At 47.0% G+C, this 57671-nt stretch carries 37 protein-coding genes (2 of these 37 only partly in view); 30 read left to right on the top strand and 7 right to left on the bottom strand.

Going from position 1 to position 57671, the window contains the following annotated elements:
• A protein-coding gene (locus tag SynPROS91_RS10140; protein ID WP_186516510.1) for a hypothetical protein crosses the window boundary here: on the top strand, positions 1-125 show its end. It extends 886 nt beyond the left edge of the window; the window shows 125 of its 1011 coding nt (coding positions 887-1011); the start codon falls outside the window, past its left edge; its stop codon occupies positions 123-125.
• Positions 126-240: 115 nt separating this feature from the next.
• Here the strand turns inward: SynPROS91_RS10140 and SynPROS91_RS10135 are convergent, their stop codons facing one another.
• Both SynPROS91_RS10135 and SynPROS91_RS12390 read right to left on the bottom strand, forming a co-directional pair.
• A complete protein-coding gene (locus tag SynPROS91_RS10135) occupies positions 241-855 on the bottom strand; it encodes a thermonuclease family protein (protein WP_186516508.1) in 615 nt (204 codons plus the stop codon).
• Complete coding sequence (locus tag SynPROS91_RS12390) at positions 852-1043, bottom strand: excalibur calcium-binding domain-containing protein (RefSeq protein ID WP_186516506.1); 192 nt, start codon at positions 1041-1043, stop codon at positions 852-854. Before SynPROS91_RS12390 ends, SynPROS91_RS10135 begins: the two co-directional genes overlap by 4 nt.
• Before the next feature lie 578 nt (positions 1044-1621).
• Between SynPROS91_RS12390 and SynPROS91_RS10125 the strand changes: the two genes are divergently transcribed.
• Positions 1622-1780 carry a hypothetical protein gene (locus SynPROS91_RS10125; protein WP_222929393.1) on the top strand — a complete coding sequence of 53 codons (159 nt, stop codon included), beginning with the start codon at positions 1622-1624 and terminating at the stop codon, positions 1778-1780.
• Complete coding sequence (locus SynPROS91_RS10120; protein WP_186516503.1) at positions 1759-2124, top strand: hypothetical protein; 366 nt, start codon at positions 1759-1761, stop codon at positions 2122-2124. Before SynPROS91_RS10125 ends, SynPROS91_RS10120 begins: the two co-directional genes overlap by 22 nt.
• A 144-nt stretch (positions 2125-2268) precedes the next feature.
• Here SynPROS91_RS10120 and SynPROS91_RS10115 read toward each other — a convergent pair whose 3' ends face one another.
• Positions 2269-6165: a hypothetical protein gene (locus tag SynPROS91_RS10115; RefSeq protein WP_186516501.1), complete on the bottom strand. Its 3897-nt coding sequence runs from the start codon at positions 6163-6165 to the stop codon at positions 2269-2271.
• Between the two features lie 725 nt (positions 6166-6890).
• Here SynPROS91_RS10115 and SynPROS91_RS10110 point away from each other — a divergent pair.
• From SynPROS91_RS10110 to SynPROS91_RS10070, 10 genes are all read left to right on the top strand, one after another.
• Positions 6891-7826 (top strand): hypothetical protein, encoded by a 936-nt coding sequence (locus SynPROS91_RS10110; RefSeq protein WP_186516499.1) that lies wholly within the window; start codon positions 6891-6893, stop codon positions 7824-7826.
• A gap of 78 nt (positions 7827-7904) precedes the next feature.
• Entirely contained in the window at positions 7905-8513 is a 609-nt protein-coding gene (locus tag SynPROS91_RS10105; protein WP_186516497.1) for a hypothetical protein, read from the top strand.
• 88 nt (positions 8514-8601) lie between these two features.
• A complete protein-coding gene (locus SynPROS91_RS10100) occupies positions 8602-9069 on the top strand; it encodes a hypothetical protein (protein ID WP_186516495.1) in 468 nt (155 codons plus the stop codon).
• 97 nt (positions 9070-9166) lie between these two features.
• A complete protein-coding gene (locus SynPROS91_RS10095) occupies positions 9167-9586 on the top strand; it encodes a hypothetical protein (protein ID WP_186516494.1) in 420 nt (139 codons plus the stop codon).
• A 616-nt stretch (positions 9587-10202) separates the two neighbouring features.
• Positions 10203-10340, top strand: coding sequence for a hypothetical protein (locus tag SynPROS91_RS10090; RefSeq protein ID WP_186516493.1), 138 nt, complete (start codon positions 10203-10205; stop codon positions 10338-10340).
• A gap of 32 nt (positions 10341-10372) precedes the next feature.
• On the top strand, positions 10373-10654 hold the full coding sequence (locus SynPROS91_RS10085; protein WP_186516492.1) for a hypothetical protein: 282 nt from the start codon (positions 10373-10375) through the stop codon (positions 10652-10654).
• A gap of 1004 nt (positions 10655-11658) precedes the next feature.
• Positions 11659-11907 carry a hypothetical protein gene (locus SynPROS91_RS10080; RefSeq protein WP_186516491.1) on the top strand — a complete coding sequence of 83 codons (249 nt, stop codon included), beginning with the start codon at positions 11659-11661 and terminating at the stop codon, positions 11905-11907.
• A gap of 8 nt (positions 11908-11915) precedes the next feature.
• Positions 11916-12458, top strand: a complete 543-nt coding sequence (locus SynPROS91_RS10075; RefSeq protein WP_186516490.1) for a hypothetical protein — start codon at positions 11916-11918, stop codon at positions 12456-12458.
• A 324-nt stretch (positions 12459-12782) separates the two neighbouring features.
• On the top strand, positions 12783-13037 hold the full coding sequence (locus SynPROS91_RS12090; protein WP_370586765.1) for a DUF6447 family protein: 255 nt from the start codon (positions 12783-12785) through the stop codon (positions 13035-13037).
• A gap of 1 nt (position 13038) precedes the next feature.
• Positions 13039-13836: a hypothetical protein gene (locus tag SynPROS91_RS10070; RefSeq protein ID WP_186516489.1), complete on the top strand. Its 798-nt coding sequence runs from the start codon at positions 13039-13041 to the stop codon at positions 13834-13836.
• Between the two features lie 292 nt (positions 13837-14128).
• Here SynPROS91_RS10070 and SynPROS91_RS10065 read toward each other — a convergent pair whose 3' ends face one another.
• Entirely contained in the window at positions 14129-14647 is a 519-nt protein-coding gene (locus SynPROS91_RS10065; RefSeq protein ID WP_186516488.1) for a MarR family transcriptional regulator, read from the bottom strand.
• Positions 14648-14984: 337 nt separating this feature from the next.
• Between SynPROS91_RS10065 and SynPROS91_RS10060 the strand changes: the two genes are divergently transcribed.
• The 4 genes from SynPROS91_RS10060 to SynPROS91_RS10045 are packed head-to-tail and all read left to right on the top strand — an operon-like array spanning position 14985 to position 20705.
• On the top strand, positions 14985-15698 hold the full coding sequence (locus SynPROS91_RS10060; protein ID WP_186516487.1) for a hypothetical protein: 714 nt from the start codon (positions 14985-14987) through the stop codon (positions 15696-15698).
• A complete protein-coding gene (locus SynPROS91_RS10055; protein WP_186516486.1) occupies positions 15698-16357 on the top strand; it encodes a hypothetical protein in 660 nt (219 codons plus the stop codon). Before SynPROS91_RS10060 ends, SynPROS91_RS10055 begins: the two co-directional genes overlap by 1 nt.
• A gap of 2 nt (positions 16358-16359) precedes the next feature.
• Entirely contained in the window at positions 16360-19353 is a 2994-nt protein-coding gene (locus SynPROS91_RS10050) for a peptidase domain-containing ABC transporter (RefSeq protein WP_186516484.1), read from the top strand.
• A 14-nt stretch (positions 19354-19367) separates the two neighbouring features.
• Complete coding sequence (locus SynPROS91_RS10045) at positions 19368-20705, top strand: HlyD family efflux transporter periplasmic adaptor subunit (protein WP_186516482.1); 1338 nt, start codon at positions 19368-19370, stop codon at positions 20703-20705.
• Between the two features lie 48 nt (positions 20706-20753).
• Here SynPROS91_RS10045 and SynPROS91_RS10040 read toward each other — a convergent pair whose 3' ends face one another.
• Positions 20754-23696, bottom strand: coding sequence for a hypothetical protein (locus SynPROS91_RS10040; protein ID WP_186516481.1), 2943 nt, complete (start codon positions 23694-23696; stop codon positions 20754-20756).
• A 998-nt stretch (positions 23697-24694) separates the two neighbouring features.
• Here SynPROS91_RS10040 and SynPROS91_RS10035 point away from each other — a divergent pair.
• From SynPROS91_RS10035 to SynPROS91_RS12325, 10 genes are all read left to right on the top strand, one after another.
• Complete coding sequence (locus SynPROS91_RS10035) at positions 24695-27982, top strand: hypothetical protein (protein WP_186516480.1); 3288 nt, start codon at positions 24695-24697, stop codon at positions 27980-27982.
• A gap of 54 nt (positions 27983-28036) precedes the next feature.
• On the top strand, positions 28037-28615 hold the full coding sequence (locus tag SynPROS91_RS10030; protein ID WP_186516479.1) for a hypothetical protein: 579 nt from the start codon (positions 28037-28039) through the stop codon (positions 28613-28615).
• Positions 28616-28685: 70 nt separating this feature from the next.
• On the top strand, positions 28686-28961 hold the full coding sequence (locus tag SynPROS91_RS10025) for a hypothetical protein (protein ID WP_186516478.1): 276 nt from the start codon (positions 28686-28688) through the stop codon (positions 28959-28961).
• 647 nt (positions 28962-29608) lie between these two features.
• Positions 29609-33949: a hypothetical protein gene (locus SynPROS91_RS10020; protein WP_186516477.1), complete on the top strand. Its 4341-nt coding sequence runs from the start codon at positions 29609-29611 to the stop codon at positions 33947-33949.
• Positions 33942-34208, top strand: coding sequence for a hypothetical protein (locus SynPROS91_RS10015; protein WP_186516476.1), 267 nt, complete (start codon positions 33942-33944; stop codon positions 34206-34208). The genes SynPROS91_RS10020 and SynPROS91_RS10015 overlap by 8 nt, the downstream gene beginning before the upstream one ends.
• Before the next feature lie 190 nt (positions 34209-34398).
• Positions 34399-34590, top strand: a complete 192-nt coding sequence (locus tag SynPROS91_RS12085) for a hypothetical protein (RefSeq protein ID WP_222929392.1) — start codon at positions 34399-34401, stop codon at positions 34588-34590.
• 437 nt (positions 34591-35027) lie between these two features.
• On the top strand, positions 35028-39080 hold the full coding sequence (locus SynPROS91_RS10010; protein ID WP_186516475.1) for a hypothetical protein: 4053 nt from the start codon (positions 35028-35030) through the stop codon (positions 39078-39080).
• A 78-nt stretch (positions 39081-39158) separates the two neighbouring features.
• A complete protein-coding gene (locus SynPROS91_RS10005) occupies positions 39159-39452 on the top strand; it encodes a hypothetical protein (protein ID WP_186516473.1) in 294 nt (97 codons plus the stop codon).
• A gap of 274 nt (positions 39453-39726) precedes the next feature.
• On the top strand, positions 39727-42336 hold the full coding sequence (locus SynPROS91_RS10000) for a hypothetical protein (RefSeq protein ID WP_186516471.1): 2610 nt from the start codon (positions 39727-39729) through the stop codon (positions 42334-42336).
• Between the two features lie 37 nt (positions 42337-42373).
• Positions 42374-45148, top strand: coding sequence for an S-layer family protein (locus SynPROS91_RS12325; RefSeq protein ID WP_186516470.1), 2775 nt, complete (start codon positions 42374-42376; stop codon positions 45146-45148).
• A gap of 327 nt (positions 45149-45475) precedes the next feature.
• Here SynPROS91_RS12325 and SynPROS91_RS09990 read toward each other — a convergent pair whose 3' ends face one another.
• Complete coding sequence (locus SynPROS91_RS09990) at positions 45476-50914, bottom strand: Ig-like domain-containing protein (protein WP_186516469.1); 5439 nt, start codon at positions 50912-50914, stop codon at positions 45476-45478.
• A gap of 637 nt (positions 50915-51551) precedes the next feature.
• Here SynPROS91_RS09990 and SynPROS91_RS09985 point away from each other — a divergent pair.
• The 3 genes from SynPROS91_RS09985 to SynPROS91_RS09975 all read left to right on the top strand — a co-directional run bounded on the left by SynPROS91_RS09985 (position 51552) and on the right by SynPROS91_RS09975 (position 56827).
• A complete protein-coding gene (locus SynPROS91_RS09985; RefSeq protein ID WP_186516468.1) occupies positions 51552-53504 on the top strand; it encodes a calcium-binding protein in 1953 nt (650 codons plus the stop codon).
• Complete coding sequence (locus SynPROS91_RS09980) at positions 53417-54121, top strand: hypothetical protein (RefSeq protein WP_186516466.1); 705 nt, start codon at positions 53417-53419, stop codon at positions 54119-54121. The genes SynPROS91_RS09985 and SynPROS91_RS09980 overlap by 88 nt, the downstream gene beginning before the upstream one ends.
• A gap of 474 nt (positions 54122-54595) precedes the next feature.
• Positions 54596-56827 (top strand): calcium-binding protein, encoded by a 2232-nt coding sequence (locus SynPROS91_RS09975; protein ID WP_186516464.1) that lies wholly within the window; start codon positions 54596-54598, stop codon positions 56825-56827.
• 45 nt (positions 56828-56872) lie between these two features.
• On the opposite strand, the gene SynPROS91_RS09970 is transcribed toward SynPROS91_RS09975, so the two are convergent.
• Positions 56873-57671: the 3' portion of a hypothetical protein gene (locus SynPROS91_RS09970; protein WP_186516462.1), read on the bottom strand. 1391 nt of this gene lie beyond the right edge of the window; the window shows 799 of its 2190 coding nt (coding positions 1392-2190); its start codon lies beyond the right edge, outside the window — the gene reads right to left on this strand; the stop codon is at positions 56873-56875.

Genomic DNA, 57671 nt, shown 5'->3' with positions numbered 1-57671 from the left:
AAGCAGATCTGATTGAATCAAAGGTTCGTCCTTGTTTGCGTTCTGCTTATAGGCAGAGAGTGATTGAATTTACGGTTGATTTTGTTCGTGGTTTTCTCGCAGAAGAAATTAAACAATCTGAGTAAATCTTTTTCTGAATATCACTGCCACTGGGTACAAAAGCTGCCGAGGTTATGGCATGCGTCGTTGAGACGAATCATCGCTAAGAAATGCTTAGGCAGTAGCCTATTAATCAGGTAATTATTTGAGAGACTCGCAGGCTTCTCCATCACCATCACCATCGAGGTAACTGTGGCCTTGGGATAAAAGCTGCTGAGCGCGACTCCAAGAGCCAATCTCTTTACAGCGGTACTTGCGTGGCTTGTTAGTGCTTGTTGAACTACTCCTTCTCTCCCTTCGGTAGTCCCAAGGTCGCGTGATGCCGGCTGGGCCGACGGACCAAACGCCAATGCCCTGACGCTTGGCCTCCTCCTCAAGCTGCAGATACTTCTGAGCATCACATTCGCGGAGATACTTCCTGTAAGCGAATGCCTGTCCAGCGCCGACCATTTGCTGGTTCACATTGCCTTGGCTGTTGAGCAGCTCTGCCACGGTTCTGCCAAATCGGTCTGTTGTCTGGACCTGCAAAGTCACCTCAGATCCCACGGGCGTTAGTTGTTTCAGCAATGTCTTTGACCGTGCACCCCAAGGTCGTTGGGATGTCTCCGGTGAATCGATGCAAGCGAGCCGGATTGTGATTCGTCTGCTGCCTTCAGAGACGCGAACCGTATCTCCGTCTCCTACAGAAACTATGGTTGCTGAGTTCGCGCTTGTTGCGAAGCAGAACGTGAGAAGGAATGCAGATGCAGCTTTCATTGCATCCTTTCCCCGTTTTTGCCACAGAGGCTTTCGCAGGGAACTCCATCCTTGTCGCGATCAAGCCTTGAGTTGCCAGATTTATAAGACCTAACAGCTTCTTCACAGGAGCTGAAGGTTTTGCAAGTCTGAGCGAGGGCACCTGGTGCAATCAGAATGATCGCTGCCAAAAGGACTGTAAATCGCATCAGTTGTCAATTGCTTCAACCACTCTTTAGCCCACAACACGGCGGTCCGTCACTATCCCCAGCGGCAGAAGTAAGTGGGTCGTGCACTTGAGGCTGGCTAGTGATCAACTCATTCGCTGGGTTTCGAGTCCACCGAACGTGATCGTGACGTGAGAGGAATCTCGTCAAAAGTTGTTGATAGTTGCTTTCAGTTATTTATCTAGGGGAGTAGCTGAACTACGGCTGTAACAATCGGGTATCAAAAAAGGGGAACGGTTTGTCACCTACCCCCCTTTTCTATTGAGATCGCAGGGCATCCCGCGCTAGTAATTTAGCGTAAAGAGGGGATATATGCAGTGCTCTCTGCCAGGCTGTAAACCCCCAGAGAGTTTTTCCTGTCTTATTCAGTCTAGCTATACGGATAGAATGAGAAAGCTCATCTGTGTGGCTAAATGAGTCGCAGATGTCACCTTTAGTTGTTTAGTGATTTGGTGATTAGACAGCTTCAGGATGAGTTTCAGAGGGGTCGTCATTGTTTGGATGATGGCGTGCCTAATCCTCTAGTCTCTTGATGAATGATCTCCGCCGATCTACTGATTGTGACAACTTGCCTTGCATCAACGCATCGCCGACATCCAGAAATGCTGTCGAGTCTGGTGCCGTTATTCGCTGGAGTCGTGGCAATGACCCAGCGAGATCTCATCACTTACTTGCTCAACACCGAGGCTGACTGGCTATGGCACGAGCTACTGCATTAGAGACTGCTGAACGAGTTGATCAACTTCAAGTCATGATCTTGGAGGGCGAGCCAAATACTTCCTGTCTTGCTTTTGCCAGAAAGGAGTGGGGGATTAGCAGGGCTCGTGGTTATGAACTGCTAAAACGTGCCTGGACTCAAATCAAGGCCGACGTTGATGAGACCGGTATCGATAGGCAAGAGCTATTGGCATGGTCAATTCAGACGCTGATGGCTGCTGCTGGTCAGGCAAAACAACAGAAGAATCCTGGAGCAGTTGTTGCATGCATCAAGCAGCTTGACTGGATGACGGGCTTGGGGATCAACTCAAACAGCGGGCACCGTGTCCATCGTGCTCGGCAGTGACGTAATCGAGATTGCGTCAAATTGTCTCTTCAATCACCCTCGTACATTCATCGAGAGACCACAGGTCATTACGTGGCTACTAACCCTCGGGAAAGCAGTTCTTTGCGCCTTTGTTAGTGCAGTTTGCCGATGGCAAACACCTTGTTAAACCATCGTTGCTGAACTATCAGCAGTCGAATCAACCTCAGCTAGTGCAGTGAGTTGCAGATCGGAGCTGTTGTTGATGGAATAACCATCCATGCCGATGGCAGATTGATCAGCGATTGCTGTGGCTTGTCCGGCAACAGTCGCAGATTCAGCAAAGCCTTGATCTGATGCAATCGCTGTGATCTCTGCAGCACCGGTAATGCTGGTGGTGGCTCCTTCAAAACCAACAGAAGCTGAATCCAAGCTCGACCATGCATCACCCGTGGTGGTAGATGCATCAACATCCATCTCAGAGACGGTCTGAGCTGACATCACTGAATCCACATCAGAGAAGTTGAAGTCTGAATTGAGGATGCCGCTGGCCAGCTCGTTAAGGCCAATGGCACTGGCATCATCCGTGGTGCTGCTGGCAGTGGAATCAAGCTCTGATTGGTTGATCGAACTAACCAGACCAAGGCCGCCAACTTCAACCGCCAGGTCTTCCATGGAAGTGCTGGCATTTAGAGCAACATTAGAAACAGCAACACCAGCATCAGCTGTTGCATCGGCTGAAAGTGATGATGCAAGCGAGGAAGAGATGCTCGCATCAGAGGCGACATCAATTCCGAGGATGCCACCAAGATCACCTGATCCAAGGCCGAGATGATCATCAGCGATAGCGTTAGACCAAGACCCGTCAACACCAAGCGAACCAGAGTTACCGCTTCCATTACCAACGGTTTCAGCAACAGATGCAGCACTCATGCTTGAACCCACTGAAATGTTGGCGATACCACCAACATCAACCGCATCAACTGAACCAACATCAGTGAGTTCGATGCCTTGCTGTGCTCCAATCAAGCTGCTCGATACAGCAATGCCATTTGTACTTGTTGCTGAGGAATCCAGAGTGGACTGAACACTTGCAGCCATATCCAGATCGGATGCGATCTCAAAGCTGGAATCCGTGATGCCTTCAATCGAGGTTGTATCAGCAACAGCTTTGGCATCACCAGAAACAACGGATGCTGAGCTATCGCTGTTCAGAACAACAGGGGTTTGAACCGTGGCTGAACCATCCACATCAACAGCAGCAGCGTTGATACCAATGATTGAGCCGTGGAGATCAGAACTGATGGAGTCAAAGTCAGCAAGTGATGTGCTGATCACAGTGCCATCAGCATCTGGTGCGGTGATCGTGACTGTAATTTGTGCAGCATCAGTTAATTCACCATCACTGATGGTGTAATCAACCAACTCGGTTAGATCGTCGCTGCCAGGAAGCATGTCAGCGTAAAAGCTTGCATCAATCTGAATGTCGTCACCGACAAGTGATGCGAATCCGTTAACACCACTGTTATCCGAGAAGGAAGTGATTGTGAGATCATCTCCATCTGGATCTGAATCATTGCTAAGGACCTCAGCCAGTTTCATCGAACCGGCTTCTAAAGAAAGAAGATCATCCTCTGCAACTGGTGCTTCATTGAACGATTGATTGATGAAGGCTCGTTCAAAGTTTTCCGCCTTGAGATCTCCACTGCCAAAGTCAATATCTAATATCTTACCATTTGGATCATCAATAAAAGTACGCAATTGATTAATTTCGCCTTGATCAAGCTGAGCGAATAGCACATCGCTTAAATCAATATGAATGTCATCAAATCCATCACCACCATCGATCTCGTAGGAGCTTAGATTATTGATATCTGCATCCTCCGAATAAGCTAAAACGTCAACAACATCATCACCACCAAGAAGTTCAATCACTTCAAAGTTTTGATAAATTGGTTCTGGATTAGCAATGCTATCGCTAAGAGAGTTTATAACCCCGCCTTCCTCCACTCTGATATGACCAGCTGAATCATTTGTATTAAATACAAGTTTGTCAATACCTGACCCACCATCTAATACGCCATCAAGATAACCATTGTTGTCAACCGTAGCCGTATCATTGCCTGCCTTAAGATCAATATCCTGGATATCAGAAAAGGTAGTTCCATCAATAACACCAGAATTACCGCCCGTGAGATGAACTTGATTGACACTTGAACTTCCTACAATTTTATTACTGGGTGGTTGACCACCACCACCACCACCACCACCACCGGGGGGAGTAACAATGACTTCTCCAATACCGCCAATATTTCCGAAATCAACTTCTGTTCCAGACGGAACCTGCAAGGTGTTATGTCCAGCTCCTGCATCAAGAAAACCGGTCAAGCGACCACCAGGTTCGATAACAATAAGGTCATCTCTATCGCCTAATTGAACATTTTCAAAGCCTTTAAATTCAACTCTAGAGCCATCATCTACTATCCCAGGATGCCTATACTCAAAAATGCCATGATTGATCCCACTAATTGTGAGTAAGTCGAGATCAATAGAGGAGATTGTGTCGTCTTGTGGCGGAGCCTCTTCAGCTACATAAGGCAGTCCTCCAGCCTCAATTACGTATTGATTGCCATTGATATCGTTAATTTGAACAGAATCACGTCCTTCTCCAAAGATTACGGCCTCGAAATTTTCCAGAACTCCATAAGTATCACTTGACAGCCTATTACTGCTTATATGAAAATCAGAATCAACATCTCCTTTGAAAATCACACCATCGTTGTCTCCGTCTCCTCCATCAATTCTATCCATATATCCACCCTCATTATGAAATATCACATCGTCGGTTCCACCGCCTAAATCTATTTCTTTTACATCCGAGAAAGCTACCCCGTCAAGAGTTCCGGAATAAGTTCCTTCTATGTCTAAGAAGTTACGTTCATCACTAAAGGATTGATTTTTAGATATTCCAGCAACATATGCATCCCATCCATTCTCAGCATATGTATTTCCAGTAACGTAGAACTCATTTTCTCCGGATCCTTCTGTGAAGCTAAATCGGTCAAAATGCCAATTTTCTACTGGCAGACCGTTAATAAGATCGAAAGAGTTGATATTACCCTCAGAGGATACCTCAATGATGCCAATTGGTTCACCCGGAGAAGAGTCTATTGTGACATCGCTTTGTCGACCTATTCCATAAATGTTACCGTCTTTCATTAGAAGGTCTGAAAAACCAAGCTGATCATTTCCAGGTGTTAAATCCGTCGACCACCCGGGAGTACCATCCGGTGCAAATTGCTGAAGAACTCCATCATTATTTAGCGCATAGGCATTGTCGTTGGAATCTAGTGTGACACTTGAAGAGTATCCATCACTACCTCTACCACCACCTAGATTCTTCTCCCAGAGCACCACTCCACTATCATTCACCTTATACAAGTGGTTGTCACTAGGATTATGACTATATGCTGTTGCATAGATGTTTCCAGATGAGTCTACCTCGACATCAGTAAGTGATGAGTCTGTATAATAATGAGACGTTGGAGGGGCTAAAACATTGCTCCAATCAATCGAGTTTGTTGTGCCATCAAGTTTAGTTAGAAGACCTTCGGTATAGTTAGCAGGATATGTTGTTTGAAGTCCTGCAATGTAGATGTCTCCTGATTGATCAACTGCTGTGCTGCCACCGTATTTATTGCCGGTGCTTATGTACTCTCTATTGTTCCCAACGGTGAAATCACTTGTAATTTTTACGAGACTTTGATTCGTACTTCCATATTGAACGCCTCTGGTATCTGGGACCACGGTGCCAGTATAAATAAGTTCACCATTTATGCCTTTCGCTAGTTCTCCAAGCGCAGCGGTGTAATAGCCATTTTGTGATTCTTGAGGCAGTACATTCTCTAAGCTATTTAGTTCCTGGCCATGCTCATTGTACTGGTAGAAACTGAGTATTTTCCCTAAAGCTGAAGAGGTCGCAATATTGATATTTCCTTGCTCATCGACAACAATACCTTGATTGTGGTCATTGACCGGAGTTCCAATTGTTTTATCCCAATTGATTTCGTACTGAGAAGACATTGCTCTGTGCTCTATAACCTATTCATAAGTCGGATATTTTATTGTGTCTATATTGCTCTGTATTGATCAGTCGTATATATCAATCACCTTGATCATCATCCTTTTAAGCACTATGAAGCCTCCTGTATTGCTAGTACCTAATAGGTATACGAATCAAGCCCTCTGATCCGTATTAACTCGCATATCGCCAACCCATGTATTGCTCTCACACTCCGACTTCACCTTTACGGTGGTCGGTGGAGTAGTGATATCAGCATGCTTAATGGGTGGCTGTGATCAAGAAAGTATTGGAAGCGGTGATCTTCATGGCTATAGGCGCTGCCTTGTTCGCTGCCAATCCACGGGTGGGGCAGGGTGGTGGCATCTACCTTTTCAGCTGCACAGCAGGCTTTGGTTTGCAGTGGGCTGTAGCAAGCAATAAACCTGTCGTGCTTAGGAGTAAGCCCAAGTTCTGTAAATGCTGATTCCTACTTCTGGGCGCAATCGCGCAGCAACTTGATCGAGCAGCAGCAAAGGAAGCAGTTGGCATCAAACACAAGCAGCCATCCGTCACTGCTGGTGCCGTACGCGAATTAGACGCGTTGTTGGGCCTTGGCATCAACAGTAAAGGTGGCAATCGTTATGACTGGAGGCGCTAAAAACCCTGCTGCGCAGATGTTTAGAATTGTTTGACGCAATACTTGTTGCTAATGAACAAGTAAAATTCTTTTAACCCTGGCTTACAGATGAAACGACTGCCCCTGTTTGCTCTCCCGATACTATTGTCATCACATTTGCCTGCTGCCTTCGCAGGCAAGATTCCTGAGTATTGTGGTACGTCAGGCTTAACTGATACGCAGCAAGATACTTGTGAGGCATTTTTAGATAAAGCAGGCGTCGACTCAATCAGTGAATTGAATTTGCCGAAAATTAAATATCCAATTACAATCCCACTTTTAAATCTGCATTTATCTGGCTTAGAGAAGCCTATCGAGGTAGGCATTTCTTCTGCTGACGGTACAAAGCTAAGGGTCCAATACCGAAAGAAGACGCCTTACATTTTAATTCCTAGAGATAGATTCGTTTCCTGGGGCCTAGGCACTGAGTCCTCAACATCAACCGATGCACTTATAAGTCAAACAGTCAGCGCAATAATTTTCCCTCCTATGATTCTCGTAACACCTTTTTTGATAGGAAATGTCAAGACAAATTTCTATACTATCAAATATTTAAGTGAGGATGGTTCGCCATCAACCCTTGCCCTTAGTGCAACGGGGCAACACCACAAGACAATGGCAATACTCAATGGAGTTAGTGGTCTTGCGCCATCTGAGAAACAAGATCCAGACTTGCTCCGAGCAGCGCAAGAGAACATCTTGATAATGTTGGGGAATCAAAGATCAGAGTTGGTAGATTCGCTTCTGACAACTAATCCGAAAAAGCCATGGTGTGAATTTATTGATCTCAGCTCCAATAGTCAAAGCGCAAAAGCATATATGCGTCTAACAAAGAAAATTAGTACAGTTTCAAAGTCTCTTGATGTCGAAGTCCCAATTGATTCTCGCACAGCAAGTACTGATGACTTATGGCATGAATACCTTAATGAGCGTCCTGGACTCAAGAGTTGGACTGAGAATTTTCCTGCACAAGCAGAAGAGATGAAGGAATGCCCATTATCCTGATATTTTCATAAATGCTCTTCCTTGACGTAATGGAAGTTGCGACGGTTGAGAGACAATGGCCCTAACCCTGGCTTCCAGATGAAACGACTTTTCCTTCTTGCTCTGCCAGCTCTGCTTGCGAGCACTCCAGCCTTTGCTGAGGTTGAACCCAAGATTCACAAGCTTTGCATTGAAGCCAAGGACTATGCGGGATGCGTAAGGGCTATGAAGGGTGAAATAGTGCCATCAAAAGAAACTAGTGTTGGGAACAAATGCCAGTCTCAATTTGCATACATAGGGAATGGGAACTGCCAAAGAGTTGGTTGTAAATATGGATGGTGGGCGTTTGGAAGAGGCAATAATAATGCAATAGTTGCGGGGAAAAGTGATTGGAAATGCAATAGTGAATTAAGAAGTGGACTGTATTTATCTGGTTCATTAATTCTCGAAGAGGTTGCACCAGTGGGTTTTGATGATGGATGTCCAGCCGTTGAGCCAGAGGTTGGTTGGAACAACTCTTGTGAAACAGCACCAGCAGACTGGAAAGGACTTGAGGAGGCAAAAGGGCCTAAGTGCAACTTTAAACTACATAAGTATGAATGTAATTATGATTCTTACTTAGATGCCAATCCATCAATGAAGCAATGGGCTGAATTGAACCCAGCAATGGCTGAGAAGGAACGCATCCGCCTTCAATCAGTTGATTGATTGACGTAATAGATTTATGAAAGAAGGCTCCCAAACCGTTGTGAAGTCCCGCAGGTCTTGCCAAGGTAATAGCTGTTGGGAAGCTAAGTTGCTGCGCCTATTCGCTGGACTATTACCAATTCTGCTGGCGGTTCCTGTCCTTGCCGATGATCGCCAGTACCCCAGGCATTCCACTGCAGTGCTCGGCATTTCTACTGAACAGGATGAAAATCGAATCATTCCTGTGTTTGGTCCAAAGCGGGGGATGCGGTGTGGTCGACACAGCAGGCGATGCACAGTCTCCTTCTTAAACGGGCGGATGTCAGTCGATGGTTCGATTGGTATTACTCCGGATCAAATCGTGTCCATCACCATCGACCCCAGTTGCTGCTTCGACACCGTCTCCTATCTCTCGTTCACGGTCGATGACGGGGGGCATCACCTCGCATTGTTTTGGACAACTCACGAATCGGATCTGCGGCACTTCGTCGCCACAGTTGGGGCTTTCAAGTCAGGCAAGATGAACTCAGACGGCTCTATATCAATAAAAGATTCGGAAACCCCGGAGGCTGAATGATGAAGCGATTCACCATTGCCGCAGCTTTGCTCCTGTCGGTTGCGTAGAAAGACCCCCCACCCCAGGGTGAGAGATGACAGCGGTCAATAATTGAGGCATGGCTACTTCCTATGACCCGCCTTTATGGGTAAAGAGCGATTCAGATTCCTATAAGCGTTGGCTTAATCGCAAAGCCATCTCATTGATGAAGCGCGACCGGAAGAGAGGGGGGACTTATCGGGTGAAGGAAGCCATGGATGCGATCCATGAAGCGATGCACCGGTCAGACGGAATTGACCCTTATGACGGGCAAGCAATGGATTCAGAGCTGCTTGGCCTCTACGACAACGCTGAGAGCAAAGACCGGGGGTCCGCTTACAGAAGAGAGTTCTATCGGCTGCCAACGGTTGACCATCGGAATGCTGAGCCAGTGTGTGACTTTCAGATCGTCAGCTGGCAAACCAATGATGCAAAGGGCGACATGAGTCCTGAGGAATACCTTGCTTACTGCATTGCTGTAGTGAATCACCTGACTTAGGGCTGCAGCTTGGACTCTTGAAATGGGGTCAGACCTACCGGCGCTGACTGTCTTAATTGAGTTTTTGCTGATTGCCGTCACCGCTGTCAACGGCTGTCATTGCTGTGTGGCGAGCCAGAATTTCATTGGCAAGTGATGGTTGGCTGTGATCAAGAAAGTGTCTGAAGCGGTGATCTTCATGGCTATAGGCGCTGCCTTGTTCGCTGCCAATCCACGGGTGGGGCAGGGTGGTGGCATCTACCTTTTCAGCTGCACAGCAGGCTTTGGTTTGCAGTGGGCTGAAGCAAGCAATAAACCTGTCGTGCTTAGGAGTAAGCCCAAGTTCTGTAAATGCTGATTCCTAATGCCTGCACGCCAAGTAATTAATTCTGTTCTTTCAGGTCGTCCTCGGGAGGGCAGACAGGAGCTACTGCATAACGCTTTTGGATATGGCGTTGCGCCCACCGCTCCAAGAGAAAAGAGCTGAGGTGACTCCCGCCTAGGACTTTGGTGAGGCTAGGCAGTTGGCTTGTGGAGATTCCTTGAGTCACTGATGTGATGAGCACTTTCTGGTTCATAGCCATAGCCACATGGGCGTGCAGCGGTGGCCTGCAAAACGTTGTGTGAGCTTGAGCCGATGGCCGAGACACAGAAGAATCAAGGAGCGGTGGTGCTTGTAAGCGCCAGCTCGATTGGATGTGCGGACTGGGCATCAACGCAACCAGCGGGCATCGAGTCCATCAAATGCGGCTATGACGTAATTCGCATTGCGTAAGCCAGACTGGGACCAGCTTTTGAATAGCGGCAATGAAAGGGCTTTTTCTGATGTTGCCCTTGCTGCTCGGTGGAGTCCCACTCTCGGCACAAGCTCAGCCTGAGGCTGATCAGCAATTGGTCGCCCCTGCGAATGCTGGATCTGTTTGGCTGATCCTGCACAAAGGCTGGGCTGAGGATGCAGCTCTAGAAAAAATTGAAATGACTGATATGACTCAATGCGAAATACAGGGAGCATTGTGGAAAGGAAGCACCACAATCGAGCAGAAGGTAATATCTAAATATCACGGATTTCACTGTTTGGAGGGCAAATGAGAAAGCTCAGCCTCGCCATATTTGCCATTACCTCAATCGTTATCTGTCTGCCCGTAAGAGCTGATTTTGGAGATGCCGACTTCCCCACGGCATTATTCAAAGATGGTCCTAAGAGTTACCACGACGCTTGGTGCAGAGAAATAAAGAACAAATGCAGAGTCAGGTTTCAAGGTCCCGCAATGTGGGTAGAAGGACAAGGCGGAATACAGAGGTCCGATCTTATAGGTTATAGATTCGACGAAGATGGAGATGAGTATTACAACTATCTAACGTATAAGTCTCGTAGTGGTGAGACTAAGTACGCGCTATTTTTATTTGCCAACCATTCTGCACAAACTGATTTTATTCGAGCAATAGGAAGGTGGATGAAGCAAGCATCACGGCCATTCCCTAACTACAGGCTTCCCGCTAGCCAAGGCCCACAAGACACCCAAGGTCGTGACAAGAGCTATGGCGTTCCAATGAACCCATACGAACGTCCGCCAATCACTGACTGGAAAGAAAAGACAACTCCGTAATCAATTCAGTCGTAACGGCTGTTACGGCAAACAGGTATAAGCCGAAGTTCTTTGATCTGAGAAAACAGTCCCGATCAAAATGCCACTTTTCGTCGGGATCATCAACACAGCAAAGTCCTTGCCCCATCTGAAGGTTAAAGAAAAGATCCGGGCCCAAAACGCCGTCTGGGCCCGGTCACTTACACAGCAACCCCACTATTGACCTGAAAAAACGATCGGACCGAAAACATCACTTTTCGATCCGACGAAAACGCCACTTTTCGTCGGGATCATCAACACAGCAAGTCCCTTGCCCCGTCTGAAGGCTGCCTCTTCGACGGCGTAAGCCTGGTTACGACCGGAGCCCTCCCAGATCCATTGGGGTGACTCGGTGGAGACTGTGGCCGTAACTCAGTTGCGATGTGCAACTGGATTACGTCGTGTCCCCCCTGTCCATACCTTTTTCCTTAAACAGTTGAATAAAGAGAAGTAGTTAGAGGGGGGAAGTTGCCCAAAAAGGTCTGGTCAGCCAGGACACCTGGATTTGACCCGTTCAGGGAAGAAAGCGTTTACCCGCTCCCCCTGCCCGCCAACTCGCTTCCGGGACTTCACCCACCCGACCTCGGCAGCAAGCTCAGTGATCCTTTTGGCGTTAGTGCCGTTTTGCTTTTCAGGGTTGATCTCCAAGTGGCGGTAGATCTCCTGAAGCTCGACGTAGGGAGTGCCTGCCTTTCGCTCAAGGAAGCCGCTAATTAGCTCTTCCCATGGATCCGGCGGAAGCGCGGCGTGCGATATCCAAAGATGTCACATCCCTGGCCCGCTCGGAGGCCGAAAAGGAGGTGCTCCTTTCAACCGATCGTTTGGCCGAATGGGCCAATGACTTCCTGATCTTTGATGACCAGTTGTGGGGTGACGGTGAGGCCGCAATCAACACTAACGTTGGCACTCTTGAAGGACCAGGCTCCGATCCAACTCAGGCACTGTTTCCCAACTATCGACAGTGCCTGAAACAGCGTGAGGACAAAGTTCGTGGCTATGGCCAGAACCACTTCAAGGACAAGCTCGTTTCCCTCTTGAGAGACACCCTAAAACTGCCCCTACCGGCAGGCAGTCTGAAGAGTCCTCCTTACAAAATCCGAGTCCTGAGCAGCACATTAATTGGCAGAAAGATTAATGCAAGCACAAAATCGATAAAGCTGAAGGATAGTTGTTTTCGGCAGGAATCTACAACCCCTAACCGAACAAATCAACGCCAAAGGTCACCACCTCACGCACCGTTTAGCTCACGATTGGAAGCATTAGTGTAAACAGAAGCAGTAGGGCAAACAAAAGTTAGAAAATGAAACAAGAGGGCCTTGAAATGCACAAACCATGGTGACTGTGCGCTGGGACCAAAAGCACACTAACCATCTGAAGAATCATTATGAAAGCAAACAATCTGAAGTGAACAGGAGAGTTCACTTTAAGCAGAATGTGCCCCAAAGTAGGATCTACAACCTCAGCACTATCTCAACCAATCCTGTAGACGAGAGCCATCGCTGGAATAACGACGACGAGTTTGAGCCGCTTACAGCAACAAGAGCAACAGCATGAAGCCAGATCAGAAGGGTTGACAGACCAGTAAAATAGGCATGTCTAGACTGAATATGCCTGCGATGAGCCCAGCACAAAGCAAAGATCGTAGGGCCGTCCTGAATTTTGAAGGGAAACGCTATAACCTTAATGACATGTCTGACGAGCTGAAGAGATTAGTACGTGGCCTTCAAACAGCAGAATCACAACTCAAGCACGCACAAGATCAACTCAGAGTTGTGGCAGTTGGTAGACAAGTTCTTGCCTCACAGCTAAAAAGAAAACTCACCGAAGTAACCCCAGTCGAAGACTAGAATGCTACGCACAATTGGGGTTAAATCATTAATATTCAAGTTAAGATCAAACAAAAAGTTCTACATCCTCACAGCAGTTGCCTTAACAAGCTGGGTAGTTCCAAAAGACATTCTCAAAAGAACTCTACCAATTCCAAACTTAAAACGAGATGGAGAACTGAATAAAATCATTCCAGAAGACAAACGGCTAAAAAGTACAGAAGTAAATATCGCAACTAACTATGGATTTAAGATGGCTTCGAGCCTTATGAATAAAGGTGATCACGAATTCGAGGCAAGAATTATTATAGACAATTTAGGAAGCAAGAAATATAGATACAAGGCAAAAAAAGGAGACGCACCGAAAACAAAAAAACAAATAGAAGAGAGCGCAGAAAAAAATAAAATGAAGGTCAACGGAACGAGAGAACAAATAAAAAATCTATTAAGGGCTCTAAGAGATGCTGGTGTAACCGTAGCAATTGCAGATCCAGGGAAAACAGGAGCAGCAGCCGTATGGCAACCAGGACTTCAAACAATCAAAATTGAGAAATATAAAATGGAACAAGGCTCAATGGCAGTGCTCAGAGTGTTAAATCATGAAGCAATTCATGTAGCCCAAAGCTGCAAGAATGGTGGAATAAATTTCAAACCAATACCATTAGGCATCAAACTATCACCAGAACAGATTTACAATAAACAAATAAACTCAAAGATTTACAGGAATGTACCCTTGCAAATCAAAATCGCAGAAAAGGAAGCCTATTCATACGAATACTCAAACCTATCAGTAATTCACTTTCTGAACAAATATTGCTGAGCTTAGGAAAGGCTTTACCAGTGTTCAACTGCGAACATTACTTGCGAGATGAATAATACTTTAGCCAAAAAAGCCTCATTTCGCAGACAAATACAGAAAGCAGTAAACCTTGCAAAGATCCAACCAACCACTGATAAAATTCAGAATTAGTCCCATTACTGATACCGAATGCAAGCATGCTGATAGTAAAAAGCCAAGCCCAACGTAAAATCCAAGGTTCACCGGGTCTAATCTTGCCAGCTAGATTAAAGCCAAGAAAAACAAGCAAAATAGCAATATATATATTCATAGATTAGCCATCGACTAACCTGGCCTTGCGCCAAAACCTAACTGCCAAACGGTTCCGATGCTTTAACCTTGCAGATGAATCATCCATACATGACATTGAAGAAGAGGACGATAATGCATCATCTTGTTGCCGTAGCAGAAGAACCTCCTGCAATGCAGCATTGAAAGCAGAGAATGCAACAGAATCAACATCATAGAGTGCAGCCAAAAACCTATAAATAGTACTATGACGTGTTGAAAAAGCTTCTACGAGGTTGTCCATATCTTTGTCAATTAGAGAATAGACAGACTGGACTCCATAACTAGGATTTATATAATAACGAAGTAGATCTCTTTTGCCAGTAGAAACAACTTTAATTCTACGTATATAACCCTTACTCAATAATCTCTTTAAGACTTTAGAGACATGAGGCTGGTCAAGTGACAAAGAATCCTCAAGAAAAGAAGAAACCACGCCTGGATGAAGTGCAATTAATCGAATAATTTCGACCTCGGACTTAGAAAAAGCTTTCAGAACTTCCATCTAATGAAAAGGTAGGGGGATCAAAGAAAAGTTACGAGTATAATTACCATAATCGCGCAAATTGAAAAGTCCATAACAAAAATATAAAGCAATATTGCAAGATTATCCTTGTATCGGATAAAATGGCGAAAAATGTATTTAGGTATACAGTTTCTCAGCAAGCAAGCAAATAAAGAACATGCTATACATGCACATCAGACATACATGTGTCCTATATATGTAGTGATGGGAGGAATTACGTAGCCAATTATACGTTAATAGCTTTTTAATGGGATGACAAAAAGTAAAACAGCGTTAGAATCAAGTGAAAGCGTATATACGGGCGAGCAAGCTCCTAATGAGCAATCAAGAGATCGCAAATTTAGATCAAGAATATCTAGAAGAACTCAAAGCATTTAGCGCTCGTTTCAAGCTAAGCACTTTAGATTCCTTTAAACAAGTTTGCAAAGAACAAAGCAAGCAATACACCAAAGTATTAGAGTCTTTAGCCGAAGCTTACATTGCAGCCAATGGAAGCCTTCATCTTGCAATAACACTTGCTCTTAAAGATCAGTGCAACGTACAAGAAATAAGTGAAATACTAGGAGTACAGCTTGGGGAAGCTGGCTCATCTGACCAATTAAATGAAAGAATAGAAGAAATTGAACAAAGAGCTCATACAACCTTGATGCAAGTAGAAGGGAGCAAAAGTTTAATTGATTTAAGACTGGCATCAATGGAAGAAATGATTGCTGAGATGAGTTCAAATACTGAACGAACAAGAGTGGAATTCATGGGGAATAAACAACCCACTGAAAACACTAACACTGATGAAGTGATTGTCCCACCAAAAGATTGGAACGAACTAGTGGGTCGATTTATGAACTTAGAGGATTCAATTCGTGGGGAAGACTCAGGCCTAGAGATACGAGTTGAGGTATTAGAGAGTATTGCAGAAGAGCAGGGTTTCTCAGTTCGTTGGGAAGACAACTCAAACTCAGAGGAAGAAGTAACGTTCCAGGGGGATACATTTGATCAATTAGAAGAAGTAGATATGAGTGAAGTAATTTAATGGATCAAGAACAATTTAAAAAGATATTGGACGAGTCTGGGAAACAAAACCAGTGGCTACTTGAACATCTCACAAGCACGGGAAGTTGGAGACCAATTATTTACAATATTGGGCAGGAAAAACTACTTTCACAAGTAGACCATAGCAACAGGAGATATGCAGTATTTATTGAGAAAAAGCAAGAAGAAGAGCCAGATAAAGAACTAACAGATTTGCGACGCGAATTCATCAAAGAAGAATGGTTAAGACCTCAACTGAATGATTATTTCTACAAAAGAAAACGAGATTTAGATCAAGTAGTTTACTCAATGTTAAGGCTTAATGATATTGGCCTAGCAGAAGAGCTGTATCTGCGCCTAAAAAATGGAGAATGTGAGATCCCAGAATTAGCATTTGAATACTCCCTTGGACCAGAGAAGTACACCAAAGGTATTGTAGGGCCTATGCCATTAAGCAAAGCAAATGAGCAAATACGTGCCATATCAACCAAAGAAAATATAGGAAATCTAAATAAGCCCGTTGTCATTCAAAAAACAATCGTCATAGCAATTGTTGAGCACATTATTGAGGCCATCCTCACTCCAGAGATGGAAGAAAAGCTACTGGACGAACTTTTTAATATTGAGCTACAGAAAACAGTCAACGCCATAACGGGTTAATAATGACTACGAGTCCTGATTCCAAAAATAGCGTTAATGCGCCAAGAATACTAAAACTACTCAACTACTTTCAACCATTTAAACAGTTAGAGGAAAATGAAAAATCATTTCTTTCGCAGAATTCGGAATTAGTAAGAGGAAAAATTGGACAGACATTACTAAGGGCAGAAGAGACAGCAAACTTTGTTTACCTATTAGTTGAAGGGCGCATAAGGATTGTAGGAAAAGATCTGCGAACTGGGGATATCGAAACAATAGAATTATGTGCACCTGGTCAATCAATTGGCTGGGTTGGAGTACTCAGAGGTCGAAGCTGTGAAACAGCACTATGCTCATCTTCAGTGATTAGCTTACGTATAGATAAACGTGTAATATCGCAAATTTTTTCAAAATCTATTCAAGCAAGAAAGTACTGGAGTAGTCATGCAGCAAAGGCAGAGTTATTTGAAGCCACCTCAACAGTCCTAAAAAGGCATCCAGACTGCAAAATTAGTACCTTGCAAATCATAGATCAAACAATAAAAACATTTAGAGTATGCCTTGCAAATCAAAAAAATGCTGGTGAACTAAGCAAGCTTAATTATTTATGGTACATCAGTGGAGGACAACAACATGGAAAAATCATTGACAAGGATCTGCAAAATCTATTCAAAGAAAAAGCAACCTATCGCTTGGTGGGAATCGATAAGAATGCCCTGAGAGAAGCCTTAAGTGGAACAAAGATAGACGAAGAAAATACAGAAACAACGATTAACCTTTTTGATGAAATCCGGGATTTAGAGGAAACAGATTTAGAGATCGTGGAAGAAGATTACGAGCCAGAATATATAGATGATAAAGAAGAAATAGATCTTACTTATCGGAAAGGAAAGGGGCCCGTTGAGGGCTCTGCAGCATGCCTAAGAATGCTCTGCGAAACAATAGGTGTACCAATAAAGCGAGAGATGATCCTTAGAATCCTCCGCGATCAAACCGAGAGATATGGTGGAATAACACTTCCTCTTGCTGGTGCAATATGCGAAACACTTGGCCTACGTACACAAATCACAAGTTGTAAAACAAGCGAACTCTATAAACTTGAGCTGCCGGCTCTAACATTAAGGGACTCAGAGCTGGTCATGATAGCTTCAGCAAGCAATATAAGCTGCCAAGTTGCTGTGCCAAGTAAAGGTATCGCAGATATTGATCTAGAAGAACTAGCACCCGAGGGAGAAGAAGCAATACAAATCCTTCTAACAACAAAAACAGACCAAACACCTGAAGATAACTTTAGCTTAAAGTGGTTTCTACCCTCTTTAGGGAAGTACAGAGTTGTCCTTGGAGAAGTGTTATTATCCTCGCTATTTGTACAACTCTTTGGCCTAGCCAATCCACTTCTTATTCAACAGATCATTGACAAAGTAATTATCAACAATGCGCCCGGCACACTAGCAACTTTAGGGACATTGCTGATACTTTTTGCGGTCATTGAAGTAGCTTTGCAAAGCGTGAGGACATTTCTATTTGTAGATACAACCAACAGAATTGACGTTGCATTAGGGAGCAAAGTAATCGACCATATGCTTAAACTACCTCTCAAGTTCTTTGACCGAAGGCCAGTCGGTGAATTGTCAAATAGAATCGGTGAACTCGAAAATATTCGAAAGTTTCTAACAGGAACAGCTCTAACTGCCGTTCTTGATGCAGTATTTTCGCTCCTCTATGTGTTTGTAATGCTTATCTATAGCTGGCAGTTAACACTCGTGACAGTTGCAGTGATACCTGCATTGATTGGAGTTACTTACTATTTCTCCCCAAAAGTACGAAAACAAATTCAAGCCAAGTCAGTAGCTGCAGCCAAAACTCAATCTCATTTAGTGGAAGTATTGTCGGGCATACAAACAGTAAAATCTCAAGGTATTGAATTACGAACACGATGGAAATGGCAAGACCTATATGTGGATTATGTGGCTGATGGTTTTGGGAATACAGTAATTGGAACAGCAAATAGTTCGATCAGTACTCTCATTAATAAAACATCGAGCTTGATGGTCGTATGGATGGGCGCTGCACTAGTCGTAGAGGGAAAAATGACAATGGGTGGGATGATTGCTTTTCGAATGATTGCTGGTTTTGTAACCAGTCCAGTGTTGAGACTTTCGCAAATTTGGCAAAACTTTCAGGAAATCAATTTATCAATGGAACGCCTTGGTGATATCCTCAATCACCCGCAAGAAACAGGAGTTGATGAATTAAAAAAGCCAACAGTTCCAAACCTAAAAGGAGACATTGAGTATGAAGACATTTGGTTCCGATACAACCCCTCAGCACCATTTTTATTGAAAGGTTTAAATCTTAAAATACCGGCAGGATCTTTTGTAGCAGTCGTTGGACTAAGCGGATCTGGTAAAAGTACTGCAACCAAGCTCTTGCCAAGGCTTTATGAAGCAGAAAAAGGAAAAATCCTTGTGGACGACATGGATATATCAAAATTAGAACTCTATTCTCTCCGCAAACAAATTGGAATTGTTCCCCAGGATACATTACTATTTGATGGAAGTATTTTGGAAAACATCACACTTACAAACCCTTCGGCCTCACAGATGGAAATCGATGAAGCAGTAGAAATTAGTTGTTCTGATGAATTCATAAGAGATCTTCCCGCCAAGTTTGATACAAAAGTAGGCGAAAGAGGTTCAAATTTATCGGGTGGACAGAGACAGCGATTGGCTATTGCTAGAACCATCCTGCAAAAGCCCAGTGTCTTGATTATGGATGAAGCAACATCAGCTCTCGACTACCAGACAGAAAGAAAAGTGAGTGAAAACCTTATGAATAAACTAAAGGGCCAAACGGTCTTGTATGTGACGCATCGACTATCGTCTATCGTTAACGCCGACATCATCGTTTTGATGGGCTCAGGAGAAGTCGTAGAAATGGGCGGACATGATGAACTTCTCGGAAAAAAAGGTGCCTACTACAGCCTATTTACCCAACAAGCTGCTAAAATGAGTTAAGAATATGTCCGGCAATGGACTCTCAACTAGCACCAAAAACATCAAAAAAGACTGAGCCAAAGTTCAGGACGAACAAACGACTTGGGCTAGGCAAGCAAAGCCTTAAGTTTTCCAGAAGTATTATCTGGATCATGCTCGTTGGCTCGGGCATCGCTCTTTTCATCGGAATTGTTGGAAAGATGGATGAAACAGTACAAGTGCGTGGGGTTATTGAGTCATCCGAAGGAACAGAAAAGATCATTTCCCCTCTAACTAAAGTCATCAAAGAAGTCTATGTAAAAAATGGTCAATTTGTTAAGGCTGGGGATGTACTATTACTCTTAGAAAATAGCGAAGAAGTTAGCCAAGCGAAGAAAGCGAAGTCTGTCTTCGGACAAAAAGAGCTGGAATTAGCATCGTATAAACTGAGAAATAATAAAAATCTTGGCGCAGAAGATTTTGAAACTTTTTCTGTGGATGATCCTGATGTCCTCTCTGTATTACAGGAACGTGCAAATTTTCTAGAAATGCAAGACGATATTAAAAGTAAGAATTCAATGACTGAACTTGAACAAGCAAATTTTCTCGTTAGACAAGCTGCAAGATCATTAGAAAGCAAGAAAAAAGAACTAATCACGGCTAAGGATATTAGTCAGCGTTACCAAAATCTCGCCGACCTAAAAGCTGTCTCAGAACTACAAGCTTTAGAGCAGTCTAACAAAGTTGATAATCTTGAAGCAACGATTGAAAGTATGGCTATTGAATTAAGTAAGGCAAAGAGTAGAGCTCAGATGCAAAGTTTAATTTCAAGTAGTGCTGACGGACGAACTGAACTTGATTCCGAAAGGCTAGAAACATCTGCGCTAGAGCAGCGCGCATCAGCATTCAACCGATTATCAGAACTACGTAATCGAATTAAGCTCACTGTTGTTAAAGCAACTGTATCAGGTAAAGTGTTTAATCTTGGCAAAGCATCTGGTCAATTAGTTTCAACAGGAGAGGAGTTACTTCAAGTGATCCCGGATGATTTGGACATCGCCAAGCTTACAATACCTGATGGGAATGTAGGTATGTTGGTGCCTGGGATGCCCGTTGATCTTCGTCTTGATGCCTATTCATTCTCTGATTTTGGTGCATTAAAAGGAAGGCTTTCTGATATAGGAAGTAGCATGTTGCCACCAGACAAACTCTCGCCACGTGCTTCTTACTTTCCTGGCAAAGTGAGCTTAGAAGAGAGATTCGTTAAAATTGCAGGAAAACAAATTCCCTTGAGATCAGGAATGGCAGTAACAGCGATGATCAAAATTGGTGAAAAGCCACTAATATCTATGATTGCAAAAATCTTTGACAAACCCAAAGTCGAGCAATTTTAAATCTTTATCGAGGTTACATGCTTTAAAAACTTAGACTATTGCTTATCACTATGCCACTAAATTAATGTCCTCTGTGAAAAATGAATTGTGAGAAGGCACAGATGTCGACTCTAAATACCCAATCATATTAAGTTCACCCTGTCCTGTAATCTGCATTAACATATCCGTATCATCTAGAAGGGCATATCCCTCGTCATGTTGTGTGTTGCCAGAAAAGAAGAAATCATTAAATGTTGTAGTCAATAATATCTGCTGATCCATATTTGCCTGTTTATCATTATAGGAATAGAGATCTTGTTCAACAGTACTCTCGCCGGCGGCATCAACTAAGCCAATACTTTTTCCGCGTAAAGCGACAGAGTCACCTTCCATAATGTTGAAATCAAGAATACGAGGAATATCTAACATTGTTTCTCCGCTAATTAAACCTTTTTCGAAATCCGAGAGCTCGTCAAAAACACCCAGGCTTATCGCATTATCAATAGTGATCACAAAGATATCACTTCCTTGACCACCTTCCAATATATCGGCACCACCATTACTTAACAATAGATCATTACCATCGCCTCCAAATAAGGATTCGGCATGCAGAGTACCAAACAACCGATCATCTCCATCATCGCCATATAGAGATGTAAGAATAGAGTCTCCTATCAAATACAAGTCATCATTATCATTTCCACCATGAATTGAACTCCGCTGTGAGCCTTCAACAACCAAGGTATCATTACCACCACCACCTAGCAGAACAGAGTCGCTAAGAGCTATATCTTCAAAAACCATTTCATCAAGCAAATCTTCTAATGTGTCTGGTGCTTCCAATTGCGCAGAGATATTACTTGTCAGGACAACATTATCATCGCCACCACCCATATCAAGGGTACTAAAATCTAGCGCTATACTAGAGATATGGCCATCAAGTTCATAGTCAACAGCCTCAAAAATCGAGATATTAAGGTCAGTTTCAGCATGTAGCTTAAGAGTATCTGACTGACCTCCTAGAACTAACTTAGATCGCTCAAGAACTCGTGTTTGGTGAAGAAGATCTGCATCAGCGGAAGCATTGTCTGCAGAGATATTCACATCGTGGTAATTTTCTGCGAGCAACAAAGCAGGTTCATTTTGGACATTACCGCCTAAAGCTCTATAATCAATGACAGAATCACGAATCAAACTGACAATTTCATTCGTTGTGACTTCAGCATTGGCATCGACCGCAAATGCATTGGTTTCACCTTCATGAGTTGACTGTACATCCAATCCAGGCAACGTAGAAAAACCCTGAGAGTCCGACAGTTCAGGGATTCCAAGATGTGCCTCCACAGAGTTCGTGATTTCAGAATCACTCATCTCTAAAGAACGGTCTTGCCAAACAACAGACGCACTACCTCCTTCTTCAGAGCTTAAATCTGCAGCTAGTGTTTGATGTAATTGATTCCTAAAGCCATCAAAATCGGCATTAGTAACTGTAGAAGTTGTAAGACCATCTAACGATTGGTCGCTATGAATAACAGACAAAACCTCTTGTGATGCACCGCTCTCTTGAATTGCCTCATTACCAGAAGCAACTACACTAATCAAGGAATCAACTGCCACATCAGAAACCGCTGTTTTACCTTCTTTCTGATAGATAGAAAAGAATGATCGCAGATCATCTGTCTCTGAAAGATTAATAGCATTTAGTTGACCTTCAGCATTTGTAGCTGCTCCAAGAAGATTGACGGCAATGGAACCTAACCCTGTGAATTCATTTTCTTGAACAATCTCATTAGAAACATATCCAAGATTATAAAGCTGAGATGCTTTAATTCTATAATCAGTCGCGGCTTCAGAATTAGTCTCTATTTCTATCTCCGAGAAGGGATTATACGACGACAAATCACTGATAACCTCTGGATCTAACCCTAATAAGGACATGATTTGTTCTTCTGCAAACTCAGTCGTTATAACTTGTCCTTGACTGGCCAAACCTTGCCTTAAGCCCTCCACGAGGGTTGTCATTGGGCTAATCACAAAATCATCTTGATCTTCATTAATTCCAACCATTTCTGCTAATGATGCCATCATTGAGTGACGATTCAAGGATCCAGAAATCGTATCAGTGCCACCAATAATATGAACAGTATGGTCTAGATCCGCATTTAGAGCATAAGTTTCCCCGTCTGATCGAATCAAAGAAATATCATCTTCCCATTTGTCGAGTCCATACGAAGAATCCGCAAAATCAAAATCAAAATCAAACTCACCTAAGCTATCAGTATACGTATACCAATCAGAAGGGTCAAAGTAATCATTATCATTAAAGTCAATATAAACAGTTGCCCCATCCATAGGTCCATCAATAGCAAGACCACCAAAAGATTGATCTGGCAGCGATGTTTCTCGAAGATTTATCTCCCCAGGCTCTGATAGATCACCTGGATTCCCTGCATCTCCTAGATTGGTTGATAGATCTGGATCACCTGGGCCCACTATTTCATCTGGATTGTTCGATACAGGAATCTCTGGGAAGGTTGTTTTGTCATCATCGTCGAGAGACTGTGTTGTACTCCCGCCCTGAGTTGACCCAGATGCGCCAGTGCCTCCTACTCCTAATTTCTGCAACGTTCCAGGAAGCGCAGAAGGGAACAAACTCGTTGATGCACTCGTGTAATTGGTTAAGGGAAGATTAGAAGGCGAGCCAAAGCTTGAATCATTGGGTATCGAATTACTGAATTGCGGCAGTGCAGGTAGTTGATATTGACCTGCTGACAGTTGATCGGTCGTGATTGGTCTTGAAGATGCATCGCTTGGTAGGCCTCGGCTGATATCCCATTGCGGTTGGACATTACTGATGCTTTCATCACCCATTGAGGCTTGGGCCTCTTGCTGCATCACCAGGGCGATGAGCAGGCCAATCGAAGCAACTGTCAGAGCTCCTTCCAAAGTGAGCCGATTGGAATCTGAGTCAAGGTTGATGTCCTTTGTTTTGCCCTTACGACTGCGAGCCATCAACAAGCCCTCCGTTCAACATCCGACCAAGACGCCCTACCGACCCGTCGGAACAAATCGGCAAACGTAAGCCCTGAATGAACTGACCCGAACATCACCTGTTGAATAGGGTTGGTTTGGGCAGCAGGAGTCTGCACTGAAACAGACCTGTGGTTCCATCTCCTTTGGCTGATCAGGCAGGCAAAAGCGCCAAGTGACTGATCAGCATTATTAATCAGCCAGCAAGAAGGCTCATATTTACGTATCCATTCATACAAATTGCTCACGCAACGCATAACAACAGCAGGCCAGCGTATAGACGCAGCAATACAGCAATCGAGATTTTTATACATTTTCAATCGATGCCCAAAAGCATCAACCGAATAGCGGCAAACGAGGCAAACACAGGATTTCGAGAAGCGATGCTGAATACGCACACAACCGTCCCAGACACTCAACATATTGAACGCAAAGATGCAGAATGTCAACAAGATAGAGAACACAGTCTCGTATATCTATGTGTACACAGTAGCTCTTTAAAAATACTTATAGGGCAAATACTGAAAGAATTAAAATTATTAACCGAGTCCAAGCCCAATGACACAAGAAAGCCAAAAGCATTGCTGCTACTGCATTTGAGTGCCACCTCAAAGCCAAAAACTGCAGGCATTTAGAGGACACTTTTCCTTTTCTAGCCATTTCCACTCTTGCGAACTAGCGTCTATACGCTCGAGCAAAACTAGCAGCAATGAGATTTCAGATGAAATGAAATTACATACCCTGTCCATGCAAAGCTATACAGAGCAATGCAAATCAAGCGGATTGATTTAGCAGACAAGCTTATTATTTATCAAGGCTTCGTTAAGACACCAATCTCTCGCCAAGGACTACCTCTGTCTATACAGCGAGGAAAGACTCGACATTCATGTACGGCGCACATTCACGAGCCACTGGTGATCAAGTAATGATGGTCTTGTCAGCAGACATCTCTGCACACTCATCACCATTGAGGACCACTCGTGGCAGGCGACTCAGTCATCTACGAAGAGCTACTTACTGAGGGTGCCTCCTTCAGTGGTGCAGAGACTGGTGGCGAATTTCAAGCTTCAACTGTTGTTGATGCTGATCTGAGCTCTGACAGCAGCAGCACAGGGCAAGCAAGCTCTTCTGATGCACTTCTAGAAGCCTTCGGGATCCGTCTCGAGGATCTGAACGACGAGACCACTGGCAATGCTGTTGAAGCAGCACTGATCAGTGGTGGAAATACTCTTCTCGTCACAGACTTAGATGCGAAAAGCAGTAGTACCAGTACCTCCGTTCACGGCAAAGCAGACACCACTACATCCTTTGATGTGGTGGGTGTCGGCGGTGATCAAGCCAGCGCTGAAATTGGAGCGCAAGGAACCGTAACGAGTGACGTCGGTCTCGATCTCAGCAACACCGCTGAATCAACCCACGAAGATGCCTCTGTCGTTATTGACGGCGAACGACTCAGCGGTTCAGATTTTGAGCAAATCAGCGCTGGTGGCCACTGGGTTGCAAGCAGCGATGTAGCTGCAAGCTTTAGTGGAGCGGCCGAATCAGCAGCTGGTGATGCTGAAGCCACCAACACAATCGACGCGATTCTTGGCTCCAGCACAGCTGACCTACTGGTTCAGGGTTCGTCTGTCATCGCCAGCAACGCTGACGTTTCTCTCAGTTACACGAGCAGTAGTCAGAGTGGGGATGCCTCAAGCACCTCCGACCTGCTTGAGCTATTAGGTCTCGAGATCGATGGTGATTCCGATGGTGCTAACAATGCGGAGATCAGTGGCAGCCTCGAGCTAGATGCTGAGACCAAGGCTGCCATCAATGAATTGGCAAGCAGCGAATCAGGGGATGCCCTAACCGCTTCTGTCATCCACGATGGTGGCGGCATCAGCCTGGGTGATTCCACAACGGGTGCAGGGTTCGACGCCGATGCGACCGTTGATTTCAGTATTGAGCAGACGTCCCGCAGTAGCGATGGTGACGCCAGTGCTGCCAGCACGGTTGCTGAAAGTGTTGCCGTTGAAGCTGATGCTCAGCTCCAAAGCGGAGGCGACACAGTCATCACCGCAGATCAAGACGTTGTTCTCGATCAAAACGCCCAAAGCATCGGTGGAGCATCCGCCACCTCCTCAAATGGAGATCACCAAGTTGGCATCGAACTTGGTACACAAGAGGCCGGCGGAAAAGTCCAGCTCATCGTCAACAACTTCCTCGGTGGAGACGCAGTAGCAAGCAGCGTTCTTGCGACAGCCAGTACAGAAGAGCTTCAAAATTATCTTGCTGGTTTAGATGCCGAAAGCATTAGTTCTGGCTCAACAATCACTGCTGAGGCAGACACCACCCTTGATTTCGACGGCCATTCCGTCAGCAACGAAGACAACGCCACAAGTCGTGGTTCTGCAACTTATGTATACGGCGTTGATGCCGAATCAACAAGCGGTGATGCCATCAGCTTCGATGCCTCCGCATCAACCACGCTCCAGCAACTCGCCGAAACCATTGCAGGCGACGCTCAAGCTGTTTCCGAACTGGGAGAACAGGAAGCCCTTGCACTCACCACACTGCTGAGCTCTGGCGATGCAACCCTGATCGCTGATGCTCTGGCATCATTGGCCGGTGATGCCAGCAGCGTTGATGGAACGGCTGAAAGTCGCTCCCAGCTCTCAGCTCTGCTTGGCCTCAATTCACAGAGCATCGATGTTGAAGGCGATGCTGAACTATTGGCAACTCTGGGGCTGAGCAGCACCAACGGCGCAAGTTCCATGACTGGCAATGCAAAGGCCAGCACGAACGCAGGAACAGTCGATGGCATTTCAGTGGATCAGCTGGATGCAGAAGGTGAAATCACTCTTGGCAGTGATGTTGATGCCGATCTCAACCTGCTGGCATCATCGGTTGATGGCACCGCAGATGCGGAACTCACGATTGACGAGCTTGTCAGCCTCAACGGTGTTCTCGACAGTGATAGCGATGCAGCATTAACACTCAGCTCCGACATGAGTGTGTCTATTGAGAGCTCGAGCTTCTCTGGTGATTCGAGCGCAAGCTTCAACGCCAATCAGCAGTCCGCAGCAACGGGGGCTGAGGCTGTTGAGGATGCTGTCAGCAGTGGCGACTCGCTCACCTTCAGCGCCGATACTGACTTCGATGTGTCGCTGGAGGCCTCGAGCATCGATGGTGACGCAGAGCTCAACATCGCCGCCATTGATGGTGAAAATGCTGTTGAAATTGGTGGTCTTGATGATCTTGATCTGAACAGCGGATCTGATCAAGACACGGCAATTGATGTCGATGGCACAGTCGTCGCTACCGCCAGCAGCCAAGAAGGGGTTGCCACCGCTGATGTCACCATCAACGTGGCGGCAGCCGAATCCAGCAGCATCACCTCCGGTCAAGACGGAACCGTTGATCTGAGTGCAAGCAATGAGCTCGATCTCATTGCCAACTCCTCGGGTAGCGATAGCGGAGACCATGCAAGCTTGGCGCTTGATTCCTCGGTGGCGGCGTACCGAGGTGCATCTGGAGACTCGATCAGCGTCAGCGATAGTGGCGGCATCAGTCTTGACTCCAGCCATGTGGTCGACCTGATCAGTGCTGCCGAAGGTGGTCAAGCCTCGATTGCAGCTGAGCTCCAATCGATCGGCGCATCTCTCGACGACACCGGCATCATTAGCCTTGATGGAACCGGTGATATTTCCGGCTCAGGCCTGCTTCAAGCAGAGCTCACAGCTGAGAGCTTCAGTGGCAACGTTGGCATCTCCGCTGAGCTCACCGGTCGTGGAATTCAAGGCGGCACCGTCCAAGGTGGTGGCCTCGAAGGGAGCGTCAGCGGAAGCAGTGAAGTTGATGTGAGCTTGCTTGGGCTCACCCTCTCCGGTGACAGCTCGAATATCAGCGAATCCACCAGTGTTGGCTTGGATGATTCAATTCTCAGCACGGGATACGGCACCAGCGGAATTCGCGGAGAAAGCCTGCAGTCGATCGATACACTCAGCTCCACCGAATACGGCAATGCAGAAGCCGTTCATACAAGCAAGAGCGTTGGGATTCTTGCTGACGATGTGACATCAACAGTCGTCACCTCCGACTCCGATGTTGTGGCGATTGCAGAAGACAGCAGCTACGTGACTGCCATGACAAGCCAAGGACAAGCCAGCAGCCAGAGCAGCTCCGAAACCGTGGGTATTTCCGGTGCCGAAGTGATTCTCTACGGCGAAGGCAACTTGGTTGTGGAGTCCAACTCCAGTGCTTCAGCTTTCAGTTCCAGCAATGAATGATCGGCTGACCGTGGCACAAACGCTGCTTTTCGATGAACGTTTCTGGCCAACATCATGACTCTTGAAGCGCTGCCAAGCTCCCGTGACTCTTTGGGCCGCTTTATAGAAAAGCAAACACCTAAGGCAAAAAGGGTTGAAATCTGGCTGGAACCACAATTGATCTCCAGATTGGACAGGTTGTGCGGATTGCTCAAGGTGGGACGGGGCCGGATCATTCAACGCCTAATCGAACGTCTCCTCCCCATCGAAGATCGACCAGCCGACCACCTTTCACCAGGATCTCTGATCACTCGCCTTGATCATCAAGGCAACTGCAGCAGCTCGATGGTGTTGGCACGTCAAGGCCATCTATTGCTGACGAGCGGACCTGAACCCTGGCTGGAGTGGGAGCTAATTCCGGGCTGGAATCTGGCGCTTCGGCGCTCGCCCCTTGAACTAGCTGGACCGAGCTTGGAAGATTTCATTGCGATTGCAGAGCCAGCCTTGCTCAGCAATGGCTTGGAGGCGGCAGATAGTCAAGTGCAGCAGTTGCTTGAACACTGCCAAACAATGGCCAAAGCAGCACAGCCACAACCAGAAGAAGAGGAGGAGGAGGAAGACATTGAGGTGCTTCCTTGGCCAGGCGCGATCTAAGACACACAAGAGGAGGGGTTGAAAAGCCCACTGTCATGACGTTAGTCTTGTAAAAATCCGTTTCTATGCTGTGGAGAGCGCCCTCTCAGCGATTTCTGACAGCATTTTGCTTGATTCGCTCCATGAAGCGGAAACTTTGATTGATCAGACGAAAAACGACACCATAGAGTTATTAAAAGGCGTCACCATTTCCCCAAAAATGGTAATGAAAGAACTCTCGAGAGTGCTCACAGAGTCAGCTGATCTCCTGGTTTTCCTTAGGCAAGACCTGGGACTTGAAAAACTAGACGATGTCTTACTTCAAGATCCAGAGCAATTGATGTCTGCCCCGCTCTACGCGGTCTAAGCAACCGAGAGAGAAGGACAAACCAGAAGTAAAGGCGAGCTCAGCCAACTCTCAGCGAACGAGCAGTTCGCGCTCATCAACAAAGCTTGGAGCACTGAGATGCTGACTCAGTGCTTGGGTTACATCCATGGAAAGAAACAAATCCACGACAGTTGCTGGCAACCCAGCACCCCTCCAACACAACCTTCATTACTGCGGCGAGCTCGACCTTTGGAGTGAAGCATTCCCAGGCATTCCTGAGGGCAGCTACGGCGTTTGGGGTAACGAGCGCTATCTGGTGATTCCCCTGCAGCCGCCAGCACCGGCGGAATCCCCCCCCCCCCTCATAACTAATGCTCATCAACGAAGAATAAACGATATTAAATCTATTTCCAACCACCATTGGTTGGTTTTAAAAAGGCGATTTAAGTGCAATCAATACAGCTCAAGCACCACCTTGTATAGAAGCGCGAGCAACGTATACACAAAGCCTTCTAAACAGCCAGTGATATCCAAAATCAATGCCCTTGGTCCCTAATCACGACCGCTGCGATCAATACAAACTCAAGTGCCAGCAATACTGACAGGAGCGATTGCATCAACTTAATTTCAAGTCATGCATCTCAAGGGGTGCAACTCATTAGTTGACCCCGTAACGCCTGAAGACCATGGCTGCTCTAGACCCCACCACCAATAACGCGCCCGATACGCAATCCACGGGGAACACCACCTGGGAATCGTTCTCCACAGATACCGTTCAGGCCGCTGGTCTTCAGTCCGTCGCTGTTGACTTCGACGCTGATGCCACCGTCCAGACCGAATCCAACTCTTCCTCCTCCGCTTCCGCTGACAACGTCACCGGAGATAGCGCCGCTAAATCCACCACAACCTTCAACTCTGGCCTTCAAGGCCAGAGCACTTTCGAGGTCAGCGCTGACGCTGGTATCCAAGGCCTCGCTGGCACCACCGCTGCTTCTTCCGCAAGCACAAGCGATGGTGATGCCAACGCCTTCACCACACTCGCTGATTCCGCTGGTATTAAAGACGTCCACAAACTAGTGGTTAACGGCGAAATGAGCGCCCTTGGCCAATCCATCAACAGCCTTTCTGCTGATGCTGAAAGCGTCGTTGGTTCTGCCGTCGGTCAATCGCAGCTCTCCAATGAAATTGATGGATTGGAAGCCCGCAATATCGACGTCAGCTCTGACGCCGGTATCCAAGGCCTCGCTGAACTCGGAAACAGTGCTGATGCCACAACAACCAAAGGCACCTCTATTGCCACAGCAGATGTTGCGAACCTGCAGGGCGCAAATCTCAATAGCCTGAATGTTGGAGGTGTCGCTAGCGTCACAGGCCAAACCTCTCTTGGGAATACCGCTTCGTCAGCCAACGTTGAAGGCGGAGCATCTACTGCTTTGGCCAGCCTCAGCACTGCTGATGGACTAGCTACATCAGCCAGCAAGCTGTCTGGCAACACTGATCAGACAGCCGGTGTTGACGTCAGCAGCGACGGCACACTCACAGGTCTTGCTTCCATCAGCAACAGCGCTAGCGCTGAATCCACAGCTTCATCTGCAGATGCCAAGGCAACTGCAAGCACCGTTGATGGTGCTCAGCTCAATACCGTTGAAATTGGCGGTGTTGGCTCCATCACCGGTCAGACCAACTTCGCGGGTTCTGCTGATGCAACCAGCGTCACTGGCCCAACCTCCACAGCTGACGCCAGCCTCGCTGATGCCGATGGCCTCCAAGGTTTGGCAGCAATCCACGTCAGCTCTGACGCTGGTCTCACCGGTATCAACAGTGTTGATCTGACGGCAACATCAGCCAGCACCGGAACGGGAACGGGTTCAGCCGCTTCATCGATCGCAGAAGCTACCACCCTTCAAGGTGCTGAGCTTGGCAACAACACAGATATTGGTGGTGTTGCGGACATCGGCGGTCAGGTTGATTTCAACGCAACTGCTGATTCCACCAACGTCACTGGTTCTGCTATCGCCGGGGTTGCTCTTGGTGATGTGAAAGATGGTTTCGCGGTTCCAACCTCTGCCTCTTACTCCCCCACGACTGGTGTTGATCTTGGCGCCCTAACCGACGGTACTGGCCTTGCCCAAGGTCTGGTCACTAGAACCGATAATTCCCCTACCGCTTATGGAACAGACATCAAGTCCGACGGCACACTTCAAGGTTTCGCCAATCTCTCTAATACAGCTGACGCTTCCACCACGGATGGTGCTGCTTCCGCTGGTGCATACGCCAACACAATCGACGGCGCCAACCTTGGCGACGTGAGCATCGGTGGCGTTGGTTCACTGACCGGTTCTGCAAACTTTGCAGGTTCCGCTTCCTCCTCCAACGTTGGTGATGCAGCAGGTGATATCTCGGGTGCTGTCTCTCAGCTGAATGACATCGATGGCTTAGAAGCCACCGCTGGCTTGAACGTTGCCTCTGATGCAGGCATCAACGGCCTTGCTGCTGTTGATCTTGGATCTTCTGCAGAAAGCACCAGTGGACAAGCTGCCATCGCTAGTGCTCAAGCAGGCACTCTCCAAGGTGCTCAGCTCGGTGCTACCGATATTGGTGGTGTTGGCTCCGTTGCTGGTGAAACCAGCCTGACCTCCGGTGCTGCTTCCAGCAATGTCACGGGACAGGCCATCAGCCTTAGTCAGCTCAATACTGCAGAAGGCTTGGAGCAAACAGGAGCATTGGATGTCAAGAGCGATGCCTCCGTTCAAGGTCTCGCCAACGTCTCAAGCTCTGCTGACGCCGCAACCACCGCTGGTGCAGCAACTGCCAACGCTCTTAGCACCACCATTAATGGTGCTGATCTGGCTGTAGGAAACCTCGATATTGGTGGCATCGGCTCTATCGCTGGTCAAGCCAACTTCGGGCTCTCTGCTTCCTCCAGCAACGTTGAAGGTGCATCAACTGCCACAGCTGATTCAGCTGAAGCAACAGGCTTGATCGGTAAGACAACCGCAACCGATGGCACCTTTGGTATCGATGTTGCCTCCGACTCCGGTCTCTCCGGTATGGCCATCGGTTCACTGACGGCTGATGCTTCCAGTACTGCTGGTAGCGCAACTGCCACAGCCGGTGCTGATGACAGCGCCATCGGTGCTGTTCTTCCCTCACTCAATGTGGGCGGAATCTCCGACCTAACCGGTGCTGCTCAGCTTGATTCCTCAGCTACCGCTTCCAATGTGGGTTCTGGAGCAGCAGCAGCAACAGCTAAGGCTGGTGAAGGCCAGTCCGTCACTGGTTTGACTTCTGGTGATTCTTATAACGCACCAGTTCAGCCAGTTGCGCCAGTCGCAGCAGTCGCACACTCAATCGACTTTGTCGAAGGGTCCTTCAATTACACAGAGGCTTTAGCGGATGCTGCAGCAAATGACAAAACACTGGCCATTCTCGACAACGATGCATCAGTAGCTGCCGCCAAGGCAACGGGCAAGAGAGGCTTCGTTGGTGCCACCGACTCCGACGTTGAAGGCACATGGGTTTGGGGAGATGGATCAAGCGCTGCAGGTTCGAATGCACCATGGAACCCAGGCGAACCAAACGATTACACGACAGGTGTACACACAAACCACCCTGCCTTCTTCGATGGGGAAGATTATGGCCAATTCAACGCCGCAAGCTCTGACGGATCCCTGGCTGGCCAGGGTATGAACGACGTGCCACACGCTGGCTGGTACTCCGATGGCTATTTCGCTGAAACTCAAGAAGTCAAAGAAGTCATAGAAGTCAAGGAAGTCAAAGAGGAGGAGGCCTCCTCCAATGACGGGAACGCATCACCAAGCATGGGCAGTGAGGCAGTTGTTGCTGAACCTAAATTCAGTGACGACTGGAACATCGAGGTTGCGTCTGATTCGGATCTAATTGCGCAGGCCTTCAGCAACCTCGACGCTGCTGCAATCAGCACCTCTGGTGACGCCACCGCCAATGCAGGCGATGCAGCGTCAAGCGTCACAGGCATCGAAGCCAACATGGACATCAGCATCGGTGGACTTAGCGACTTGCTGGCGCAAGCTCAAGGCACCGCTGATGCCGATGCAAGCACGGTGAGCGGCGAAGCCACAGCACTGGCTGCTCAACAATCGCTCGGTATCGAAGACCTTGAGATGTTGATTAGTTCCGATTCTGATTTGAACGCAATATCATCAATCTTTGGTGGTGCTAATGCTGAAAACATCACAGCCGGCATAGCCGAGGCAGACATCGACTTTGATGCCACAGGCATCGACGGCATTTCGATGAGCATCGGCGGCATTGGCACCCTGGCTTCCACCGCCAGCGTGAACGGTTCCTCTGATGCCAGCAGCGTGAGCGACATGGCCCAGGCGTCTGCAGACATGGATGCCACTGGCATCAATGATGCTCATCTGTACAGCTCTTCAGATGGAGACATCTCAGGTACTGCTGTGATCGATGCCACCGTCAATAGCATCAACATTGGTACGGAAAGCATCGATAAAGCTTTTGCTTTTGGCGATTTTGATGCAGAAGGCATCACGGAGCTAGAACTTGGCGTTGGAGGAGTCGCGAGCCTGATAGGTCAAGCCCAAGTCACCGTTGATATGAATGCTTCAAGCGTTCAGGGTAAAGCTGAAGCCAACTCTGCTTTCATTGAAGACAGCCTCAATCAAATCACTGGCCTCGGGAACGTTGAGCTTGATGGCGCAAGCGTTGGCAGCATCACGGGCATGGCGATCGGTGACTTCACGACCACAGCTGATTCAGTATCGGAAGATGCTTCAGCGAGCGCTGCCCAAAGCATGCGTGGCATCGAGAATTTAAATCTCGATCTTGGTGGCAGTGGAACAATCAACGCCATTGTGAATGACACCAGCTACGTATCTGCTTCATCAGTGAGCGGCAATGCCTCTGCCACCGCTTCTGTTGATGCCATCGGCCTCGATGGAGGTGACATTCACATCGCAGGTGATGCCACAATCGTTGCCAGTGTCAACGCTCAATCCGACGCTGTTGCCTCAACGGTTGGATAGTTTCTACGGTTTTCATCCCAGGCAACACTTCCATAAGCAATCACAGGGTCCCGCAAGGGCCCTTTTTTTGTGTTTTCACCTGAAGCGCTTCAAGGAATTCATATTTGACACGCATGAAAATTACCAAAAAAGACTTCTTGATCATCAGCAAGAAAAAACGGACTTGAGCTTCCGCCAGCTGCTGGAGAAGCATGAGCTGGGCGAGCAATTCTTTGAAACCGCCAACAGCCCAGCTCCACCAAGAGCAAATCAAGCCTGACCTGGAGATACAGCAGACCACAAAGGGCAACCATTAGGGGGATACGGCAAGGTCTGGCTGCAATTGCCTGCACCTGTTTGATCGTGGAAGCGGTCTGCCTTTAAGGCTCTATAGACCGGGCCAAAGGGAGAGAGTTCAGCGCACAAGCCCTTGATCAGAGCCGATCAGGACCACAAAGCACAAAGCCGAAATGGTTGTTTTGCTTGGTTCAGCATTGCTCAAACCGGCATTGCCCAAAGATGGCCAAGGAACACAGCATCACGGCCTCGCACAAGCAACCGAAGCCAACACAAACCAACCTTGTCCCATGGTGCTCGCGGCAAGGAAAACAGCAAAAAAGGCGCTAATCAGCCGAAAAATAGGGCGAAAAACCGAGGCATAACAAACGCTGATTGAAATGCCTCCCTTAACAAAGCAGCGGGATGCCGACCAATGGTTGCCGGTGAATGAGATCTCCAAATACCCAGCCGTAAGTATTGACGCAAGGTGCTCACCCTTGGCGAGCGAGAGCCAACGCTCCAATCTCAATGCACATCACCCGGGCACCCCAATCAAGCAAATGATTTTCAAAAGTTCGTAATGAATAACGCGCTCAAATGACGGCCTTTGACGTACGCACAGCACGTATATACGACGGTCAGCGGGAAGGTTATCAGCCGCCTTAACCACTTCACAAAAACCTCCAAACCCCTTGCTAGCAATACAAAATTCATTGCTCAGCAATATCGACTAAATACAACTCTGGGACATAACTTGAGTTCAGCCCCCCCTGTGGGGGTGTCTTTAAACAAGCAACCCCCACATAACCAACCAAGAAAAATGGCTGCTCCTGACAATGCCGGCGGATCCTGGGAATCATTCTCTACAGATACCGTCGAAGCCGCTGGTCTTCAAAGCGTCACCGTTGACGTTGAAGCTGACGCCACAATCCAGACCGAATCCAATTCTTCATCTGACTCCTCTGCCAGCAACGTCACTGGCAATAGCGGCGCTGTTTCTACGACAGCCTTCAACTCCGGCCTACAGACAGACAGCACTGTTGAAGTAAGCGCAGACGCTGGCATCCAAGGTCTCGCTGGAACATCAGCTGCTTCTTTGGCAAGCACCACAGATGGTGATGCAAATGCATTCACTACCCTCGGTGAGTCTGCTGGTATTCAAGACCTAACCAAACTTGAAGTAGGTGGTGAACTATCTGCGCTAGGTCGTTCCCTCAATGATTTAAGTGCCTCAGCCGACTCAGTTGAAGGTGATTCAACTGCTCGCTCGGAGCTAAAAACTAACCAGACTCAAAATGGTCAGGTTGAAGGTCTAGAGGCTTCAACAATCAAAGTTAGCTCTGATGCAGGAATCCAAGGTCTTGCTGGATTAACCAATAGCGCTTCAGCGGCAACCGCTGATGGCTTAGCAGATGCAGAATCATTCGCTTCTGAAATCCAGGGTGCTGATCTCGACAAAACAGTCATTGGTGGCGTCGGTGATCTACTGGGCCAATCAGAATTTGATGGTTCTGCCTCTGCCGAATCGGTTGTAGGCATAGCCGACGGTCTTGCCAAGCTCGACAACATTGAAGGACTTGACACAGGTCTCACAAAAATCAGCTCCGATGGCGGACTGACTGGTATCGCTGGGCTCGATAACGCTGCCAGTGCTTCAACTACTGATGGCAATGCTTTTGCTACCAGCAACGTTGATGACTCCAAAGGTGCTGATCTCGGCACAACCGTTATCGGTGGCATCGGTAGTCTCCAAGGTCAAAGCACCGTTGCCGGTTCTGCCTCTGCAGAAACCGTTGATGGCAAAGCTGAAGGTCTCGCCAAGTTTGACGTCACTGAAGGCTTAGAAGCAACAACAACTAAAATCAGCTCCGATGGCGGACTGACTGGTATCGCTGGGCTCGATAACTCTGCCAGTGCTTCAACTACTGATGGCAATGCTTCTGCGACCAGCAACGTTGATGACTCCAAAGGTGCTGATCTCGGCACAACCGTTATCGGTGGCATCGGTAGTCTCCAAGGTCAAAGCACCGTTGCCGGTTCTGCCTCTGCAGAAACCGTTGATGGCAAAGCTGAAGGTCTCGCCAAGTTTGACGTCACTGAAGGCTTAGAAGCAACAACAACTAAAATCAGCTCCGATGGCGGACTGACTGGTATCGCTGGGCTCGATAACGCTGCCAGTGCTGCAGCCACCACCGGCAATGCTTCTGCTACCAGCAACGTTGATGACTCCAAAGGTGCTGATCTCGGCACAACCGTTATCGGTGGCATCGGTGATCTGCTTGGTCAAAGCACCGTTGCCGGTTCTGCCTCTGCAGAAACCGTTGTTGGCAAAGCTGAAGGTCTCGCCAAGTTTGACGTCACTGAAGGCTTAGAAGCAACAACAACTAAAATCAGCTCCGATGGCGGACTGACTGGTATCGCTGGGCTCGATAACGCTGCCAGTGCTTCAACTACTGATGGCAAGGCTTCTGCCACCAGCAACGTTGATGACTCCAAAGGTGCTGATCTCGGCACAACCGTTATCGGTGGCATCGGTAGTCTCCAAGGTCAAAGCACCGTTGCCGGTTCTGCCTCTGCAGAAACCGTTGATGGCAACGCTGAAGGTCTCGCCAAGTTTGACGTCACTGAAGGACTTGAAACAGGTCTCACAAAAATCAGCTCCGATGGCGGACTGACTGGTATCGCTGGGCTCGATAACGCTGCCAGTGCTGCAGCCACCACCGGTAATGCTTCTGCCACCAGCAACGTTGATGACTCCACAGGTGCTGATCTCGACAAAACCGTTATCGGTGGCATCGGTGATCTGCTTGGTCAAAGCACCGTTGCCGGTTCTGCCTCTGCAGAAACCGTTGTTGGCAAAGCTGAAGGTCTCGCCAAGTTTGACGACACTGAAGGACTTGAAACAGGTCTCACAAAAATCAGCTCCGATGGCGGACTGACTGGTATCGCTGAAGTCAGCAATGCGGCTAGCGCAGCAGCAACTCTTGGAAAATCAGCAACAGCTAGAGCTAGCGCTGACTCAATCGAAGGCGCTGATCTCGGTGCAACGATCATCGGTGGCATCGGCACTATCGGAGCCCAAGCCACTCTCGCCTCTACAGCTGATGCAAGCAACGTAACCGGTGCAGCATTTGGCACTAGTAGCGTTCGTTCCTCGGAAGGCTTGGACCTCTCCGGCAAGCTCGACATTGCAAGTGACGCAAGCGTTACAGGATTTGCAAACATCACTGGAGGGGCTTCTGCTGGGACAACTAATGGAGAAGCTGAAGCCAAATCCACCTCTGAAACCATCACTGGTACTGACCTGAGTGACGGCAAAGTCACCATTGGTGGTCTTGGGTCGATCAGTGGTCAAGCCAACTTCGATTTCTCTGCTGCATCCAGCAACGTTGAAGATGGCCTATCCAAAGCAGTTGCTCAATCTGATTTAGCAACTGGCTTGATCGGGTCGAACGATGTTATTGACGTTGCTTCTGACGCCAGTGTTTCTGGTATGGCTGTCGGTTCACTAGGTGCCGATGCTACTAGTACCGCTTCAGGTGCAACAGCTAACGCTGGCAAGGATGACAGTGCCGTTGGTGCTGTGCTTCCAGATCTCAACGTTGGAGGCATTGCCAACATCACAGGAGCAGCACAACTCGACACTTCAGCAACCGCTTCCAATGTGGGAAGCGACAGCAATGATGCCAATGCGAATGCAGGGCTTGGACAAACCGTTACTGGTTTAGATGCTGTTGCGATCGATGTGGCCTCGGATGCCTCACTGACCGCTCAAGGCTTCAGCAACCTTGATGCTTCTGCCACAAGTACCGGTGGTATTGCTTCCGCCGATGCTGGAAATGCGGATTCACTGGTTACTGGTCTCGCAGAGGGTCTCACCCTTGATATCGGAGGCATTGGCAACTTGGCTGCCACTGCTCAAGGCACCGCTGATGCTTCCGCATCCAGCGTGACTGGATCGACCGATGCTTCTGCTCTTCAGAAGAGCGTGGGTATCGCATCCGAACTCGACATGGACACCGCTTCTGATGCCATGGTCAGCTCCAACTCCACCATCATCGGTGGTGCGGATGCGACCAGCACAAGCGGTGATACGTCAGTTGCCGACATGACCTTCAATGCTCTAGGCATCCAAAACATCGACCTCAATGCCGGTGGAATTGGAACCCTGAGCACCAACGCCAACGTCACAGGTGATGCTTCTGCATCAGGCGTCGACAGTGCTTCCACGGCCACTGGCAACCTCGACGCCATGGGCCTCGTCGGAGACATCTTCACCAGCGCTTCTGACGGAACCCTCTCCGCCACAGGCGTAATCGACGGTAGTGTCTCCGCTATGAGTACAGCCGGCGCAAGCGAGGCAGAGGGAGACTTCGATGCCACTGGCCTTACCTCACTCACCATGGATGTGGGCGGCGTACTCGACCTCGCCGGCCAGACTCAAGTCTCCGGTGATGTCTCCGCTGAATCTGTTGATGGCACAGCCGAAGCTACCTCTGGCGAATCCACCATCGAGGGGATAACCGAAACAACCCTTATCGGCGCCAGCGATGGAACCGCTCTTGGTACTGCCTTCGGCAGCTTCAATACCACTGCTGAATCCACAGGTGCTGACGCCACTGCCGATGGCTCACAAAGCCTTGTCGGCATGCAAACCATGGAAATCGACTTCGGCGGTACTGGCTCCATCAGTGCCATCGCTCAAGATGCCAACTTCGTGGAAGCCAGCTCCGTAAGCGGCAATGCTTCCGCAACGGCCTCTGTTGATGCCATCGGCCTTGACAGTGGGACCATCAACATCGCTAGCGATGCGGTTCTCACCTCCAGCGTCTCCGTCGATTCGGCTGCTGATTCCAGCACCGTCGGCGCTTGAGCCATTCGGACGAATGATTCGGGTCCAGCAACTCAATGCGAGTAGCTGGACCTCAGTCAATCCACCGAGTTCCATGCCATGGACTTCAATTCATCCACACAGCAGGGGATCGACATTCATCTTGATCCCATCAGCGAGTCGGACATTGAGGACCTGGTCGGCAATGCCTCTGCGGAACTTCAAGATCTCCTCTCGGGACTTTCCGTCTCGATTAAACAGATCCTGAGCATCATGTCCAAAGTGCTTGGAGAAACAGCTGACTACCTCGTCCTCGTCTCTGAGGACGTCATGCAATCAGCCTCTCTCTGTCTTGATCATCTCCTTTCTTCTGACGATGAGTCGCTGATAGCCTTACATGCGCTTTGCGCCTGAAGGCGTCAAAAAAAGTCTTCACGCCTCCATCTGGGGGCGTTTTTTATTGGCCTTACATACAAATAAATACCAAGACATACAAACTTCTTGTATTGCTTGGTGTATCTCAGTAAATACCATTCCTTGAATAAGTAATACTTAACAATCCCAAACTCCTGTTCTGGACTGTGATTCTTCAATCCATTGAAAAGAATATGCAAGAGGCATGCTGAAAATGTTGCTCCCTTGGCTCTAAATTAAGAGCAACCAATTGGGCGTGCTGCCCCCGCATTCGATGGCTGACTCCACATCTAGGCAGGAGATCGAGCTAGTTCAGGGTCTCGTTGCTGACTCTCTTGAAGTCAGCGCAGACGCTTCGCTCGAATCGGGGATTGACGCCGAAATTTCCGCTGCAGCGTCCTCAACAGAAGGAACAAGCGACGCCGATTCGCATCTAAAAATCGCCGAAGGCCTCAAAACAGACGATCTCGATGTTGGCGGTAGCGCCACGGTGGATGTCGAGAACCTGCTGAAGGTGAATGCCGACGCCACTGGAGTCACCGGTGATGGCACCTCAACAAGCAGCGTTGATCGCAGCACAGCCCTTGAAGCAGAAACCATTGCAGTTGGTGGCAGCAACACCATCAATGGCACCGTTACCACCGAGCTTCAAGCCGATAGTGCCACCACAGGCGGCGATTCCAAGGCGGCGACAAACCTTGGCGAAACCGTTGGTATTGATGCTGCAACCACTACAGCAGAAGGAGAACTCACCCTTACGGGTGCCGCTAGCAATACCCTCAACACCACAGCGGCAGTCACCAATGCCACCGCAGACACAAAGGCTGAAGACGGTGCCACTGCCAGCAATACGGTCACCACATCCCGAGGCACCCGACTCGACAGCGTTAGTGCTGGCGACAACGCCAACATCAATGCAACCGTAGGCACAAGCACCAACGCAAATGCTGCTGCCACCACAGGGTCAGCGGATGCCAGCAACAGGGCCGTCGACATTGCAGCACTCGAGCTCACTTCAACAGAACCAACCAGTACAGCTGAAGATGCAGCCAGCACGGCTGAGAATGGAAGCAGCACAACTGAAAACACAGAAGACCCCGAGGCCGCCGCTGGTCGCGTTCAAAATCTCAGCTCTGATGCCACCATCAATGCTGAAACCACCCTCAACACCACGGCTCAAGCCAACACCACAACGGGTGTGGCCTCAGCCACCAATGACGTTGATGTCATTGACGGTGCACGGCTTGGAAATTCAACGGTCAATGTGGGTGGCGACGCCGCCGTCAGCGGCTCCGTTGCCCTTACCACCAACACCAACGCAACCAATGTCAGCGGTGGCGATGTCAATGCAAGAGCTGGGGTCAAAAGCAGCAAAGGCATCAGTCACGAAAACAACCCAACAGCACAGCTGAACGTTCAGGGCAGTGGCACAGTCACAGGCACCGTCAGCAACAACAGCACGGTTGCGGCCCAGAGTGCTGAAGGCAATGCCAACGCAACGGCAGGGTCAAATGCGGGTGGCGATCAATTTGGTGTTGACCTGCAAAGCCTGGTCGTTAATGGCGCTGCCAATGTCACTGGCCAAGTAGCCAACACCACAAACACCACTGCAGACTCCACCGAAGGTGAAGCCACATCCCAAGTTCTCGGCGCCAACCGCGTTGGTTTACAGACCTACAACCTGCAGGTAGGCGATCAAGCCACCGTTAAAGCCACCAACAGCAGCAGCTCCACGGTTGATGCCACCTCAACCCACGACGATGCCGTTGCCATGGTGGGTAGCGAAGCCACCGCAATGCGAAATATTGCAGTGGACAACAGCGTAATCCGCGTTGGTGGTGACACCACCATCACAGCAGCCACAAACAGTGACGGCGATGCAACGGCAGAAAGCATCGGCGAATCTGCTGAAGCAATCAGCATCAGCGAAGCCATCGGTGTTTACCAGAGCGCCTTTGAATCAGAAGCTGAGTTTGATGTCACCTCAACAGCCATCAACACAGGCAGCATCACTGCAACCACAGTTGGCGACGGGATTGATGGCAATGGAGACGGCGTTTCGGATCACGCAACTGCTACTGCAAACCTCAAAGCAGAGGCAATCAATCTCGAGAACCGTGCCAACAATCTTGGCCTCGACGCAGCAGGCAATGCAAACCTGAGTGCCACAGGTGGCTTGCAAACCGACGTCATTGCGAGCAATACCGATGGCGATGCGATTGCTGTTGCAGACCTAGAAGCGCTAGGCCTGCAAATGGAAAACGCCAGCATTGGCGGAGAAGCAAACATTCAAAGCATTGGATTGATCGATGTCTCCAACATCTCTGCTGAAACCAACAGCAGCGGCGAAGCGAAGGCCACCACAGACCTCTCTGTGCTCAGCCTCGAAATCAGCGATGCACTCGAGGTCGGCGGAAATGCCAACTTCACAACACAAACCTCAGCGAAAGTCAACATCAATGCGGACAACGTTGAGGGAGATGCAACCAGCAGCAATAACGCAGGATTAGGCGAGGCCTACAGCCTGGCTGGCATGCAACTCAACGGCTTAGATCTGGAAAGTGATGCCACCTTCACCTCCGTTTTGCTGGATGATTTCAACACAACAGCAGAATCAGTAAAAGGGAATGCAACAGCAAGCACCAACCAATCCTTACTAGGCATTGGCTTCATCGGTGATCACAATGATGTGGCCGGAGATGTCTCCGTGAGCTCAGTGATGAGCCACACGAGCTTCACTGAAGCTTCATCCGTTCAAGGAATCGCCACGGTGGATGAAAAACTCACAGCCGTAGGCATCGAGGTCGACGCCCTCGATGTGGAGGGGGATGCGAGCTTCAGCTCCAACGTGGTCATAAGGGCCAGCAGCAGCACAGAAAGCTAAGCGAACTGTTGAACACTGACCCTTAACCAACAAACCCATGACTCAAACACCACTAGCCAACCAAACCAGCGAAGATCCCACAACTGTGGAGGATCCACAGGAAGCGAATAATAATTACGTAAACAATGCGATTGCCGCAATCCAAGCAGAAAGCGAAAGCATTAATGGATCAATAATTGTTCCTCTCGAGACAGGAGATCAGGATGACGCTGAATCAGCAGACTCTCTACCAAAGCTTGTACTTAATGTCAGTGAAAGTGAGGTTAATGGTCGCACAGGCTCATTAAGCTTTAACGATGTTGACGGAGAGGGTTGGGCAGATTTACAACCTGAGAGTTACCAACCAAGTAGCCTGGGCGCCTTCAGCATCACAGCTCCAGACAACAATGGATTCAGTTCATGGAGCTACCAGCCTGGACGAAGTCTGGACAGCGGCGAATACGCAATAGACAGTTATCTGATTGAAGATAGCCAAGGCGCTGAATATCAGATTGACATTTCCGTCAGCGGAGAAGATGACCTTTCAAGCATTGACGGCGTATTAACGGGACAGTTAATCGAAGGCATCAGCAACAGCCAACGCGGGATCGTCACCATTAATGATCCCGATGTTACCGATGCGCCCGACAAACCAGCGGGCACAAAACTTCTCGCCTACGACGGAGTCCAAGGCGACTATGGCACCTTTAGTTTTGCAGGGGGAAACACAAACGATGTCGAGTGGGTTTACACCCCTGACAGTGAAAGCGATCTATTCGATTCGCTTGGCACAGGCCAAACCGTTGTCGAGAATTTTGAGGTTAAAACAACAGACGGACAAGTAGAAACAATCACGATCACCCTTCATGGTGCCGATGATCCAAACGTTTTTACAGGTGCAGAGGCCATCACCGATGCCCTGGCTATCCAAACAGACAATGATCTTTTAAAAGCAGGTGGCAGTTTTGATTTAAGTGCCGAAGCCATGGCAGAAGCTGTGGATCAGGCCTTCAACCTCACAGAAGACAATGTTGCGGATGCCGTGGCACAAGCCAATGCAATCGCTATAGAACATGAAGGATCACTGGATGCACTCCTGAATGCAGATGCACCAGGCTTGCTGCAGTTAACAAGCACCAATGGAGGCAGCGTCGATATTGATGCCTTTGCGAGTGCCGATGCAGAAGGCGCACTTGGTTCAGAAGCTGATGCCGATGCTGTTGCTATTGGCTTCCAAAACGTGAGCGTCACGACCGATGGCGAAGGAGATATCGCCTTGAACATCGATGCAACTGCAGAAGCACAAAGCAATGCAGAGATCATCTCCACCATCGAAGCAGACGCAACCGCCTACGGACTACAGGGAACCGATAATGCAACTGAAGCAATCACTGTTTCAGGCAATCCCTTCGCAAATGTAAGCGCAGAAGCCAATGTTATTGGCGACAACAATGCTGAAATGGTTCTAGGAAACATCACCGCAGAATCTGTTGGCATCGAAAATGCAAACATCACGAGCAACGGCACCAACAACACCATCGGTGCGGAAGCCGATGCAAGCATTAGCGCTACGGATCTGGGAAGCAACGTAAGCGGTGCAGACGATCTTCGTGAAGTGACTGCTTCAGCAATCGCAATCGAAGACACCAATGTTCGCAGCAACGATCAGCAAGGAAGCACCATTCGTGGAAACGCTGATCTCAGCGTTGATCTGGGTGGCTGGGAAGGCATGGAAAGCCAAGAGATCGACAGCCTGGCCAGCATTGGAATGCGCAATGCATCAATTACAACAAGCTCAGGCGATGACCATGTTGAAGGAACAGCCAAAAGCGCAATCAACCAATTTGAAATGCTCAATGAAGAGGGCAGTTTGGATGTAGAAGGCGGTGGAATGATCAATTCAACTGTGATTACCGGCACAGGTAATGACGTTGTCATCGGCAATGCAAGTGGTGATGGCCTGTCAAAAACCAGTGGATTTGTAGACAGCAACGTGGATACGGGAGTCGGCAATGATCAAATCACAGGCGGGGCTAGCAACAGCAGCTTCGAAACAGGCATTGGCGATGACGCGATCACACTAGAAGCGAGTGAAGATTCGATCCTCGATGGTGGAATTGGGGCTGATCAACTGAGCGTGACTGGTACATCAAGCAATACTGAGCTTCATGGTGGAGTTGGCAATGATCAACTTCAAGGGGGATCTGGCGATGATCTCATCCATGGAGGAGTTGGTGATGATGTGCTCGAAGGTGGTGCTGGCGCCGATCAATTTGTGTACAAGTCAGTCGATTTGCTCAGGGGCAGTGATCAAATCAACGACTTCAATGCAGCGGAAGGAGATTCTGTTGTAATCAGCAACAATCTATTAGGTCTGGACGAAGGAACAGTGCTCGAGTTCGTCACTACAAACGAGATTACAAATGACGGCTCTGCCGATATGAATCAATCAATGATCGTTGACACGATGGGCAACATCCTGTCGATGGGTACAGTCACAAACGCACGATTAGCTTATGCAACAGATACTGGCGATCTACTCTTTGACTCCAACGGCGATTGGAGTCAGGGCTCACGTACGATCGCCAACTTAAGCCAAGACGGGAACGTCGCTGACATTACAACCGAGAGCATACAAATTAGCGAGCAAACAGTAAGCACTGAACAAATCGCAAGCTCACAATCCTTCAGCGAGGCGACACAACTTGGAAGCCAAACCGCTACAAGTACACAACAAGATAGCTCCAGCAATGAGGGAGTATCTGCAGCAATTCCGGACTCTGCTGTAAACTCAGATGAGACTTTAGCTTCTGGTAGCGTAGCAATAGAGTAGTCACAGCCAAGCAATGATGCAGCGCGAAATATCCTGGAAAGTAATATGGCAGCTCAGAGTGCTGTGTTGGAATTTAGGTGATGGCGAATCATTGATTACCGAATTTTCAGAGACGCCATTACCAGAAGATCCACAGGTTCTAATGAGAGCCCTATCAAATGAACGCCCAGAACTAAAACCAATACAAGCAAGTGTAATCAAAGGAATCGTGGCAATAGACAGCAATGGTAGAATCCTGCATTCAAACGAGCTAAGTCCGGAAGAAGACATATGGTTATGTAATATCTCAAGACAGCAAATGCTCCTTATCCTAGAACCAATTAGAGGTTAACCGCTTGGCTCTTCTATTACTTGCTCTGCAATATTAGAAGATAGATCAGCAGTGGCGACTAAATCAGCTACAAATGCTGCTTGTTGTTGGTCGGCCTGCACACCAAGTTGCGTAGCATCCTCAAAATCTTGTGAATTCACGATTTGGTTCACACCAACAGCTTGACCATTCTCATCAAATGCCTGAGTAGAGTAATTAGGTGCACTCGCAGTGCCACCTGCAAAAATCACTTGATCGTATCCATCAAGGTTCGAAACGGCTGCTGCTTGATAGCCATCCACTTGAAAAACATCGGATCCATCAGCTGTAGTCAACATATCGCTATTCGTAAGATCAACAGGTGCATAGTCAAGCTCACCACTCTGATCAACACTTACCTGCTCACGATGCAAGAGCAAGGCTGGGCCAGCATCAATCACCTTAGTATCACCTGACTGGGCCAAAACATCACCAGCAAAGTCCAAGCCAAGATATCCGTCACCATCCATATCTACTTGCTTCCAATTATCTTGATCAGAGTAATTCTGAAAAAGTTCAGTTTCTAACAAAACGACATCAGTAGCCGAGAGAACCTCATCATTACGTAAGCTAGTTGCCTCGCGAGGACCATTAGCATCATCTGACAATTCAACAAAAGACTGAACCCGATAGTTACTCTCTCCCGTAGTCGGGTCATCACCACGCAAGATGAGATTGAAATTCCACTGACTACCAGCATCAGATTGGGGATCACCACTCACATGGACGGCATCAAATCCTACAGGGGTATAACCCTCGGGAAGGAACTGATCGCCATAGGAATTACCACGGCCATCATTCAATGTAATTGCATTTCCAACCTCAACTTCTAACTGATCAGAAGCATATTCCTGAACCTGCCAATAACCATCATCCGACTGAGACATCACATAGCGATCGCCCGCATCGCCAAGGAAAGGAGGGACAACAACCATGTTGGCAACTGCAGCGAGATCGGCATCACCATCAGTCACAGTAAACGCAATCGAAACATCTCCAGCCGCATCAGGCATGTAATCCCACACTCCCTGCTCACCCTCAACAGCAGTTAATGTGCCACCACCAGAGGAGATAACGACTTCAGAAACAGAAAGCGGCTCATCATCTACATCATAAAAAGCAGAATCCATAAGTTGATCTTGGGTTATCCGTGTTGGAGTTGTTAAAGGCTGCCAACCAAGATAAGTAAATTCACCATCAATACGAATTGGAGCATCATTACGACCCTGTATTTCAAACTTCATTGCAGCTTCAACTGTTTCGCCAGCTTCATCAATAAACGTCAACTTCACATCCTGAACAAGCGTCTCTCCATGATCCAAAGAATCAAAGTCGTCATATCCATAATCACTAATCAAAACACCCTGATATGTTTGATCAGACGACGTTTTACTGATCACAAGGCTAGAAAGATCGGAAGTTCGATCAAGCGTTAGTCCGATGAGTGCAGAGGCCTCAACCTTGTCTACTTTAAGAACATCACCCTGGTCCACATCAAACACTCGACCATCAGAGACAAGATCTAACGTGGTCGAGGAGAAATCTTCCCCAATACGATAAATAATTGGATAATCGTTGAGAAGCTCAGGAGAATCATTTTCACCAACTACAACAGCATTTAAAAAACCACCCTGACTAGCACCATAGGAATCATGGACCCGGAACTGGTATGAAGAAACAGCGGTTTGCCCGTCAGATAGATATTCAAATTCACCACTTGGATCAAACGAGATCTCAGAGCCTCCTGGAGATACAACAAAGCGACCACCATTGGAGCCCTTGATATTCGCTGCCGATTGCTGGGGTTCATCAAATCGAACAACATCTCCTTCGTCGAGATCAGCAGCAACCTCAGCAATGGCAATCTGATCTGTTGCTCCCGATTCAGTAACTAAAAGATCTCTGAATGAAATGAGTGATGGCGTATCATTCACACCAGTAATAGTTACATCAACTGTGGTACGATCCGAAGACGCACCAAATGTATCTTGGACAACATAAGAGAAAGAAGCATTTTCAAGCTCTCCATCCTTAAGATCATCATAATAACCAGATGGGCTAAAAATTAGATCGCCATCAACAAGGGACAGCACTGAATCGCGAACTGATCCTTGATCGTACTCAAGAACGAAAACAGTATCACCGAGATCAATATCAGTATCATTAGCAAGAACATCCTGGGAAATAGAATTCGCATTGACATCTTCCAAGAATGTAAGAATATCGCGACTGGAAACCGGAGCATCATTCACACCAGTAATCACAATATCAACTGTTCCAACACTCTGATAACCCATCTGGTCACTAACTGAATACGTCAGAGATTCAGTTGCACTACTTCCTTGGGGCAACTCATCAAACTTATTAGATGAATCATAATTAATTTGCCCATTGGCAAGAATTTCAATTTCACCACGGGCGCCAGAATCTAACTCTGCAGAAGCAAGATGAAGAACGTCACCGTTATCAACATCCCGATCATTCAGAGTTGGGTCAAACGCTTTACTTGAGTCTTCCGAGATGTATTGGACATCATCGACAGCTTCGGGAGCATCATTGACGCCAGTAACGGTAACAACAACATTACCCTGATCAGTACCATTAAAACGATCCTCTACCGTGTAGCCGAAAGTTTCAGATGCTTGTTCATTATGAGCAAGGGAATCAAAACCTGGCCCCGTAGAATAGGTAACTCGTGCCGTAACAGGGTCTAAAACTGCTGTGCCGTAGTTCTCGGTTGGATTACTGACGGATGAGACACGGCGTGTATCACCTAAGTCAACATCAGTATCATTTTCTGTAGGATCAAAAGTAGAACTACCATTTTGCAAAACGCTAACCGTATCCTGATTCGCCACAGGCGCATCATTAACACCTGTGATCGTGACATCAACTTGAGCTTGATGAGTGGCGCCATACTCATCTGAAACGGAATAAGTGAATGTCGCCGCCTCTTGATCACCCTCAGCAAGATAATCAAACTTGCCAACTGGATTATAAACAACACGTCCAGAACTCGACGTGTAACTCAAGGCACCATTATTGGAGCTATCATCAACAACGCCTGAGACCTTTAGCTGAGAATTATGATCAACATCAGTGTCATTAGCTAACAGCAAGGTATCCGCTGCTTCTAGGATTTGTTCTTCAGAAACGACAATTTGATCATCAGAAGCGACAGGAGTGTCATTAACACCAACAATAGTGACAGTAGCCTCCGCCTGATCAGTAGCACCATTCTGATCAGAAACGGTGTAGTCAAATGTTTCTGTGGCAGTTTCATCTTGTGATAAAGATTCAAAACCAGTGCTAGCGCTGTAAGTGACAGAACCAGAAGGATCTACATTGACACTACCAATGGATCCTGGACGTGATGAGACTTCAGTAACCGTGAGAAGATCATCACGGTCAACATCAGTGTCATTACTAGCAGGATCAACTAAAATAGTCTCACCCTGATTCAACGGATAGGCATCAGAACTTGCCTGAGGAGCATCATTTTCGCCTTGGATTTCTACCGTGACAGATGTAGTATCGTATCCACCATTACCATCAGCGACTGTATATTCAAATGTTTCACTAGCGGAACCACCTAAGGGAATATCATCAAACCGATCAACAGGATTATAAATAACACGACCCGCCTGGAAGACAACCTGGCCTTTATTTGTAGAAGGACTGACAACACTCAGAACATTAAGCGAATCTCCCTGGTCAACATCTGTATCATTCTGTGTAACATCAATTTCAATCGTCTGATCTTCCGAAACCGATTCCGCGTCGGGGAAAGCAACAGGAGCATCGTTAACACCTTTGATCGTTATATCAACTTGGCCTTGATCGACACTATTTTGATCATCAGAAACTTCATAATAAAAAGTTTCAGTAGCTTGTCCACCTACAGGTAAGAATTCAAAAGCACCATTGGTTTCGTAAACAGCTTCACCATCACTGGATAAATAAGCGGTTCCAGCATTACCAGTGGGGTTAAAGACATCAACAGTTCGTAGGTTGTCTCCTTGATCTAATTCAACGTCATTACCAGAAGGATTAAAGATGAGATTTGAGTCCTCACCAACAATAACCTGATCTCTCTGAGCTATAGGTGCATCGTTGACACCTTGAATAGTAACGCTAACAGTGGCAGTGTCACTTCCACCGTATCCATCAACGCCTGTGTAATAGAAGACTTCAGTAGCACTATCATCCTGACCAAGGTGGTCAAAATTACCAATGGCAGAAAAAGTAATGCTTCCATCCTGATCCACAACAGCAACGCCACTGTTTCCAGAAGACTGTGTAACTGAGCTCGGTCTTACAGTCTGACCTTGATCAACATCAGTATCATTTACAGCAGGATCAAACTTAAGGGCCTGGTCCTCAGTGAGACTTATGGAATCATCAACAACAGAAGGCTTATCATTATTGCCAACGATTGTGACGTTGACCTCAGATTGAGCACGAGCGCCATTATCATCTTCAACGGTATAAGAAAAGGACTCGAAACCGGTTTGGCCAGCAGGAAGATCATCAAACCGGCCATCTGCCGTATACGTGAGGCTTAATTCATCGCTGCTGATGTCAACCAAACCTTGATTTCCAGGTTGACCTGTAACCTCAACAATTCGAAGAGAATCACCCTGATCAACGTCTTCATCATTGAGAAGCGGATTAAAGGTACGAGCCTGATCCTGACTTAAGGTGATCTGATCAGGTCGAGCGATAGGAGCATCATTGGCACCGGTAATCGTAACGTCTACATATCCTTCATCAGAGCCTGCGTGTCCGTCACTAACAATGTAAGTGAATGACTCAGTAGCAGTATCACCTGGGCTTAAATAATCAAAGCTTCCAATAGCCGAATAGGTGATATCTCCCTGAAAATCTAGTGAAGCAGATCCTGAGTTTCCAGGAGGATTATATATAGCAACAGCGCGTAAAGAGTCGGAATCAAGATCTATATCGTTCGCAACTACATTAAATTCAAGAGCTTGGTCCTCAGACAAGCCAATGGTATCAAGAACTGCCGTAGGAAGATTATTCGGAGCTGAGGGCAAGGCGGCCTTCAGATCCTGCGCTGAACGCAGATCAAGAACCTGGTTGGCTGCAATGGCGTTCGAATCAAAGCCAAATCCAAGTGAGCCATTATCTCCCTCATAACGATCCACTCCATCTGGTGAACCAATCCGAAGGTCTTCAATAAAGAGAAGCTCGTTACCGTTGTCTTCTATAGCAACGGTAAAGGCGTAGTCCTGAACGTCGCCACTATAAAGAGCTGTGTAGTTCGAGCTTGCTAAAAAATTGTCGTTTCCACCACCACCAAAGACATAGGTGGCCCCAGGTGCAAAACCGTAGCTCTCCCCATTGTCGCTGCCATAAAGGACAGAAGGGCTGTTAGAGATGGTTGTAAGGGCCATGCTCCAAACAGAGACACCATTAATTGGAAGCTAGCAGCAAAAGAAACCTCTCAGCAACAGCAAGAAGCCACTGGTGGCAAGGGTTTTCGGCGGTAGTTGTATAGACAGAAAAGCCATTCGGTACACAGTTACATGCGGCGTAATGCCTGCAAGCCTTATGAACCTCAAAAATCGAAGGTGAGCACTAGGGTCTAAGGCACCAAGGCCTTGTATAGATGGAGCAACACAATGGGAAAATACCAACAAAAAGAAAGAAGAAAAGGTCCGCTCATAAGTAATACTAATCAATATTGATATCGAGGTCTATACGTATATACGCCTAGGCAATACCAGGCCATAAAAGCCTGAAGCGACACGAATCGCCTCCAAATACAAAGCTATACATTTCGATCCACGGTAATACAAGCAATACAGCACTCATAATATTTTATAACCACATAATTATGATTTTCTCCTAGCAAATGCCTGTGCATCACTGCCATTGTCATTTTCTATATACAGGAATAACAACTCATTGACGAATACAGTTCAGGTTTTTCGTATAGCTCTATATACACGGCTAAACCCTATTGACGAGCTTGCAAGTAAGCGTTTTAAAGAGTATTTTTCTTAGGACAGCAGTTTTGGATTGTTGGCAATGGCCAGCGAACTCAACCTATTCGAGATGGACTTCGAAGGCTCCGCTGATGCGGGCCTAGTGGCTGGCTATGACGGGAAGAGGGCAGTGGCGAACTCTCGTTCCTATGCCGTCGAAATGGCGAATCAAGTCGAGGTTGGTGGCCAGATCGATCTGCAGTCAAAAGCGGATGCCGAAGCTGTTGGGGTAAAGCACGACACTGAGCTTGCGGACATCCTGAATTTCGGTGATGCAGTTGCTGAACAGGTTCTGGCGGAAGCCAAAGCCTATGGCCTCAGTAGCCATCACGATTCCGACTGGGATCCAGAGCTTCTAACGCTTAATCCTGATGGGCTGCTCAAAGTGACAGCGGGAGAAGGAGCAAAACTGAAGATTGAGGCGGAAGCAACATCACAGAGCGACTTAAGCGAAATCAGAATTCAAACCAACGCCGAAGCGGTCGGTTGGAGTGACGCAGATTTCACAACGGCAAACGAAGAAGGCCTTGTTATAGAAGCTTATGCAGAAGCACTTGGCATCGATAACGGAGCTGACAATATCCTCTATACGGAGTCACTAGCAACTGCCATTGAAGGAGATGACGGAGATGCAACAACCACACTGACGATCACCTCCAATGTGGAGGCTGATGCCTTGGCCACTGCTCAATTGAGCGGGCAAAGTGAAACCAGCATGATTGAGTGGATGGAAGCGCATTCCATCGGTATCAACGATACAGATATCAACCTGATTGGAGAAGGATTGGTTGACGCAAATACTTATTCCTCGATCAGTTTTGAAACAATTGATCCAAGTGATTTGGGCTCAGAAAATCTAGAAGGTGTCGACAATACTGTCATCACACTGGATGGTGACGAAAGCAACATGGTTGATGCAAGTACTGAGGTTGAGGTTGCAGAAACGATGACAGGCGCCAGTAGTTATGGCATACAAGGCACAACAATATTTGGCGATGGCGATGGAGCTAATATCATTAATGCAGAAGCCATCATCGAAGCAGACTTCTCATCCTGGAGTGGGTTTACAGGCTCAGAGCTTGATGAGTTTATTGCCATGGGCTTAAACGACAGCAATATCGTTCTAGGCAAAGGGGCCGATGTAGTGAGAGGCGTAGCCAAACAAGATTTAACATTAAATGAGTCATTTAGTGAAACACTAGATACAGATAGTGCTCTAGCTAAAACCCTCTCACAATCTGCAGGAATTAATAATAGTGCAATTAATACAGGTGCTGGAAATGATATTGTTGAAGGTCAAGTGAGCGGTGAAGCAATTCACGTCGACACATCAAGAGGAATCGTTGACTCCTATATCAATACGAGCACCGGTGATGACAAAATCAATGGCTCGGTGACAAACAGCGTTCTCCATGGCGGATCAGGAGATGATCGAATTGAAATGGATGATGCTTTTGGTTCGATAGTTGATGCTGGTAGCGGTGACGACCGCATTGCAATTGCCTCCGAATCGGAATCGATGCAACTGTTTGGTGGAACTGGGGAAGACATCATTATTGGCGGAAGTGGAGACGACATGATCAGCGGAGGAGTTGGCTCAGATGTTCTAAGAGGAGGGGAAGGAGCTGATACATTTGTATTTGATGTAAGCAGTTTCGGGCGAGGTACAGATCTTGTTAGCGACTTCAATCAAGCGGAAGGAGATGTCCTAGAGCTTTCAGCAGCTCTAACAGGGATTAACAGAGGGGCTGAACCGATTTTCATAACAGCTGCAATGGCCGAAGGCACAAATATTGATGCAGCAATCATCTACGACACATTGGAAAATATCCAAGGACAAAGAGCCACATCGGTGAAAATGGCTTATGCTCACGATCAAGGATCAATGATGTTCGACGAAGACGGTGATTGGACTCAAGGAAGCGATGTTCTGGCTGTTGTCCGCCACACAGACAGCTCTTCAGAGCTAGCCCCATCCGATATAAAAATTGCTTAACTGCAGCAACTCTTTATCTGTTAATAAGCGGATGTGTATCAGCTGGACGCCCCTGGATTCCACCAGAAGAAACAGCACAAGCGCTGCAAGCATGGGAAAAGTCCGAACAAACAGAATCAAAAGAGGGATGGATCTTTATAGATGAACAATTTATACAAATAGGTTTTAGTGATCCCCCGATAAACAACAACTTAGCATTAATAGCACCTGAGAATTTCACGCCTACACCCCAAAAAAAACTGGGAGAGATTGAGGACGTGATGGGCGAAAATAATGAGAAAGAAGAATACAGAGCAAGCCGTTATTTTTACATCTACAGCACAGTACCACTAATGAAAGACGAATGGTGGCATATACAAGTTGGGCACCATACAAGATCCGGGGAAGAATGGTCAAAGCAGATCTTGGACAAAAAACGCCTAAAGATCTCATGCAAAAACAAAAAGCCACGCAAAATACAAATATTTAAAGATAAAAAATTTGAATCCCTAAAACTCAATAATGAATTAAATAGAAGTGAAATGGGCCTACCAAGCCTAAAAGCTCTATTGAAAAATCTAACAGTATGGATCTGCAGACAGGAAGGAAATTATGATTTCACACAAAAGACTCTGTAGCAAAGGGCACAGGAGAGAAGAAGAGAAACCTCAAAATCAAAGATAAGAAATACAGATAGAAACAATCGACGATAGAGCAAGAAATAACACCTTCAGCCAGTGGATGGAATAACCCAACGAGGAATCGTATTGCTTAAGAGGTCAAACCAATGATCTATTACCAATAGATTGTTCAAGGCCTGTCGCTAACAGAAAAACACCTTTCACAAATTGTGTATACAAATCAAACGCAAAATAGAGGGGAGCCCTTAGCAAGCATGGGATCTATACGCTATGAGGTTGAAGAGCGCTTTGAGCAATACAGAAGGGGGAAAGAAGGCTACACATCAACTCAAAAATGACTTAAAGTAAATCATGACAAGGGTCAAATGCCCATGTTCTCAAACACCGAAAACAATAGAACACTGCGATCCTTAGCTGCCAAGCAATACATGATGCGAGCAAGTAACCAACAAGAAAAAATAAATCAATGTCATGACTAACTCATTCAATTCAACATCAGTTCAGGACAAATCTGCAGGATACACATTAGAAGAGTTGCTGTCAATATATTTATTCCAAGAATTACCCTTAAGTGCTCAAGAGATTGAACAGTTAGATGATCATCTGGGTTTTAGTGTAGTTTGGTCCGATAATTACGAAAAAGAATTAACGGTAGTGGATGTCAACGGAATCACAAATGGCAGCAACGAGAATGATTTTCTGCTTGGTGCCAATGGTGATGAACGACTTAAAGGAGGGAAAGGGGATGACTTCATTTGGGGAGGAGAAGGAAACGATGATCTTTTAAATGTAAGCGGAAAGGACATACTAATCGGTGGGTCTGGGGATGATCAATATGTGATAAAGAATTATGATTCAATTATCGTCGAGACCGCAAACAATAGCGGAAAAGATACCGCCATTGTTTACTCAAAAGGCCTAGATTACACAATACCTAGCAATATTGAGACTCTAGTTATTGAACAAGACAGCCAAAGCACTAGAGCACTGCGAAAATCGCTATTTACAGGGTCTGAAAGAGCTGATATTTTTTCAAGCAAAACAGATGACTATATAGAGCTTAAAGGAGGTAAAAACAATGACACATATATATTTTCAAGCCACGACAATATTGTTATAACAGAAAAGGCTGAAGAAGGTGATGATTGGATCGTCGCAAACTTCAAGTCATCAGCTGATGGCATAACTGAATACAAGATAGCCGACAATGTAGAGAATCTAAGCCTCAAAGAAGGATCAGAGAGTATAGCTATTCAAGGGAATAAAGGCAATAATGTTATCATTGGTAATACTGATGATAATATATTACGTGGCGGAAATGGAGACGATGACTTAGATGGAAACACTGGCATGAACATACTTGCAGGAGAGACTGGCGATGATATCTATAGAATATCTTCCTCTAATCCTGATGACAATGCAATAATAGAAATGGCTGAAGAAGGTGATGATTGGATCGTCGCAAACTTCACGTCATCAGCTGATGGCATAACTGAATACAAGATAGCCGACAATGTAGAGAATCTAAGCCTCAAAGAAGGATCAGAGAGTATAGCTATTCAAGGGAATGAAGAGAATAATATTATCATTGGCAATACTGATGATAATATATTACGTGGCGGAGAGGGAGACGATGACTTAGATGGAAATGCTGGCATGAACACACTTGCAGGAGAGACTGGCGATGATATCTATAGAATATCTTCCTCTAATTCTGATGACAATGTAATAACAGAAATGGCTGAAGAAGGTGATGATTGGATCGTCGCAAACTTCACGTCATCAGCTGATGGCATAACTGAATACAAGATAGCCGACAATGTAGAGAATCTAAGCCTCAAAGAAGGATCAGAGAGTATAGCTATTCAAGGGAATGAAGAGAATAATATTATCATTGGCAATACTGATGATAATATATTACGTGGCGGAAATGGAGACGATGACTTAGATGGAAATGCTGGCATGAACATACTTGCAGGAGAGACTGGCGATGATATCTATAGAATATCTTCCTCTAATCATGATGACAATGTCATAACTGAAGAGGCTGAAGAGGGTGATGATTGGATCGTCGCAAACTTTTCGTCATCAGCTGATGACATAGCCGAATACAAGATAGCTGAACATGTAGAGAACCTTATACTCAAAGACGACTCAGCTAATATAAACATACTAGGAAATAATAGTGACAACACTATTATTGGCAATACTCAAGATAATTTCCTTGATGGAGGCAATGGTAATGATCATATGAAAGGGGAATCAGGGAAAGATCTATTAAAAGGAGGGAAAGGCAATGATTATCTTTATGGTGGCAAAGGGCATGACACGATGGAGGGAGGCGAAGGAAATGATGTATTTGTTGTGAATCCTGATGATTACGAATCAGGAGGAAATTATCCAGATATAATTCTGGATTTTAATTCAGAAGAAGATTTTGTGCAAATCAATACATCTCATGAACCGACAGAGCACACTAATAGGCAATTTTTAAGCCAAGGTAACTTTATTAGCACAACAACTGATCAACTGGAAGGCAAGGATGGACTACAGTCCAGCGCAGAATATGTATTCGACGAAAGTCAAGGGATTCTCTATCACAATGATAATGGAACAGAGCCAGGTGTCGAAAATAATCAAAATGGAATTCTCGCTCTTGGGGCTAATGCAACCCTTATAGACGAAAATATAGTCATAAACTAGGCGAGAGCAGGCTTACATCAAAGCAAGTTTTTCTTTCTTATTGGACTAAATCGTTGTTGTTCCAAAAACTGATGTGGCGCCTGATTGAATCTCAACAATACTTGTCATCTCAAGGCTATCTCCTGTGGTGATTTCATAATCGGTAAGACCTAAAGCTGCTTGATTAGTACCTGCACTAACGAGATCTTGGGAAGCACTCCCAGAGACTGCCGCCGATTCAGTAAAGCCTGAACTTGACGCAACCGCATTAATGAGTCGAGCTCCGTCAACGGTTGCCGAATACGCTCCATCAGTGACACCGTTGATTCCCATTGTGCTCAGCCGGAGTGTCGACTCAGCAACGCCAGCGGTACTAATGGCTTGGCTCTCACCAATGGAGACCGCAGCAGCATCTATTTCCGCCTCAAGACCCGGGAAGGAAAAAATAGAAGAACCAATTGCAGCTGTGTTCAGGGCAGTACCGAAAGCTTCTGTATCACCCACCACGGTTTGAGCTGTCGTCATGATCTGAGTAGAGCTATCAGCATCAATAAAACCACTACTTCCAGCTTGAAGATCTGCATTGTAAGAACCATTGTTTTGAGTGATTTCACCAGATGACTTTGCGTTACCTAACACCGCTTGCGCTGTTGTTTCAATATCAACATCACTTTGAATTTCAAGATCCATAGAATCAGCTGCTTTCATCTTTAGTCCCATGTCTTTATCACTATAAAGACCAAAAGCATCACCTAAAACTGTCTCAGAAATAGCCTCATCACTACTTTCATCTGCGATCTCAAATGCATCTACCTCTCCGTTACCAATAATGGCAGAGTGAGTGGATGCTTTTAACTGTGAACCT

Source organism: Synechococcus sp. PROS-9-1 (assembly GCF_014279775.1).
Taxonomy (GTDB): domain Bacteria; phylum Cyanobacteriota; class Cyanobacteriia; order PCC-6307; family Cyanobiaceae; genus Synechococcus_C.
Note: the sequence above shows the minus strand (reverse complement) of the source record. Positions and strands in the feature narration are given on the sequence as shown.

Coding starts and splice junctions, on each gene's coding strand:
- SynPROS91_RS10045 (WP_186516482.1), top strand. CDS start 19,368: ATGGACTCTCAACTAGCACCAAAAACATCAAAAAAGACTGAGCCAAAG.
- SynPROS91_RS10105 (WP_186516497.1), top strand. CDS start 7,905: ATGAAACGACTTTTCCTTCTTGCTCTGCCAGCTCTGCTTGCGAGCACT.
- SynPROS91_RS10020 (WP_186516477.1), top strand. CDS start 29,609: ATGGCTGCTCTAGACCCCACCACCAATAACGCGCCCGATACGCAATCC.
- SynPROS91_RS12085 (WP_222929392.1), top strand. CDS start 34,399: ATGGTTGTTTTGCTTGGTTCAGCATTGCTCAAACCGGCATTGCCCAAA.
- SynPROS91_RS10060 (WP_186516487.1), top strand. CDS start 14,985: ATGAGCAATCAAGAGATCGCAAATTTAGATCAAGAATATCTAGAAGAA.
- SynPROS91_RS10065 (WP_186516488.1), bottom strand. CDS start 14,647: ATGGAAGTTCTGAAAGCTTTTTCTAAGTCCGAGGTCGAAATTATTCGA.
- SynPROS91_RS10070 (WP_186516489.1), top strand. CDS start 13,039: ATGCTACGCACAATTGGGGTTAAATCATTAATATTCAAGTTAAGATCA.
- SynPROS91_RS10005 (WP_186516473.1), top strand. CDS start 39,159: ATGGACTTCAATTCATCCACACAGCAGGGGATCGACATTCATCTTGAT.
- SynPROS91_RS10075 (WP_186516490.1), top strand. CDS start 11,916: ATGGATCCGGCGGAAGCGCGGCGTGCGATATCCAAAGATGTCACATCC.
- SynPROS91_RS12090 (WP_370586765.1), top strand. CDS start 12,783: ATGTCTAGACTGAATATGCCTGCGATGAGCCCAGCACAAAGCAAAGAT.
- SynPROS91_RS09975 (WP_186516464.1), top strand. CDS start 54,596: ATGACTAACTCATTCAATTCAACATCAGTTCAGGACAAATCTGCAGGA.
- SynPROS91_RS10120 (WP_186516503.1), top strand. CDS start 1,759: ATGGCACGAGCTACTGCATTAGAGACTGCTGAACGAGTTGATCAACTT.
- SynPROS91_RS10055 (WP_186516486.1), top strand. CDS start 15,698: ATGGATCAAGAACAATTTAAAAAGATATTGGACGAGTCTGGGAAACAA.
- SynPROS91_RS10040 (WP_186516481.1), bottom strand. CDS start 23,696: ATGGCTCGCAGTCGTAAGGGCAAAACAAAGGACATCAACCTTGACTCA.
- SynPROS91_RS10085 (WP_186516492.1), top strand. CDS start 10,373: ATGAAAGGGCTTTTTCTGATGTTGCCCTTGCTGCTCGGTGGAGTCCCA.
- SynPROS91_RS10095 (WP_186516494.1), top strand. CDS start 9,167: ATGGCTACTTCCTATGACCCGCCTTTATGGGTAAAGAGCGATTCAGAT.
- SynPROS91_RS10050 (WP_186516484.1), top strand. CDS start 16,360: ATGACTACGAGTCCTGATTCCAAAAATAGCGTTAATGCGCCAAGAATA.
- SynPROS91_RS10110 (WP_186516499.1), top strand. CDS start 6,891: ATGAAACGACTGCCCCTGTTTGCTCTCCCGATACTATTGTCATCACAT.
- SynPROS91_RS12390 (WP_186516506.1), bottom strand. CDS start 1,043: ATGCGATTTACAGTCCTTTTGGCAGCGATCATTCTGATTGCACCAGGT.
- SynPROS91_RS12325 (WP_186516470.1), top strand. CDS start 42,374: ATGACTCAAACACCACTAGCCAACCAAACCAGCGAAGATCCCACAACT.
- SynPROS91_RS10030 (WP_186516479.1), top strand. CDS start 28,037: ATGACTCTTGAAGCGCTGCCAAGCTCCCGTGACTCTTTGGGCCGCTTT.
- SynPROS91_RS10135 (WP_186516508.1), bottom strand. CDS start 855: ATGAAAGCTGCATCTGCATTCCTTCTCACGTTCTGCTTCGCAACAAGC.
- SynPROS91_RS10115 (WP_186516501.1), bottom strand. CDS start 6,165: ATGTCTTCTCAGTACGAAATCAATTGGGATAAAACAATTGGAACTCCG.
- SynPROS91_RS10000 (WP_186516471.1), top strand. CDS start 39,727: ATGGCTGACTCCACATCTAGGCAGGAGATCGAGCTAGTTCAGGGTCTC.
- SynPROS91_RS09985 (WP_186516468.1), top strand. CDS start 51,552: ATGGCCAGCGAACTCAACCTATTCGAGATGGACTTCGAAGGCTCCGCT.
- SynPROS91_RS09990 (WP_186516469.1), bottom strand. CDS start 50,914: ATGGCCCTTACAACCATCTCTAACAGCCCTTCTGTCCTTTATGGCAGC.
- SynPROS91_RS10090 (WP_186516493.1), top strand. CDS start 10,203: ATGGCCGAGACACAGAAGAATCAAGGAGCGGTGGTGCTTGTAAGCGCC.
- SynPROS91_RS10010 (WP_186516475.1), top strand. CDS start 35,028: ATGGCTGCTCCTGACAATGCCGGCGGATCCTGGGAATCATTCTCTACA.